Below are 55,488 nucleotides of genomic sequence, written 5' to 3'. Positions count from 1 at the left end.
GTTAATGTTGTCTTACCATGGTCAACGTGACCGATTGTTCCGATATTTACGTGTGGCTTATTTCTTTCAAACTTTTGCTTTGCCATTTTTAAATCCTCCTTGCATATTAATATTTTGAATCGTACAAAATTGTCTGCGCAACTGTGAGCGCATTACAATTTTAATTACTTGTTGATTTTTTCAATTAAGCTATCCGGTAGTTTTTCGAAGTGGTCCATCTGCATTACATATACACCACGCCCCTGAGTTCTGGAACGTAGGTCTGTTGCATAACCGAACATTTCGGACAGAGGAACCATTCCTCTTACAGCAGCCGCACCTAAGTTGATCTCAGAACCTTCGATTCTACCTCTTCTTGAACTGATATCTCCGATTACATCTCCCATGTATTCTTCTGGGACTGTAACTTCAACCTTAAAGATCGGTTCAAGCAGTACAGGTTTTGCCTTCTTTGCAGCTTCCCTGAATGCCATGGATGCAGCAATCTTAAATGCCATTTCGTTGGAGTCCACTTCATGGTAGGAACCGTCGTACAATTCAACACCAACGTCAACTACCTGATACCCTGCGAGAGGACCATTCTGCATTGCTTCTTTGATTCCTTCTTCAATCTTAGGAATGTATTCTCTCGGAATAGCACCACCCACGATTGCGTTCTTGAATTCAAAGCCAGCGCCAGGTTCTCTTGGCGTAACACGAATCTTGACATGTCCGTACTGACCGCGGCCACCGGACTGTTTTGCGTACTTGTTATCCACATCAGCAGGTGCAGTAAGCGTTTCCTTATAGGAAACCTGCGGCTTACCAACATTCGCTTCTACCTTAAATTCTCGCAGAAGTCTGTCTACGATAATTTCCAGATGAAGCTCGCCCATACCGGCGATGATAGTCTGCCCTGTTTCAATGTTTGTATAAGTCTTGAACGTAGGATCTTCTTCAGCAAGCTTTGCCAAAGCGATACCCATTTTTTCCTGACCGGCCTTTGTCTTAGGCTCAATAGCAATTTCAATTACCGGATCCGGGAACTCCATGGATTCAAGAATGATCTCATGCTTTTCATCACAGATGGTATCTCCAGTAGTAGTGTCCTTAAAGCCTACTGCCGCAGCAATATCTCCAGAGTAAACTACTTCGATATCTTCTCTCTTATTTGCATGCATCTGAAGAATTCGTCCGATTCTTTCCTTCTTGCCCTTTGTGGAGTTGTATACATAGGAACCGGATGTGATGGTTCCGGAATATACTCTGAAGAATGCAAGCTTACCTACGAATGGGTCTGCCATAATCTTAAATGCTAAAGCAGAGAATGGCGCATTATCATCTGCAGGTCTTTCATCAACTTCTTCCGTTCCAGGAATAACACCCTTAATTGCAGGGATATCAACCGGGGATGGCATATAATCAATAACAGCGTCAAGCATCATCTGAACACCCTTGTTTCTGTAGGCGGAACCACAAGTTACAGGCACCATAGCACCTCCGATTGTAGCTCTTCTTATCGCTTTCTTGATTTCATCCGTCGTTATCTCTTCTCCCTCAAGGAACTTCATTGTTAATTCTTCGTCAGTCTCAGCAACGGCTTCCACAAGCTTTTCTTTCCACTCATCAGCCAAATCCTGAAGATCTTCCGGAATATCAACAATATCATATTCCTTTCCAAGGTCATCCTTATATATCTCTGCTTTCATTTCTACTAGGTCGATAATTCCAACAAAACTATCTTCCGCACCAATTGGTAACTGAATAGGCACTGCATTGGCCTTCAGTCTATCCTTAACCATTTGAACAACTCTATAGAAGTTAGCTCCCAAAATATCCATCTTGTTGACGAAAATCATTCTAGGAACTCCATACTTATCAGCCTGTCTCCATACTGTTTCTGACTGAGGTTCTACTCCGCCCTTTGCACAAAGTACTGTTACTGCTCCGTCAAGAACTCTTAGAGATCTTTCTACTTCAACCGTAAAGTCCACGTGTCCGGGTGTGTCGATTATGTTAATTCTATGATTTTTCCATTGTGCTGTAGTAGCAGCAGAGGTAATAGTGATGCCTCTTTCCTGTTCCTGTTCCATCCAGTCCATTGTTGCTGCACCGGCATGCACTTCACCAATCTTGTGAGTTTTACCTGTGTAGAACAAAATTCTTTCTGTCGTTGTGGTCTTACCCGCATCAATATGCGCCATAATACCGATGTTTCTTGTCTTCTCTAACGAAAACGCTCTAGGCATAGTATTTTCCTCCCTTCTACCTTATTTCAAGTTCATCAATACTCATTCAGTAAACTACCATCTGTAATGTGCGAAAGCCTTGTTTGCTTCTGCCATCTTATGAGTATCTTCTTTTTTCTTAACAGCTGCTCCAGTGTTATTGGATGCGTCCATCAATTCCTTTGCAAGTCTTTCATACATTGTCTTTTCGCCTCTGGCTCTTGTGTACTTTGTAAGCCATCTTAAGCCTAAAGTCTGACGTCTGTCTGTTCTTACTTCTACTGGAACCTGGTAGTTCGCACCACCCACTCTTCTAGCTCTTACTTCTACAACAGGCATGATATTATTCATTGCCTTTTCAAATACTTCAACCGGTGTTTCGCCAGTCTGCTTTTCGATCATTTCGAAAGCATCATAAACGATGGATTGCGCTACACCCTTCTTACCATCCAGCATAATGCTGTTGATAAGCTTTGCCACGGCAACACTTCCGTAAACCGGATCTGGAAGTACTTCTCTCTTTGGTACATTACCTTTTCTTGGCACTTCTCTTCCCTCCTTGCTTGATAATTTTCCGCTCTGCGGCGTTACTTTCAGTCGCTGCGATACGCACGTACTTTTGTACGTTCCGTTTCTCGTTTCCTCAGCGCCTTGCATGACGAAAAATTTTCTGCGCAACTGATTGTCGAATTTCAAATCAGCTGCTGACTAATCTTCGCTTTTTCGCATTCTGCTTGAGATACCTCAAACAGATTCTACACAGGAATTCCAATTTACACGAATTCAGCTGTGTAAATTTCCTTGCAAAAAGTTACTCTGCCGCTATCCAAAAGCGTAGATAGGACAGTTTTGCTTTGTCGGTACTCGACATTCCTTGGAATGCCGCGGCGCACTTGATATATGTTTAAAAATAATTACATACTATTAACATCTATATCGTGGCCTTTAAACTCCGATTACTATTTCTTTCCTGCTTTAGGTCTCTTTGCACCGTACTTAGAACGGGCTTGATGTCTGTTAGCTACGCCAGCAGTATCAAGAGTTCCTCTAACGATGTGGTATCTTACACCCGGAAGGTCTTTTACTCTTCCGCCTCTGATAAGCACTACACTATGTTCCTGTAGGTTGTGTCCGATACCAGGAATATATGCAGTTACTTCGATACCGTTTGTTAGACGTACTCTGGCTACCTTTCTAAGTGCTGAGTTAGGCTTCTTAGGGGTAACTGTCTTCACGGAAGTACAAACGCCTCTCTTCTGAGGAGCTGCAACATCTGTAGGAACTCTCTTAATGGAGTTTAAACCTTTTAACAATGCTGGAGCAGTTGACTTCTTAACTGCAGACTGTCTGCCGTCACGTACTAATTGGTTAATAGTAGGCATTATTTTCTCCTTTCCTTAAACACTTTAAACTTGTGCATCCCAGTATCCTTACCAAAATGCACAAGTTTATTCGTAAGATATATATTCACAGCCTAAATTCTTACAATTTTATGTCGAAATTTAAGCTCAGAATCGTAAAATAGTTTATCATAATCACAGATTAATTGTCAAGCAAATTATTCAAGGTCCTCTAATGCAACAATATCCGCGCCTACAAAGTCTGTCTCAATGACGGAACCCATGTCAGCCAGTTCTTCAAAGTCGTCTTCTTCGTCCTCATCTACATTCACGGAGAAGGATTCCATCAATTCGGTATTTACACCATAATCCAAATCGATTTCTTTGTATCTTCTCATTCCGGTTCCGGCAGGTATCAGCTTACCGATAATAACATTTTCCTTAAGGCCAAGCAATCTGTCGTTCTTGCCCTTAATTGCTGCATCGGTAAGGACTCTTGTCGTTTCCTGGAAGGAAGCCGCCGATAAGAAGGAGTTTGTAGCAAGGGAAGCCTTGGTGATTCCCAGAAGTACTCTCTTTCCGTTAGCAACCTGCCCGCCGTTTGCAACCGCTTCCGCATTCGATTCGTCGATTTCAAAGACACTGTACAGTCCGCCCGGAAGAAGATTCGTATCGCCCGGTTCTTCAATCTTGCACTTGGACAGCATCTGACTCACGATTACTTCAACGTGCTTATCATTGATGTCTACCCCCTGCTGCTTATATACTCTCTGCACTTCTTTTAGAAGATACTGGTATACGCCTTCCACACCATTTAATCTTAATATATCATGAGGATTTAAAGGACCCTTTGTAATGGAGCCGCCTGCTAAGACGTAATCGCCTTCCTTTACGTTTAATCGAGCACCGTAAGGAATGATATAGACTCTTTCCTCTTCGCCTCTGACCTTGACCTCAGTCTTATTATCTTTTCTCATTTCAATGGAAACAACCGTACCGTCTGCTTCGCAGATTTCAGCAAGGCCCTTTGGCTTTCTTGCTTCGAACAGTTCTTCGACTCTCGGAAGACCCTGGGTGATATCGCTACCTGCTACACCGCCGGTATGGAACGTTCTCATGGTCAGCTGTGTACCCGGTTCACCGATGGACTGAGCAGCTGTAATCCCAACAGCTTCACCGATATTAACGGCTTCACCGGTTGCCAAGTTTCTTCCGTAGCACTTTGCACAGATACCGGATTTGCTGTGGCAGGTCATAACGGATCTTATTGCTACCGCTTCGATGCCGCACGCTTCAATATGCTCAGATGCTATTTCAGAAATTTCTTCATTCTGCTCCACAATCAATTCGCCAGTGTTTGGGTCATAAATATCTGTTAAGGAAGTTCTTCCTACGATACGAAGCTTCAATGCTTCGATAACTTCTTTCCCATCGGTAAATGCTCTTACTTCGATACCTTCGTCGGTTCCGCAGTCTACTTCTCTTACGATCACGTTATGAGAAACGTCAACCAATCTTCTTGTCAAGTAACCGGAGTCGGCTGTTCGAAGAGCGGTATCGGCAAGACCTTTTCTGGCTCCGTTTGTTGAAATGAAGTATTCCAATACGGATAAGCCTTCACGGAAATTCGCCTTAATCGGAATTTCGATTGTTTTACCGGATGCGTTTGCCATCAGACCACGCATACCACCAACCTGCTTAATCTGGTTTTTACTACCTCTCGCACCGGAATGCGCCATGATAAAGAGGTTGTTCAAACTTCCAAGGGAATTCATCAACGCATCTGCAATATCGTCGGTCGTCTTATTCCAAATGCTGATAACCTTTTCGTATCTTTCTTGCTCAGATACAAGGCCTGCTCTATATGCTTTTTCATACTTTTCCACTTGTTTTTCTGATTCAGCCAAGATAGCAGGCTTTTCCTTCGGTATTTCCATATCGGAAATACTGATGGTAACGGCCCCTATTGTTGAATAGTGAAAACCCATATCTTTAATGTGGTCAAGTAAAATAGCTGTTGTTGTATTGCCATGTACTCGATAGCACTTATCAATAATCTGACCTAATTTTTTCTTATCACATAAGAAGTCGACTTCTAATGAATATCTGTCAACCTTTCTATCTACGTAGCCAAGATCCTGCGGTATATTCTCGTTGAAAATAAATCGGCCGACAGTGGATTCAACAAGCTTGCCTCTCTTATCGTTTTCATCAAGATATAACCTTACCTTTACCTTTGCATGAAGACCTACGACACCATTTTGGTATGCCATCAGCATTTCATCAAAGTTGGTGAAAACTTTACCATCGCCCTTTTCCGCTACAGTATTTCTTTCCTCAAGCCCAGGATGAGTTAAATAGTAACTTCCTAAAATCATATCCTGAGTAGGCGTTGTAATTGGAGCACCATCCTTAGGGGCAAGAATGTTGTTTACAGACAACATTAGAAATCTTGCTTCGGCCTGTGCTTCCACTGAAAGCGGTACGTGAACGGCCATCTGGTCTCCGTCAAAGTCGGCATTGAACGCTGTACACACAAGCGGGTGAAGCTTGATCGCCTTCCCTTCTACAAGTACCGGCTCAAACGCCTGAATACCTAGTCTATGAAGAGTCGGGGCACGGTTCAGCATAACCGGATGTTCCTTAATAACGCTTTCTAACACATCCCACACTTCAGGCCGGATTTTTTCAACCATCCGCTTTGCGCTCTTAATGTTGTGTGCATGCCCGTTCTGCACGAGTTTCTTCATGATGAACGGTTTAAATAGTTCCAATGCCATCTTCTTTGGAAGACCGCACTGATAGAATCTCAATTCTGGTCCTACTACGATTACAGAACGTCCGGAGTAGTCTACACGCTTACCAAGAAGGTTCTGTCTGAATCGGCCCTGCTTACCCTTTAACATATCGGATAAGGATTTTAACGGTCTGGAACCAGGTCCTGTAACAGGACGGCCTCTTCTGCCGTTATCAATCAGCGCGTCTACCGCTTCCTGAAGCATTCTCTTTTCATTTCTTACAATGATATCAGGTGCTCCCAGCTCTAATAGCCGCTTTAATCGATTGTTTCTGTTGATTACTCTTCTATATAAATCATTTAAATCAGAAGTCGCGAATCTTCCGCCATCCAATTGAACCATTGGTCTTAAATCCGGCGGAATAACAGGAATTACTTCCAGAATCATCCATTCCGGTTTATTATCGGAAAGCCGTAGTGCTTCGATAACTTCCAGCCTTCGAACAATTCGGATTTTCTTCTGACCGGATGCATCTTTTAACTTCTTTCTTAAATCGTCCGATAGTGCTACAAGGTCAATGTGAGTTAACAGTTCACGAACTGCTTCTGCACCCATGCCAGCCTTAAAGTCATTGCCGTACTTATCTCTAGCTTCTCGATACTGCTGTTCTGTCAAAATCTCTTTATAACCAAAGCTTGTGTTGCCTGGATCTGTGATGATATAGGCTGCAAAGTATAAAACTTTTTCCAAATTTCTTGGAGAAATATCCAATACTAAGCCGATTCTGCTCGGTATGCCTTTAAAGTACCAGATATGGGATACCGGAGCCGCAAGCTCAATATGGCCCATTCTTTCTCTTCTCACTTTAGCCTTCGTCACCTCAACGCCGCAACGGTCGCAGACGATGCCTTTATATCGAATTCTCTTATACTTACCGCAGTGACATTCCCAGTCTTTTGTCGGTCCGAAAATCTTTTCACAGAACAGACCTTCTTTTTCAGGCTTTAACGTTCTATAGTTGATGGTCTCCGGTTTTCTAACCTCACCGTGTGACCAGCCTAAAATCTTTTCGGTAGATGCTAAGCTAATTTTTAAAGCTTCAAAATTGTTTAATTCATAGTTATTTTCGCTCAAGGAGTGCCTCCCCCTTTCTTTATAATAGCCGTCCGGCTATCTCAACATAAATTAACGAATAGGTAGAGGAAATCACAAATTCAGAAAGTTGCCTTTTTGCCCCAAGCTTGCTTGGAATGGCAAAACGGACAGCAGCGTAAGCTGGAGTTCTGAAAGAACGTTGTGATTTCTGTGCATAAGTCCGCCATCAAATCACTTGGTGATTTGGGCAGGCTAGTATGAGTACCCAAAATTTATGTTATAACTCATCATTGATATCATCAATTTTATCTAAATCAATTTCTAAATCCTCATCGTCATCAAGAGATTCTTCCATATCTTCTTCTATAAATTCTTCTTCCCCAAATACATCGTCCGTATCCTCCAACTCCGTATCTAGGTCAATAATGTTTTCAAGGCTTGCAATCCCTTCAAATTCAGTAGATTCCTTAATCTCAATCTCCCTGTCGTCTTCCGTCAGTACCTTTACATCCAATGCCAAGCTCTGCATTTCCTTGATCAGAACCTTAAAGGATTCAGGAATACCTGGTTCCGGAATATTTTCACCCTTCACAATGGCTTCATACGTTTTTACACGGCCTACCACGTCATCGGACTTCACGGTAAGAATTTCCTGTAATGTATGCGCTGCGCCATAGGCTTCCAATGCCCATACTTCCATTTCTCCGAAACGCTGTCCTCCGAATTGAGCCTTACCGCCAAGAGGCTGCTGAGTTACTAAGGAATAAGGGCCGGTACTTCTTGCATGAATCTTATCATCAACCAGATGATGGAGCTTTAGCATATACATATAGCCCACTGTAACCGGATTATCAAAAGCCATGCCCGTTCTTCCGTCACGCAATATCAGTTTACCTGTTTCCGGATACCCGCACTCACCCAGTAGCTTAATGATATCTTTTTCATTAGCCCCGTCAAATACAGGCGTTGAAATATACCAATCTTTATATTTAGCAGCCAGGCCTAAGTGGACCTCAAGCACCTGTCCAACGTTCATACGGGAAGGTACGCCCAGCGGATTCAACATGACCTGAAGCGGTTCACCGTTTTCCATAAACGGCATATCTTCTTCCGGTAATATTCTCGAAATAACACCCTTATTTCCGTGTCGTCCGGCCATCTTATCGCCGACGCTGATTTTTCTCTTGGTGATGATATAGCAACGAACCAACTTGTTTACACCCGGAGGTAACTCGTCGCCGTTCTCTCTGGAGAAAATCTTAACATCCACAACAATACCGGTTTCGCCATGTGGCACCTTAAGGGAAGTATCTCGAACTTCTCTCGCTTTTTCTCCGAAGATAGCACGAAGAAGCCGTTCCTCCGCCGTAAGCTCCGTTTCACCCTTAGGGGTCACTTTACCTACCAAGATGTCGGAAGGGTTCACCTCCGCACCGATTCGGATAATACCATTTTCATCTAAATCTTTCAGCGCTTCCTCACTTACGTTTGGAATATCTCTTGTGATTTCTTCAGGCCCTAGTTTTGTATCTCGCGCTTCTGCTTCATATTCTTCAATATGAAGAGTTGTCAAACGATCTTCCATTACTAAACGTTCGTTTAGAATGATCGCATCTTCGTAGTTGTATCCTTCCCATGTCATGAATCCGATTAGTAAGTTTTTACCTAATGCGATTTCACCCTTATCTGTAGAAGGTCCGTCAGCGATGACTTCATCCTTTTCAATGTGTTCACCATGGATTACAATTGGCCGCTGATTAATACAAGTACTCTGGTTTGCACGTTTAAACTTCAATAAGGAATATTCATCCAAGCCGTTTCCGTCGTCTCTTCTAATCTTTATCTTTGTTGCATCAACATACTCTACTGTACCTGCATTTCTCGCAAGAATAACAACGCCGGAGTCTTTTGCTGCTTTATATTCCATACCTGTACCAACGTATGGTGCATCCGGAATAAGTAGAGGTACCGCCTGACGCTGCATGTTGGATCCCATTAGCGCACGGTTCGCGTCATCGTTCTCAAGGAACGGAATCATCGCCGTTGCCACGGATACGACCTGCTTAGGAGATACGTCCATGTAATCGATTAATTCTCTTGGTACGAGGTCAATTTCACCGCCGGCACCTCTGGAAGCAACTTTGTAGTTTACAAACTTACCTTCTGTGTCAAGAGGTTCATTGGCCTGTGCGATGATCAACATTTCTTCTTCATCTGCGGTCAAATATTCCACATAATCAAGTACCCTTCCCGTTGCTTTATCAACAGGCCGGTAAGGAGCTTCGATGAAACCGTATTCATTAATTTTTCCATAAGTCGTCAACGAACCGATCAATCCGATGTTCGGACCTTCCGGTGTTTCAATCGGACACATTCTTCCATAGTGAGAATGGTGTACATCTCGAACTTCAAAGCCGGCTCTTTCTCTGGATAAACCGCCAGGTCCCAGGGCAGACAACCTTCTCTTGTGCGTCAATTCAGCAAGAGGATTGGTCTGGTCCATAAACTGGGATAGCTGAGAACTTCCGAAAAACTCCTTAATGGCTGCGGTGACAGGCCGAATGTTCATCAGGGCCTGAGGTGTCGTTACCTCGATATCCTGAATCGTCATTCTTTCCTTTACCACTCTTTCCATACGGGCAAGACCGATTCTGAACTGATTCTGCAATAATTCGCCAACCGTTCGGAGTCTTCTGTTGCCTAAATGGTCGATATCATCCACACTGCCGATGTCATGATTCAAGTTCAGAATATAACTTACGGAGGCAATAATATCGTCTATAATAATATGCTTTGGTGACAGTTCGTGTTTTCTTGCGGCCAAAGCTTCTTTAATTTCTTCTTCTGTTGTAAATTCGTCAAGAATTTCCTTAAGTACTGGATAGTAAACTTTTTCTGGAAGCTTAAGGTCTTTTACGTTAAATTCTACATAGTTGCTTAATTCAACGAAGCGATTACCGATTACCTTCGTCACATGAGAATCATCGTTTTTAGCACGAGCATAAATTTCCTTTACGCCTGCATTTTCAATTGCAAATCCTTCTTCTCTTGTGATCTTATGGCCTTTTTCCACTAAAATTTCCCCGGTATTCGGGTCAATTACATCCTCTGCCGCGACGGCACCGATGATTCGGTTGGATAAGCCTAGCTTCTTATTATATTTATATCTTCCGACCTTTGCCAGATCATATCTCTTCGGATCAAAGAACAGTGCATCTAAAAATGATTTTGCGTTCTCCACCGTAGGAGGTTCTCCCGGTCTTAGTTTCTTATAAATTTCCTTCAGACCGTCTTCATAGTTATCCGTTGGGTCCTTGTCCAAAGATTTCCTGAGTCTCGGATCTTCACCAAAAATATCAACTATCTGTTGGTCTGTTCCAAACCCTAACGCTCTCAATAAGGTTGTGACAGGCTGTTTTCTTGTTCGGTCAACTCTTACTGAAATAATTTCGTTGGAGTCTGTTTCATATTCAAGCCAGGCTCCTCTGTTCGGGATAATAGTCGTTGAGAACAGTTTGTTGTTTGACTTGTCTACGGTCACGTCATAATAAGGTCCAGGGGATCGTACCAATTGGGTTACTACGACTCTTTCTGCACCATTGTATATAAATGTTCCCTTCTCAGTCATCAGAGGGAAGTCTCCCATGAATACTTCCTGCTCCTTAACTTCTCCGGTTTCCTTATTTACTAATCTAACTTTTACTTTGAGTGGAGCTGCATATGTTACATCTCGTTCTTTGCATTCCTCTTGATCATACTTCGGAGGATCATTTAGAGAGTAATCGATAAATTCTAATACTAAATTTCCTGCATAATCCTTAATGGGTGAGATGTCTTCAAAGACTTCATAAAGACCTTCCTTGATGAACCAGTCATAAGATTCAGTCTGAATTTCGATGAGATTCGGCATTTCTGCTACTTCATTGATTTTAGAGAAGCTCATGCGCTTTTTTCTACCTACTGTAACGGGTGTTGGCATATTCATCACTCCTTATATAATAAAAAAGTCACTACAATAACGAGGATTCGTTATTGCACATAAAACTCTAAGCTAGCTTTTTTAAAACCACGTCCTAACAACGAGGCTAGAAAAAACCACTGCCATGACAGCCATCTGTCATGAAGCGCGATAAGTCTTAGACTTCTATGAGATACACGAAAGATCGCTTAATATGCTTTAGCAATATTTCCTATATTGTAAACAAATAACATTGTATGGCAGTCTATTATGATATCACAATTAGCACAACGAGTCAAGAATAATTTTCTATTTTTTTCAATAAAATTCAAACAATGTTAAATTAGAAAAAAGACGGCGAAGTTCGCCGTCTTAAATTGCATTTTTCGACACCAATTTTCGATCCATTTCTACAATTGGTGAAAAGAATATTTTCGCAACTATTTAACTTCTACAGCTGCTCCAACTTCTTCTAGCTGAGTCTTAATAGCCTCTGCTTCAGCCTTTTCGATGCCTTCCTTAACGTTTGAAGGAGCTCCATCTACTAATTCTTTAGCTTCCTTTAGACCTAGTCCAGTAAGTTCTCTTACAACCTTGATAACCTTGATCTTTTCAGCACCAGCAGCTGTAAGAACTACTGTAAATTCAGTTTGTTCTTCAACTTCTACAGCTGCCGCTGCACCTGCAACTGCCACTGGAGCTGCAGCTGATACGCCGAACTCTTCTTCACATGCTTTTACTAATTCATTTAATTCTAAAACTGTCATCGCTTTGATAGCTTCGATAATTTGATCCTTATTCATTTTCATTCTCCTTTATAATTTATACTTTCATCTAATTTAAAGTGATATAATTTTTTGCTCCATCCGGCCAAGCTTATTCAGCTTTTGCATCTGCGATAGCCTGGAATGTACGTACAGCCTTGGATACAGGGGACTGAATACTTCCCATGAACTTCGCAATAAGTTCTTCTCTTGAAGGAAGTGAAGCGACTGCCTGAATTCCATCTGCATTAAATAAAGTGCCTTCTACTACGCCAGCCTTAAACGCCATCTTCTTGTAGTCTTTGATGATTCCGTTTAAAAGTCTAGCCGGAGCTACTGCATCTTCGTAACCGAACGCTAATGCACTTGGTCCCTCCAATACTTCAGCAAGACCTTCATACTTTGTGCCTTCAATTGCTCTCTTTACAAGAGTATTCTTATAAACAGTGTAATCTACATTTGCATCACGAAGCTTTTTTCTCATCGAATCCGCTTCTGCAACGGTGATACCGATATAGTCAACGACAACTGCAGACTGCGCCTTTTCCAGCTTTCCTTTTATCTCGTCAATGATTAATTGTTTTTCTTTCTGTGCTTCTATTGACATGCTTTTCTCCTTTCCTTGCTGCCTAGTGCAGCAATTATTAGCGATGTCGGAAACATCTGTCGATGCTCCCAGCTCTTTCGAGCCATCTCGCGAAATGGTACATGGTACTCCATAAAAAAATCCTTGCCAATCATAGACCGACAAGGACAATATATTTATATTGTACCTCGGCGGGAAATTAAGCAGTGCCTGAATGTAACATTCTTGCACCTGGTGCACCCGCTGTCTACGGTGTAATTTACAATTTTATTTTCTGTTCTTCAAATTAGTTTGAAAGCTTCATTGGATTAAGCTTTATTCCAGGCCCCATTGTGGAAGTAACCGTTACACTTCTTAAATACTGGCCCTTTGCTGCTGCCGGCTTAGCCTTGATAACAGCTTCGATTAACGCATTGAAATTTTCTTCTAACTTTTGTGCTCCGAAAGAAGCCTTTCCGATTGGTGTATGGATAATATTTGTCTTGTCAAGACGGTATTCAACTTTACCAGCCTTGATATCTTCAAGAGCTCTGGCAATATCCATTGTTACTGTTCCTGACTTAGGGTTTGGCATTAAGCCCTTAGGCCCTAGCACCTTACCTAGTCTACCAACAACACCCATCATGTCCGGAGTTGCAACTACTACATCAAAGTCAAACCAGTTTTCAGTCTGAATCTTCTGCGCTAGTTCTTCCGCTCCAACATAGTCTGCTCCTGCAGCTTCAGCTTCCTGAGCTTTTGGTCCTTTAGCAAATACTAAAACTTTCTTTGTCTTACCGGTTCCGTGCGGAAGTACGATAGCACCTCTAACCTGCTGGTCAGCGTGTCTTCCGTCTACACCAAGCTTAATGTGAATTTCCACTGTTTCATCAAACTTAGCGGTAGCAGTTTTTACTGCTAAATCCATTGCTTCACCAGTTTCATATAAATTTGTTTTGTCAACAAGCTGTGCTGACTCTCTGTATTTCTTTCCTCTTTTAGGCATATTATCCTCCTTGTGGTAGTAACGACCTTACTCCGTATATTATTCTCCCCGCTGCGTTGCTTTCCTTTGCGGCACAAGGCCACCTTTACTTGTCAACATACAAGCAGAATAAATTCTGAGTCCCCAACTTTCTGTCGAGCGGCCTCCCAACTTTTAACCTTCAATTACAATTCCCATGCTTCTTGCAGTACCCTTAATCATTGATGCTGCTGTATCAAGATTTGCTGCATTTAAGTCTGGCATTTTTATTTTTGCTATTTCTCTAACCTGTTCTTCCGTTAAAGTAGCAACCTTTTTCTTATTTGGTTCTCCGGATGCTGCAGTTAAACCAGCTGCCTTTTTTAGCAGTACTGCTGCAGGAGGAGTCTTTGTAATAAATGTAAATGATCTGTCTGCATATACAGTAATCACAACTGGGATAATCATTCCAGGCTGATCCTGCGTTCTAGCATTGAACTGCTTACAGAAATCCATGATATTTACACCCTTCTGACCTAAAGCCGGACCTACTGGAGGTGCTGGAGTAGCATTACCTGCTGCGATCTGAAGTTTAATAAGTGCTTCAACTTTCTTTGCCATTTTGTCGTCTCCTTTCTTTCTTGCTCTTTAAATATTCATTTAAATTGCAAGGTTATATTTTATCTACTTGTCCGAATTCCAACTCTACCGGTGTATCTCTTCCGAACATGGAAATCTTTACCTTCAAGGTTTGTTTATCCATGTTTACTTCTTCTACGAGACCCATAAAGCTTTCAAACGGTCCATTGATAACCTTTATATTGTCGCCTACTTCCACGTCAATGTCGACGTATACCTTTTCAATTCCCATTCTTCTTACTTCTTCATTTGATAAAGGAATAGGCTCTGAGCCATGTCCAACGAAACCTGTAACACCCTGCGTATTTCTTACCAGATACCAAGACTCATTCGTTACAATCATTTTCACTAAAACGTAACCCGGGAAAATCTTTCTTGTCTTAACCTTACGCTGTCCATTTTTAATTTCAACAACATCTTCTGTAGGCACAACAATATCAAGAACGAGGTCTTGCATTCCTCTATTCTCAACTATTTTTTCAATATTTACTTTTACCTTGTTCTCATGCCCAGAATAAGTATGAACGACATACCACTTTGCAGGACTATCTGCATTCCCGGAATATCCGGTGTTTTCATCGTATGCAATCACAGAACTGGAAGAAGTTTCTATAGGAGTCTCTGTATCCTGAACTTCTGCTGCTTCTGATTTTTCAATACTTTCTAGTTCACTTTTATTTAGGTCTAAGTTATTTTCAAAATCTGACATCTTCTACCTCATCATAACATATCCGAATTCCATCGCTATAAGCATGTTGCCGGAATATGTTTCAATAAACTCTACCTTATGACATTCTACCCAGCATTTTAATGCTGCCGACAGAATTTAGGCTAGAAAATCATGAAGCTTTGATTCATAGATTTTCATCGTCCACTATACTGATTATAACCATCCGAAGAGTTTATTATAAAGAAATGCCTAAAATTGCCTTAAGCGCTGTTAACACACCCATATCAATTAACCAGAATCCTACTGCAAAGAATGCGCAAGTAATAAGCACAATAGCGGTATATGATCCAAGCTCTTTTTTTGTAGGCCATACTACCTTTTTGATTTCAAGTCTAATTCCTTTGAAATAGTCTTTAATGCTCATTCTCTCCTTTTTAGGAGCAGCTACGGGCTTTTTCTTAGCTTTTTCGTTATCCATATTACTCACTCCTTATTTTGTTTCCTTATGAAGAGTGTGCTTTTTACAGAATCTGCAATACTTATCCAATTCGATACGATCCGGATCGTTTTTCTTATTCTTCATAGTATTGTAGTTTCTCTGCTTGCACTCTGTACATGCTAATGTAACTTTCACTCTAGCTCCTGCTGCCATCGACTCCACCTCCTATATATTGTGCATTCAATGTAAATTCAGAGCACTCTTTCAGGCTCCGTATTTTTTCTTATATTTTGTAACGTAACCGAGCATATTTCCACATAATATACACGATTATAACATACTAAATATCATAAAGTCGCTTGTTAATGATATCACCCGAGTTTGTCTATGTCAAGTATTTTTAATTGAATGGCTATTTTTATGTACAACCTGTCTACAGTAAGAAAGTCTTACTTAAATTATCTCTTGATTTCCGGCAGGTCTATTTCTTTCGGATCGGCTTCTTCCTCCAGCAAATACCATTCCTTTTCCACAAAATCCCCTTCGGCGATTTTATCCACCGGCATTTTCATATATTTACCGGATGCTTCCACCGCAACACTCCCATCAGGAAGCAGCAGTTCTCCTGTTCCTTCAAATATCTTTCTGCTGTTTCGGGTCACTCTGGCCACCGCTGTCAAATTGGTTTCTGTGGGTACAGGTTTTTTATATTTAAGATTTAATTCCACCGTAACCCCCCAGCAGTCTGGTTCGTCAATGCACATGGCTCTGCCGATCAGCTCGTCTAATATAGCCGCCGCCATTCCTCCGTGGGTTCTTCCCGGATAACTTTGGTGCCAATCTTCGGTTCTGAAATTGCAAGCCAACTCACCATTTTCCAGTTCGTAAAAGCGGCTGTTTAAACTAAACTTATTATCCGTTCCGCAAACGATACATCTTGAACTGTTATTTTGTTTTCTTGTTACTTTATATCTCATTGCTCCACCTCAACTGATTTGTGAAACTTTCATTGCATTTTAAAATCTGCGGGTATATAGAGCCCGCAGATTTGATTTCATCTCTATTTTATTCTGCAAATCGCTGATAGTCAATAGATTCTTTGCAGGTCTTTGCAGATTTAAATAGAAGGTTTCGTCATTTTCCTTACATTTTTGATAAAAATACAAAATTTCTGTCATTCGTATACTGAACAATATTATATAGGATCAATAAGTCCGTTATATTTTCTTCCTTTATAAGCTTTGCCGGATTTTGTTTATAATATCTCATATCTACCGCAACAATCGTCTCAAAATCCTTCGTCAAAAAAGGAATAAAGCAATGGGCATAGGAATCTTTTATAACCAGAATTTTCTTTCCATTTTTTATGCCGGTATGAATCGTTGTTAATGCATTGTTCCCGCTTAAGAAATACGAATATTTATCTTTTTTATTCAAATACTGTTCATCGTACAATCCTTGCAAATTTCTCGTTTTTCCCTGTAGAGTAACTTGCATGGAGCAAGCATTATTTTCATCCTTATAATCAAAGCGCTCCATTGAATCCGGAATAAGGCCTGCGGACACTGCCTTTGAATAGCTTGTACCGTAAAAAGCGCCAGAAACTGTTTTAACGCGAAATTCGTTTAGCTGAGGAGGTTTTGTTCCAAGATGTTGTTGCCATGCCTTATACGCATAATACGCGCCCAACGTCGTCCAATGATGATCGGTTCGGTAGTAAACATACGTCTCTCTCTGCTCCTTTAAATCGGGCAGCACATTCACATAAGCTCTTAATTCGTTTTCTTTATCGGTGCTCAGAGGCTCATAAGAGATTCCCTGTAACCCCTTCTCCACTTGTTTCAACGCTTCTGCCTGGTCGAAAACCGGTGCATGGGCAGGCAATTTATCGTCCAGCACTGCTGTCGATGTAGGCGCAATCAAGACAGAAATTTTCAATGCAGGATTTTCGTTTCTCGCTAGTTCCAAAAAACTGTTCGTATATTGAATATTTTTAGCCAGCTGCACATCGTCTTCCGTCTCAATGGAAAAAAGATAGCCATCTTTACCGTAATATACACTTCCATTATCTTTCTTCCCGGAAGCGATATCCACATTGTTTTTAAATTCCGTCCAAGCGTCCCTTCCAACCATTTGATCGGAAACATAATTTTCGAAAGCCTTCATATAGCTGCCATCTACTATTCCGTTAATCGTCAAATGAGGCAGCGGCTGTAACGGACGATTTTCATTTTCAGAGACGCGTTTATCTGGAATCAGAATGCATAAAATCAGTATTAAAACTAAAATCAGCACAAAAACGATTGTAGTAATTCGGTTATTTATATTTTCTAGATTATATTTGTCTCCCATATTCTTGCCCTATCTCCTGATTTGAGTTTGTCTTTAAGCCTCTCTATTCTACCATAGTTGCAGGATAATGCGTCAAAAAAATATTTCCCATTTATTTGATTTTCATCCAACTCACTTCCCATGTAAAGTGATAGGGCTGTCTCGAAAGAGACAGCCCTATTGAGGAGTAGTTATTATGTTAAGTTTGGTATAAGGAGAACATTCAGAACTCAACAGATTTCTTCATGTTCTTGTAAGTAAGCAATAAGTTATTTTACGTCAGCTTTAGCTTCTTTTGAAGCAGGTAGAATGCTTTCTACTTCCGCATGTGGTCTTGGAATTACGTGTACGGAAATTAATTCTCCAACACGCTGTGCAGCAGCTGCACCAGCATCTGTAGCAGCCTTTACAGCTCCTACGTCTCCTCTTACCATTACTGTTACCAGTCCGCCGCCAACGTGTTCTTTACCAACTAGGTAAACGTTTGCAGCCTTTACCATGGCATCTGCTGCTTCGATAGATCCAACTAAACCCTTTGTTTCAATCATTCCTAATGCATCGTATTTCATTTTTAAATCCTCCTAAAATAATCTTTATTTTATAATTGTTATTTTTGACATTGAATTAATGCTCATTGCATTTCCTTCTTCGGTATCAATATGACACTCTAGGGCGGAAGCATCGTTTGCTCTTATCGCAACGTTGCTGTAAATACCTCCGCGCGAGCCTTCAAACTGTATGCAGACAATCTGTCCGTCATGTACGCCGAAGTGCTGTGCATCTTGCGGGGTCATGTGAATGTGTCTTTGTGCCACAATCAAGCCCTCTTTTGTCTGCACCGATCCTCTTGGACCGATGATCGTAATGCCAGGCGTTCCGACTAAATCGCCGGATAACTTTGCCACGGCTTTCGCTCCCATCTTGATGCAATCTCCTGTCAGCACTTCAACTTGCGTTTTGCTTCTGACAGGTCCTAAAATTCGAACCTTTTCAATCGCGCCTTTTGGTCCGCAGATCGTTACTGTTTCTTTACACGCATACTGTCCCGGCTGTGACAAATCTTTCATCTTTGTCATCTGGTAGCCTTCTCCGAACAATGTATCTAAATCAGCTTGGGAAAGATGAACGTGTCTGTTTGAGATTCCTACTTGAATTTCATTGGAATCGTCCTTCTTTTCTGCCGGTGCAGCGGACTGGACAGCTTCTAGTAAAAGCTTTAAGATCGCTTCACAATTATCCATTAGTTAGCCCCCTTCATAGCAGCTACAATATGATTTACTAGATCCATTAGATCTGCTTGATTCAGGCCTTGTTCTACAGGTGCAGTACATCCACCAGATAAGTTGTAGTTGAATGTTGGATCAGCAGAAGCTAATGTTGTGCAATCCTTTAATCCGTAGGCAACTCTCTTGATGTTGATTAGGTGCATTGGTGTTACGTTTTCGGATACTGAGCTTCCGCCCCATGTTCCGCATCCTAGTGTGAAGGAAGGCATTAAGCCAGTGCTTGCGCCTACTCCACCCATTGCGCTTCCTGTGTTTACAAGAATTCTGGATGCTGGCTTTGCTGCAAACTTCATCACCATTTCTCTGTCTTCTGTATGCAAGCTCATGGTATGTCCGATACCGTTCTGTAATAATTTAATGCTTAGATCGCATGCTTCATGCCAATCTTTTGCTGTGTAGAATGCTAATACTGTTGTTAACTTTTCGAAGGATAATGGATATCCATCACCTACTCCGCCCTGTTCTCCAACAAGTACCTTTGTTCCTTCCGGAACACTGAATCCTGCTGCTTCAGCAATTACAGTTGCAGCTCTTCCTACAAACTTTGCATTCATGTTGTGGCCATTCTTAAATAATAGCTTACAAACCTTTGCTGTTTCGTCAGCTGTCATGAAATATCCGCCTTGCTTTCTTAGCTCTGCGATTACTTCGTCTCTGTTGCATTCTTCACAGATTATGGACTGTTCGGATGCACAGATTGTACCGTTGTCAAATGTCTTACTTGCAATGATATTCTGGATAGCCTGATGAACGTTTGCAGTCTTTTCGATATATGCAGGTGAGTTTCCAGCTCCTACGCCTAGTGCCGGCTTTCCTGCACTGTACGCTGCCTTAACCATTCCTGGTCCACCTGTTGCTATAATTATAGCGACTTCTTTGCACTTCATCAACTCATTTGTTGCACCAATTGTTGGCATTGAGCTGCATCCGATAATATTTTCAGGTGCCCCTGCTGCTACTGCTGCATCAGCCATAAGTTGTGCTGCCTTCTGTGTGCATTTTGCTGCGGAAGGATGTGGTGAGAACACGATTGCATTTCTTGACTTTATTGCAATCATTGCCTTGAATATTGCTGTTGATGTTGGGTTTGTGGATGGGACAATTCCCATTACTAGTCCAACCGGTTCTGCAATTTCAATTACTCTCTGAGCTACATCTTCTTGAATCACACCAATAGTTTTCATGTTTTTAATAGCATCGTATAGAATAACGGAAGCCATATGGTTTTTGTAAATCTTATCTTCTACTTTACCAAAGCCTGTTTCCTCTACTGCCATCTGTGCCAAACAAACCGCATTTTCTTGTGCTACCTTTACCATATTGCGCAGAATTCTATCAATCTGTTCTTCTGTGTATGTTGCTATTTTTTCTGTGGCAATCTTTCCAAGGCGTGCAAGATCTCTTGCTTCTTGTACGGAACGTAAATCATAATCAAAGTTTTCCATCTTGTGATTCCTCCTTTCTCTTTTTAAAGATTATTGTCTTGCTGTCATGAATGAATCTGATAGTATTTCTTGAATTCTTCCATTAGTAAATTTCTATCTGCATTAGAAATTGCTCTACCGGTAATACCGAAGTCACCATATTCTCTTGCTAAAGCTCTTAGCTTCGTCACTTTCAAACTTTCTAATACTTTCAACACTTGGTCAAAGTCCCCATTTTTTACGAAAGCGTCCATTTCGTCTTTCAGCAACTCTTGATTGCTAAAGGCCTCACCTTCTGCCTCTTCTGTTTTTAGTTCTTCAGGCAATTCTTCCTCGTCGCTTATCGTTTCTGTTTCATCCTGAATACTTATTTCTTCGGTAACACGGTCTTCTACGTCGACTTCCATTTCTATCGTGTCTGAAGAAATTTCTGATTCCCGAACAATCATCTTACCCACATCTTCATGAGGTCTTGGAATCACATGTACAGAAATCACTTCGCCTACTCTCGCTGCTGCAGAAGATCCTGCATCGGTGGCTGCTTTTACTGCACCCACATCCCCTTCAATAATAATGGTAACCAGACCGCCTTTTACAAAAACTCGATCCACTAACCCTACGTTTGCTGCCTTGAGCATCGCATCCGCTGCTTCAATGGCTGCTATCAGTCCTTTGGTTTCAATAAATCCAAATGCCTGCATTTAAAACCACCTCCTATCGTTGAATGGTTGATTCATTGGTAGCATAAAATGCCTTCATCTGCTCTTTAGAACTTAAAGTCACCTTAGCACCCTTCGGAAAGAATACCGTATCGCCTTGCTGGGCTGTATAAGTTGTTTGATCAACCGCTACCGTTAGCGCTCCTTCAATGAGGTAAACCGTTTCTTCGCGGGGCCATTCTAAATCCAATGTGCTACCGCTTTCCATCGTTATAAAGCCGGCCATCATGGCGCTTTTATCGTTCTGGTTGATAAACTCTTGACAAAACACATTTCCAGATGTATTTCCGATTTCTAGAGGCTTATATTTTACCGTATTCCCTCTCACTATTTTTAATCCGGAAGGAGCTCGTTCTGCTTCATAGACTTCGTTGTTGAGCATTGCTTCAAATGCGCTGTTTAACAAGCCCTTGCCTACTAAACTTTTTAATAATGAATAAATCAATTCAGCTTGATCGCTATGCTCTACAGCCTTTGTTATAGCAGGTGATGTGATAACAGGACTTTCACAAACCGGTGTTGCTTGGGACCTTGAAAAGGTAATCCCATATTTTTTAGCCGAGTCCTTGGCAGCTGGAGTAATAAGAGCATTTTCTTCAACGACAATAGAGGTCTGCCCCATTTGAAACGCAACTTCTACTTCTTTTGAACAAATCAGCTGTTTCATTAAATAACTCCTTTACTTATCCCTGTTATGATTCAGTAACTATTTTTGATTTACCAATAAGGATAAACTGGTTTTAGAACAAAGATGCTACAAGCACTTCGGAAGGTGAAGGAATCACTTCGGCATTTACCAGTAATCCTTTTGCTTCTGCAATATTTGTTCCTGCTTGTACACCTGTTTCAACTGCAGCTACATCTCCTGTGAAGGTGAAGGTTGCTTTGCCGCCTAGTCCATTTCCTAATCTTAGTTCAATCGGTTGTAATTCAGCTGCCTTTAGTATGGCATCTGCTGCTATTACCATGGTGGATAATGAAAAGGATTCCATTATTCCTAACGCTTGAACTCTATCCGGCATCGTTGAGCCTGTAATTGCTGGGAATACCTGCGGGCTTACATTTGGGATGATTATAGAATCTACCCAAAACTCTCCTGCTTCTCTTTCCCCTACTCTTACTGAATCTTCTACGGATGCTACATCGCCATATACTATCGCTATGTATTTGCCAGGACATACGGAGCTTGCGGTTGCGATTTCTACTTCTGAAATCTTCACCATCTGATCTGCTGCATAAATACCACGTGCAATACTCGTAAATTCTACCATTCCTATTGCGTTCGCCATATTAAGCCCTCCTTATTGCAATATAATCATTTCCGCTTTCCACTACGGTTCCGGAAATGCTTGCATGTATCCCAGCTCCTAGGCTGTTTTCCGGAATTTTTCCTATAAGCTCTCCCTGCTGTACCTTTTGTCCTACGGTTACGATGGATTCTGCAGGTGCTCCCACATGCTGCCTTGTTGAAATAGTCACCACTTCTGGATTCATTTCCACTTCTGTCATCGGTGCTGGCTTATCAAAATCATGTAATCCTAACCTTGCGATTAATCGCTTGCTTGGTACTAAGCGGTAGCTTCGTGCCCCTCTTGCTTCAAAGGTTTCCTTCGTTCTCTGATACTTTAGTCCCTGTTCCATCATTTTTCCCTTGAAGTAAACGTTTGCTGATTTCGGATACAGATTGATCGGACATGAGAACAGTTCGCATAGGTTACACTGACAGCATAGCTGCGCTGTGGTCTGCCCTTCTGCACTTCCTGATTGATATTGCATTGCTCTCATCATCTTATGTGGCTGCATGTCATGACCTATTAGATATCTAGGACATAAGTCTGTACACATACGGCACTGTTCACAAGTTGCTCTGTTTATTCTCTTTGTTTGTTCTGGGGTTGCGGACTTCTTACGAATCAGTGGATGCTGTTTCTTTAAGATTACAAATCCCTTGTTTTTCTTCGTAATATATCCGTCTAAATTGCTCATTACAGGTCCCATCATCGGACCGCCATCGATTACGGTATAGTTTGTAAAGTTCTCAATACCGCTCAGCTTTAGCACATCCATTATTGGTGTTCCTACCGGTACCTTTAGGGTTAATCGGTTTGGTACATCTCCTGCAATGGTTAAGTACGTTTCTGTTACCGGTTTTCCTTGGGTCGCTTTGTAGATGTTTAACGCCGTTTCCGAGTTTACTACTACGCAGCCTACCTGAATTGGAATTCCTGTCTCTGGCACTACTCTGCCTGTTAGTTCATATACTAGAACTTGTTCATCTCCCGCTGGATAGATATCTGGAAGGTCTTTCACTTCTACAAAATCTCCTACGTTTAATGCTTCAATTCTTTCTCTCATAATCGCAATCACTTTTTTATGCTTTCCCTTAATTCCAATGATTGCTTTTTTAGCTTCTACAAACCTTCCGGCTAGTTCAAAGCCTTTTATGATTTCGTCCGGAACCATCTCCATCAGCTGTTGGTCCACTCGCAGAAGTGGTTCACATTCAGCTCCGTTCATGAGGATGTATTCTGCTTTTGACGCAAGTTTTGCGTGGGTGGGAAAGCCAGCACCTCCTGCGCCTATTATTCCGGCATCTTTTACCTGTTCAAGAAGACTCATCATTCCACCTCTCATTCTATTCAAAATCGCAGTCGTCGTCGATGATCCCTATTACTACTGCATCTACCGGTATGGAATCGTCGCCTAACATTTTTCGAGCGGATGAGCCCTGGGTGATAATTACTCTGTCTCCGATTCCCGCACTGATTGTATCTACAACGATGATTCTTTGTCCATCGCTGCTTCCGCCACCGATTAGCTCAGCCTGCATAAACTTCAATCCGTTTAGTGAATCAGCTTTCCTTGTTGCCCAAATATTATCAATCAGTCTTGCTGTTAACATAACTTTTTTCCTTCTTCCAGTTTGCGTTTGATTTCCTGAATAGCTGATTCGACAGAAGATGTGTCTCCAAAGATGGCAATCATAATCATATTCTGCGGACAGCTCCCTCGAACGTCTTCTACTGTGACGCCCACTGCTTTCTCAGCAATATCAGCAGCACATATCATTTCAATCATTCTCCCTTGTACAAGGCCTACGGCATCTGCGCCATCCATAGCTGATACAGCACTTGCTTTCATCCGTTGCTTCAGAATATCTAGCGTCCCTGCAGAAGGTGATTTTATAATTCTAAATTCCATCTTTGCACCTTTCTTTTACCTCAACCGTTCCTGCGTACAATTAAGCGCGATACCCAGTGGCGTAACAAACATCGGATTCCTCGGTTTATAGGTGGTGATGCCAGTCTGTTTTTCTACAATTTCTTCAATACCTGTTAAGCAGCAGGTTCCTCCTACTAATGCGATTTCCTGCACATCATATCCTTTGATATGCTGATTAACGATAGAAGCTACCTTTTCAACCACTGGTTTGAGAATTGGCAGAAGCTCTTTATGATTTTGTTCATTCCGTTTATATTCATCTGCTTCTTTGAAGTTCATGCCATACGCCCCGGAAATGACTAGCGAAAAATGAGTACCGCCTGTTGGCTCGTCTGCCACATAAATCACTTTACCATCCTTAAAAATGGAGATTCCGGTTGTTCCTCCGCCAACGTCTACTACCGCACCGTTTTGCATCTTAAGCACAGCATTTGCAGCTGTAGACTCATCTAGCAAATTGGTCATTTCGAACCCTGCTGCCTGTACGACATTTTTAACAGCTCCGCCATCCACACTTTCGGTTCCCGGTGGAATTGCTGCAGCGGCATAAATCAATTCTGTATTCAGTTTTTCTTCAAGATCTTGTTTCATTTTCCTAACAATATTAATTGCCCCGATATAGTCCACAACCATTCCGTCACGCACTACATCTGCATATTGATAGGCTCCTGCCACAGGTTTGAAGTTTTCATCTAATACCGCCACAACCACACATGCTGTTCCAAGGTCAACTCCTGTATAATATACAGAAGATTTACTTCTAATGGGGTTTTCCACAACGTGCTCAAACTGGCTGACAAAGTTATCACAATCTTCTAAGGTTATCGGTTTCTCTGACATTCTTTTCCTCCAACAATGCTGCAAATCATCTGGGATAGGCAGTTGATCACTTGATTTACTTGGCAAATGATTTCCTCGCATCTCAGATGCTCCTTATCATTTCCTTCGTAAACTTCTCTCACAATGGGTTCCACTTCCCGGATCGCACATCGGAGGTGATGTAATTTCAAAATTTCTCTGCCTTTTTCAAGTCTCATGTGAAGTTCCGTGATATCAAAGCAATCCTCTATATCGTTGTTACAGTTATCAAAGCAAATACCGCTGCATTCCTTGTGGAAAATTTGTTCAGCTTTGCCTTTTGATTGAATCTCCTGCCCGATGGTTGAAAATTGTTTGCCTAGCTTTAAGATATCCTGTGCTAAAAATACATCCCTTTCAATGGTTTCCTCACTGATTAATAGGAATAAACTGTCGATGGATTTCAACCTATTGATTAATTTCTTCATTTTCCAGCGGTTTCTGTCCGTTGACTTTGGGACCTCTTTTATCTGTCTAGAAGCCTCTTGGTCTCTAGCAACCACTGTTTTATCCGTTGAAATCCCTACCCCATATAAGTCTATTCCTCGATCGGTTAGAAATTGTCTTGCACCAGGGGTCAGCCTTGTTTCCGGTATTAATTCATAGTTGGTAAAAGGTTCTTTTTTGTAAATGTCCCGTAATTCTTCTTCGGTAATAAACTTCATTTGTGCCCCCTTACTCATAATGGTTTTTAAATAGAACTTTCTGCAAAGGCTCAAGACCAATTCCATTTGGAATACTTATTTTAAAATAAGGTTCCGGCACGCCCATCCGATTTAGCTGTTTGATACATACCTCTTCATTTTCCGGTTTCAAATCACATTTACTGATAATCCCCACCACAGGGCAATGAAAGATTTTAGCTAAACCCGGAGAGTATACTTCAATTGGTCTTGATTGATCCACTAGAATCAAAACATGGGATGCATCTTGTGCTGCAGCAATAACATGTTTGTACATCCACGCGTTTTCAATATAGGATGCAGGTACATCTATCGTTTTCGGACCATATATCATATCCGGTGTTTTCCGAAGGGGTCCTTTAAAGTTATTTAATGCATTCACCAAGGTCGTCTTTCCACAATTGGTGGGACCCATCACCATTACACGTTTTCGTCTCATGTTCGCGTAATCGGTGCTGTCATAAAGGCCAGCATATTTTTCAATGTATCTACTACAGCCTCTAGTGCTGTTTCAACACTTTGAACGTCGCCGACAATGACGACAGATCCGGTAAACCGATCTAAAAATCCGATTTCAACCTGAGCAGTTTTTGTTGCAATATCTGCGGCTATGATGGCCGTCTCATATGGGGATAGGGTTAATATACCAATCGCACCTTTATCGTCAATTCCCAAACGTTCATAAATATCGGGCGTAGGAGAGGCAATCACATGGGCAATAGTAACCTGTTTGCCAGGCACCGACTCTTCGATCACACGTTGTATTCCGTTTGTAGCAATTTCTCCCATATAGATGTCCCTTTCTTTTCATTCATCATCCACCGATTTGACAAGGCAAGCCGGTTCGCTTGGTGATTTCCAGCAGCTTATTCATGTCTTCCTGCGACATCGGCTCGATGGAATGGAATTCATAATTTCGTTCCAGTCCCTGATATTTGCTCTCTCCAAGTCTATGATAAGGCAATAAATGAATTTCCTTTACACCTTTCACACTGGCAACATAACGGGTAATGGACTCTATTTCCTCTGCCGTATGATTAAACGTAGGAATCACCGGGATTCGAACAATAAGAGGAACATTTCGTTCACTTAATTTCATTAAGTTGGATAGAATCAAGCTATTGGATTGTCCTGTAAAGATGCGGTGTTTCTCATCAGAAACATGCTTCACATCATATAGGAACAGGTTGACAAAAGGAATAAGTGGTTCGATTACTTCAAAGCTTGCAAATCCGCTTGTCTCTATTGCGGTATTTATGCCAGCAGTATTGCAAGCTTCCAGAATGGCCTTAGCAAAGCTTGGCTGTGCCAGAACCTCTCCTCCGGATAAGGTAATCCCTCCTCCAGATCGTCTGTAATAAATGCTGTCCTTTTTCACCTCGTCCATGACTTCCGCTACGGAAACAACCTTGCCTACCATTTTAGGCTGGCCTGCTTCTAAGATGGGCTGACTATCCATAACCTGTGTTTCCGGATTGCAGCACCACTTACATCTCAGCGGACACCCTTTCAAAAATACAATGGTTCGAATTCCAGGTCCGTCATGTACGGAGAATCGTTGTATTTCTGTGATGATTCCTTTTGTATTGTAAACCGCTTGGTTCATTAAAACACCTGCTCCGTTCTCGCAATAATATCATCCTGTAACGTTTTATCTAATGCTACGAAGTGAGCACTATATCCAGCAACTCGTACAACCAAGTTCTTATAAGCCTCTGGATTTTTCTGTGCTTCCAGTAACGTTTCTCTACCAACTACATTGTACTGAACATGCATACCCTTCTGGTCAAAGAATCCTCTTACCAATGCGGAAAGTTTTTCTAGACCAGACTGTCCACTTAATGCAGATGGATGGAATTTCTGGTTAAATAGCGTACCATTTGAAGCGATGGAATGGTCTAACATGGCTACAGAGTTTGCAGCAGCAGTCGGTCCGTTTACATCTCTTCCTGAAATAGGGGATACACCATCAGCCAATGGTTCACCAGCTTTTCTACCATCCGGTGTGGCACCAGTTTGGGAACCCATTGGAACATTTGCAGATACCGGATATAATCCTGGCTGGAAGGAACCGTTTCTTGGATTCTTATGCTTTTCAACTTCTTTGCAGTACGTTAAAGCAACTTCCTTTGCCATTAAGTCTACAGAAGTAATGTCATTACCAAACTTCGGTACAGCGTTAATATCGTTGATCAATCTTGCGCATTCTACACTTTCTCCTGTAGCACTTCCTACTTTTGATAGACCTTCCACTAAAGCAGTTAGCATGTTCGCCTGTTCAAGGGTAATCTTCTTGCCACCGTCAGTTAACTTACTTACGATATTTTCAACATCTGTTCTTGTAATACCACCCATTGGGCTTGCAGTTACAGTGCCTACACCTTCAAAGTTGCTGGACATAGCCGCCTTAATCTGTTGAATGGTATAAAGTTTCTTGTCGTATACTAATTCCTTTAATACTTCCATGGAATCGGCAACATTGGCAACACCAACGCCCTGAGGTCCTGTAAAGTTATAAATTGCGCCGCCTTCTTGTACAGACTTGCCTCTTCCGATGCAATCTTCTACCATGGAGGATAAGAAAGGTAACGGTGCTCTTTCACTGTGTGCTAAATCTACTGCATTATCTGCATTTGCTAATAGGGAAACGAAATATTCCATTTGTTCTTTATAAGCATTTAATAGTTGATCAAATGAGTTGAAGCTTGTTACATCTCCTGACTTAGGTCCAAGCTGTAATCCATTATCGCTTCCGTCGTTCAGCATGATTTCCATAACTCTAGCCAAATTGAAGAATGCTGCATCATGCCATCCTTCTGTTTTGCCGCCCTTTTGAGGTTCAACACAACCGATGATACCATAATCTCTTGCATCTTCAAGGGTTAAGCCTCTGCTAACAAGAGCCGGGATGATTACTTCATCGTTGTAGTATGCTGGCATACCTAGTCCAACTCTACTTACTTCTGCCGCTTTCATTAGGAATTCATCCGGTGACTTATTCCAAACACGGATCGAAATAGATGGCTGAGGTAGTTTTGTGTGTTCTGTAGCTTCTAAACAAGCAATGGATAATTCATTAGTTGCATCTAAACCAGTCTTGTCCTGACCACCAACGATTAGGTTCTGGAACATTGGATATCCACCAAATCCCTTTGTGGAGCCTTCGTCTCTTACTTTGTTAATATCGTTAAACTTGATCCATAGACAATCAAGCAATTCTTGTGCACTTTCTTTGGTCAATTTGTTACTCTTGATGTCTTCCATATAGTATGGGTACATGTATTGGTCAAATCGAAGTGGTGAAATGGAGTGACCATTGGATTCAATTTGAATAATAGCTTGTACAAACCAGAAGGACTGAATCGCTTCATAAAAATCCTTTGCAGGCTCTGCCGGTACGTTCTTACAATTCTGTGCGATTCTAAAAAGTTCCTGACTTCTAGCGCCTGTTGTCTGAGCTGCTAATATTTCCGCTAGTTCTGCAAAACGTTGTGCAAAACGAATGGCTGCTTTTGCAGTAATGATAACAGCTTCTAAGAAGTTTCTTTTCTTGATGAAATCAGGACAGTTCTTGTCTGACTTTTCCATCTCTTCTGTTGCTTCCTTGATAATGCCATTGAAACCTACCTTCAGCACTTTCGCATAATCTACACCGATATGACCTACGCCGTTAAAGTAGTAATTTCCTACTGTAAACACATTGTGTTCAATAGCAGTTCTGGTTTCCGGATACATGTATTGAGTCGCTAACTCATTAACGGTTTTACCATCCCAATAAGCAAATGCTTCTCTTAACTTACTCTTTGACTCTTCACTGATTTCAAAAACATCACCTTTTCTAAGCCCCAATGTTCCAAATTCATCTAAAAGCCACTTATAGGAGTATTCTGGGAAAGCTTGTGTTGAGAAAGGAGCTTTTGTCAAGTTTCCTACAACCAGTTCATTGTCTCTGATCACGATAGGAAGATTATGCAATACGTGCTCCAATGCCTTTGCTTTTCTCAAAACAGTCGGGAAATTTTCTGTAGCCTTATAGGACTCTGTCACTAAAGCTGCTCTTTCCCACTCAACCTGTGGTTTCCCTTTAAATAGTTCATCTATTAATCCCTGAATTCTTGGGCTTACACTTACATTTGATATATCTAAAGTTTTCATAATTTACCTCCAAATTAGATAAAACGTTTTCCGATAACGTTCTTATATAGAGCACCTGCTATTAGACCGCCAGCTATAGTGGCGAAGATCGGTACAATTAACCCATAATAATCTGTGCCTAAAGCCTGATCTCCCCATCCGCTCATTAAAAGGAATAATCTTGGACCAAAATCTCTTGCAGGGTTCATAGCAAAACCTGTTAGAGGGCCTAATGCGATACCGCCGAAAGTAACACTTGCACCGATCATAATAGCCGGAATGCCACCCGTAGGAGCTGCACTGTTATTGGAATCCGTAGTCGCAAATATTACTAATACTAATACAAAGGTTAAAAACATTTCGTTAATAAACGCTGTAAGCATACTTACCGATGGGCCTGCCTGAGTAACAAATATGCCCCCGCCGCCCAATCCTTCCGTTGTGCCTCTAATGATTCCATTCGCACTTTCGAACGATACTATGTTTGCTCTAAATAAGAAATATACCAATGCCGCTGCCGTTATGCCGCCAATAATCTGTGCTGCAACATACGGCAGAACTTTTTTCTTATCAAATCCACCAAATACTGCCAATGCTATCGTAACAGCCGGATTCAAATGTGCTCCGCTTATGCCGGCTACTATGTAAATTGCTAACGTAATGGCTACGCCCCAACAGGCAGCCATCCATGGATAATTGATATCACTTAATCCAAGAACTAAAACTGCTACAGAGCCAATCCCTATCGCCAAAAAGAAAAAGGTACCAAACCATTCCGCTAAACACTGAGCCCCTAAGGAATCTTTTTTCATCTCGAAGTCCCTCCCTTACCACGCAGGAGAAGTAACAGATACCGGATTTTGTCCCATACCTCTTAACACGCTTAAACCGACTTCTCTCGCTTCTAAGACCGCTTGTCTTACGGCGCCGGCATCACCAGTGAACGTGATGATAATTTCGCTAGAGAAGCACGTGCCTTGAGAAGGACTTGCATACGTTACGATATCAACATTTGCAGTCTTAAGTGCTATATCGGCCATCAGCATCCCTACTGCCGGAGGTGCTCCTACAGTGATGCCAAAGGCTTTTCCAACTGGCGCCGAAAAAGCTTTTTCCAATGCAAAGCTTGCTCTCGCCGTATAGTGCAACTCAATATGTCCAGCATCACAGCCATATACATTTCCAAAATTTTCATCCAACTCCCCAAGCATGATTTCAACTGCTCTCCTTGAGTCCGAAACGTCTTCCGAAGCAAAGATGATCGTACTGCCATGTCCGGCTCCGCCTTTTGTATCTCTTGCAAATTCTACTGAAGCGATAATGGAATTCGTAGCTTTTACAGCAGTATCCGCAGACATAACATGGGGAGCACCGCCGGTTCTTGAACTTACAATCCCAATGGATCGATACTTCGGGTCTAACTTAATCTTGTCGCGCAAGGTTGCATCTAGATTTGCAATAACCAGTCCAACTGTGTCACCAATGGCTGCCCCTACAAACTCGGTTAGCCCACACCCTTTCGAAGCCGCAGTCCCACTACTGCTAGCGGTCCTATTCGTACCGCTGTCATTTGCTTCAACAGCTTCCATAATCTTTTTTAAAAGATCTCCTTCCATACTTTTACCTCCACTTAAATTTCTAATTTTAGATTATCTAAAGTTTAGGCTTAGTTTACTCTTATATAAAAAAAGATTATTTCATATAATCCACCAAAAATAGAAATAATACCACTCAGGAAATAGTACTTTTTCCACCTCAAATTTTTCCAAAAGTCTGACTATTCCTTATTTTCAAGGTATTTCAAAGGGTTGCAAATAGAAAATTTACAATTGTAAATGCCTGTTCACTTGTTATATGATAGCAATATAGCAATATTTAATCGTTATGTAACTATACACGATCGGTATAGGAGGTATTCGTATGCAAGATTTCATCGGTAAATCTTTGGAAGATATTCTTGACAAAGATGAATTTATGGCTGTCCAAGACGAATTGTCTAATTTACTGCAATTTTCAGTAATTACAGTAAATACAGAAGGCGTTCCTATTGGACATTGGAATAATTTTACAGATTTTTGTCATCTGGTCCGCAGTTCGGAAAAGGGGTATGAAAACTGTATAGAGTGTGACCGAGTGGCCAGCCTTCGTGCTATTAAACTAGGGGTCCCTCAAAGTTATATATGTCACTGCGGCCTTCGAGACTGTGCTGCTCCCATCATTGTTGAAGGGCAATATCTGGGAAGTGTACTAGGAGGGCAAGTCCTCACGTCAGAAGAAGAAAGAAGCAAAATTGATGTGGACAAGCTGTCGGAGCAGTTTAATATTTCCAAGGAAGAATTGAATGCAACGATTGCTAAGTTGGAAGTAGTTTCCGAAGAATATTTGCAAAGATGTATGAAGTTTTACAGCTTTATGGCATCCTACCTGGCAGAAATAAGTATTAAAAAACTAACGCAAGAATCGTTAGCACAGGAAACCAATGAAAACTTTAAATTGCTTCAGTTAATTAAAGAGCAGGAACTCAAGCGCATGAAAGCTCAAATGAACCCACACTTTTTATTTAATGCTCTTAATTCGATTGCCAGAATGGCCTTGTTGGAAGAGGCTCCGAAAGCAGAACAATTAATATATGAATTATCCGATTATCTGAAATATACCATTAAAAATGTGGAGGAAATGCCATCTGTCAATTTTGAGCTCGATAATCTGCTGCATTATATCGCCATTCAGAAAACCCGATTTGGTGATCGTATTTCTTTCTCTATTGATATTGATCCTCACATTCTCGAATATAAGATCCCATCTATGATCCTTCAACCAATTGTGGAAAACGCTATTGTCCACGGAGTGGAGTTATTAAAAGAAGGTGGGGAAATTACCATTAAAGGCAAGAAAAAATCAAAAGACGCCAATATTTATTTTTCCATAATAGATAATGGTATTGGATTTCCAAGCCATATACTAAAACTATTTAATAGCAATGGCGATAAAAATGATAATACATTAGGTCTAGGCCTATTAAATACACACGCGAGAATTCAACATAAATTTGGGTCCGAATATGGGATCACCATTGAAAGTGAACCTTTGGTATCCAATTGTGTTACGATTAAGCTCCCCTGTATAAAGTAAATTGAATAAAAAGGATGGTATTCATGATGTATAAACTTTTAATTGCTGAAGATGAGGAATTAGAAAGAATAGCTCTAAAAAAAATCATTGAGTGTAATTTCTCCAATATTAACATCATTAATTCTGCTAAAAATGGTGAGGAGGCAGTTAGCCTTGCCCGCACCTACATGCCGGATATTCTTCTCATTGATATTCGTATGCCTGTAAAAAATGGGATTGAAGCACATAAGCAAATTATTAAATTTCATCCAACCATAAAAACCATTATTATTACTGCGCATAGCGAGTTTGTCTATGCCCAAGAAGCCATTAAATATAACGTTTATGATTTTTTATTAAAGCCTGTTTCTCCAACTGTAATATGTAGCTGTATTCAGTCTATTATTTCTTCTGCTGAAAAGATTCCCTCTACCAACTCCATTGAAACTCCTTTCAGTCAGGAAGTCATTAATCAATGTCTCAATATTATTGAATTAAATTATCTAAATGATTTAACGTTGTCTGATATAGCGAAACAAGTCCATTTAAGTGAAAAATATTTTAGCCGATATTTCAAAAGTAAAACAGGTCATACTTTTACTCAGTATATTCAGACGCTAAAAATTAATCGTGCTAAGAATCTGCTTTTGGATACTAATATACCGATATTTCGTATAGCTATGGACTTGAAGTTCTCTGATTCTGCCTATTTTACTAAAGTTTTTTTCAAACATGAAGGACTCACCCCGAGTCAATATCGCCAACAATATCAATCTAATAAGTTATAAGGTAGCTTATGGCCCTTAAAAGCTCAGATTTTTCAATTTCCATGCTTTCTTTATCTTCCAAAAATTAAATTTATAATCACATTTTATATCAAATTTTCGAGTCAATATATTGATTTATAACATAAAGTAATAGGGCTGTCTCTTTCGAGACAGCCCTATTGAGGAGTAGTTATTATGTTAAAGTTTGGTATAAGGAGAACATTCAGAACTCAACAGATTTCTTCATGTTCTTGTAAGTGAGCAGTAAGTTATTTTACGTCAGCCTTTGCTTCCTTTGAAGCAGGTAGAATGGCTTCTACTTCAGCATGTGGTCTTGGAATTACGTGTACGGAAATTAATTCTCCAACACGCTGTGCAGCAGCAGCACCAGCATCTGTAGCAGCCTTTACAGCTCCTACGTCTCCTCTTACCATTACTGTTACCAGTCCGCCACCAACGTGTTCTTTACCGATTAGGTATACGTTTGCAGCCTTTACCATAGCATCTGCTGCTTCGATAGATCCAACTAAACCCTTTGTTTCAATCATTCCTAATGCATCGTATTTCATTTTTAAATCCTCCTAAATATTTTTTATTTTATAATTGTTATTTTTGACGTGGAATTAATGCTCATTGCATTTCCTTCTTCGGTGTCGATATGACACTCTAGGGCGGAAGCATCGTTTGCTCTTATCGCAACGTTGCTGTAAACACCTCCGCGCGGGCCTTCAAACTGTATGCAGACAATCTGTCCGTCATGTACGCCGAAGTGCTGTGCATCTTGCGGTGTCATGTGAATGTGTCTTTGTGCTACAATCAAACCCTCTTTTGTTTGTACGGATCCTCTTGGACCGATGATCGTAATGCCAGGCGTTCCGACTAAATCGCCGGATAACTTTGCCACGGCTTTCGTTCCCATCTTGATGCAATCTCCTGTCAGCACTTCAACTTGCGTTTTGCTTCTGACAGGTCCTAAAATTCGAACCTTTTCAATCGCGCCTTTTGGTCCGCAGATCGTTACTGTTTCTTTACACGCATACTGTCCCGGCTGTGACAAATCTTTAATCTTTGTCATCTGATAGCCTTCTCCAAATAATGTATCTAAATCAGCCTGAGAAAGATGTACATGCCGGTTTGAAATTCCTACCGGTATTTCATTGGACTCATGTTTCTCTGCTGGTGCAGCGGACTGGACAGCTTCTAGTAAAAGCTTTAAGAGCGCCTCACAATTGTCCATTAGTTAGCCCCCTTCATAGCAGCTACAATCTGGTTCACTAGATCCATTAGATCCGCCTGATTGATTCCTTCTTCCTTTTCTGGGGTTGTGCAGCATCCACCGCTGTTCAATACCGCACCCATTGCAGCATATTGAGCCGGGCTGAATGCGCCAGGTCCTGTGCAGCATCCGCCGCCTGTCTGGGGTGCTGCCGTATATGCAGCTGCTGGCTGGGCACTGCAGCCACCGGAAAGATTGTAGTTGAATGTTGGATCAGCAGATGCTAATGTACTGCAGTCCTTTAATCCATAAGCAACTCTCTTGATATTTACAAGGTGCATTGGTGTCACATTTTCGGATACAGAGCTTCCGCCCCATGTTCCGCAGCCTAATGTGAAGGAAGGCATCAAGCCTGTACTTGCTCCTACACCACCTTGAGCACTGCCTGTGTTTACAAGGATACGGGATGCCGGCTTTGCCGCAAACTTCATCACCATATCTCGGTCTTCTGTATGCAAGCTCATCGTGTGTCCAATACCGTTCTGTAATAATTTAATGCTTAGATCGCATGCTTCATGCCAATCTTTTGCGGTATAGAAGGCTAGTACTGTGGTTAACTTTTCGAAGGATAACGGATATCCGTCACCTACTCCGCCCTGTTCACCTACTAGTACTTTTGTTCCTTCCGGAACACAGAAGCCTGCTGCTTGAGCAATTACTGTTGCTGCTCTTCCGACAAACTTGGCATTCATGTTGTGACCATTTTTAAATAATAGGTTGCAAACCTTTGCTGTTTCGTCAGCTGTCATAAAGTAGCCGCCCTGCTTCTTCAGCTCTGCAATTACTTCATCTCTGTTGCATTCTTCACAGATTATGGACTGTTCGGATGCACAGATTGTACCGTTGTCAAAAGTCTTACTAGCTAAGATATTCTTAATAGCCTGGGGTACATTGGCAGTCTTTTCGATATAAGCCGGAGAGTTTCCTGCTCCTACGCCTAGTGCCGGCTTTCCTGCACTGTACGCTGCCTTTACCATTCCCGGGCCGCCTGTAGCTATAATTATAGCTACTTCTTTGCTCTTCATCAACTCATTTGTTGCTCCAACTGTAGGCATGGTGATGCATCCGATGATATTTTCCGGTGCACCTGCCGCTACTGCTGCTTCATACATAAGCTGTGTTGCCTTCTGTGTGCATTTTGCTGCGGAAGGATGTGGGGAGAATACGATTGCATTTCTTGATTTTATTGCAATCATTGCCTTGAATATCGCAGTTGATGTTGGATTGGTGGAAGGGACAATTCCCATCACTAGTCCAACCGGTTCTGCAATTTCAATCACTCTCTGAGCTACATCTTCTCGAATCACACCGATCGTTTTCATGTCTTTGATGGCATCGTATAAGATAACGGAAGCCATATGGTTTTTGTAGGTCTTATCTTCCACCTTACCAAAGCCTGTTTCTTCTACAGCCATCTGTGCCAAACAAACCGCATTTTCTTGTGCGACTCTTACCATATTGCGCAGAATTTTATCGATTTGCTCTTCTGTGTACGTAGCAATTTTATCTGTCGCAATCTTTCCAAGTCGTGCAAGATCTCTTACTTCTTGTATGGAACGTAAATCATAATCAAAATTTTCCATCTTGTGATTCCTCCTTTCTCTTTCTCCTGAATCCTTTTTCTATCTAATTAGTTCGTCATTTTTCATTAGTGATGCTCATAATACGCTTTGAATTCCATCAACAATAAACTCTTATCTGCCTTAGAAATTAATCTTCCAGCAATGCCAAAGTCTTTATATTCACGAGCGAGATTTCTAAGCTTGGTTACTTTCAGCTTGCCCAAAGCTGCCAGAAGTTCTTCCATGCTGGATTGGGAAGCTAACTGATCAATAACATCTTTGTGTATGTCACTTAAGTCCGTTTCCAACGGAAACGTTGCTTCTTGCTCCTCTTCTTTCTCTTCCTCTGAAGTTTCTGTTTCTGAAATCATCCCTTCCTTTACTTCCTCTTGTTCAGATTCTGTCGCAGATTCTTCTATTTCAGATAGGGTAACTTCTTCAGATAGGGCAATTTCTTCTGACTGGGTTTCTTCTTCCACTTCAGTCTCAATCTCTATTGAAGACTTTTTATTTTCAGGCGGCGTTGAGGATACGATTGTACCGCTTAACTCCTCATGTGGACGTGGGATTACATGCTCTGAAACCAGAGAACCGCCATTCAAATGTCGTACAGCCGCAGAACCGGCATCCACAGCAGCTTTTACTGCTCCTACATCTCCGGTTACCACAACGGTCACCAATCCACCACCCGTATATGTTTTTTCCAAAAGGGTTACATCTGCTGCCTTGAGCATGGCATCTGCACTCTCAATAGCTGCAACGAGTCCTCTCGTTTCAATTAACCCAAGTGCCTGCATCTACATTCCTCCTCCACCTTGGTTAAACATTCTAATAAGTAGCATAGAATGCTTTCATCTTATTAGGTGAGCCAAAGGCTACTTTAGCTCCCTTAGGGAAGAATACGGAATCGCCAGGATTTGCTGTATATACTTTTCCATCTACAGTTACCGTTAATGTGCCTTCTACTACATGATAAAGTTCTTCACAAGCGCATTCCCATTCAAAGTTACAAGTCTCAATGGTAATAAATCCGGCATTCATGGAGCAACCATCTTCCGCATTGATAATCTCCTGATAAAATACCTTATCCGAAGGATTTCCTGTATCAAGTGCTTCATAACTTACTGAATTTCCGCGAACAATTTTTAATCCACACTTATCGCGTTCAGCAAAATATGGTTTGTCTGTCTGGTTGGAAAAACCATCTAGGATGCCTTTCAGCAATCCTTTATCTGCCATAGCTTTGAGTACTGAATAAATCATATCACTGTCAAGGCTAGTAGCTTCACAAGACTTTGCAGCCTCACAAGCAGCTGCAGGCTCACAAGCTTTCGTTTCACAAACTGCCGGTTCTTTACAAACAGGCGGCTCTGTTGAAAACTCGATACCATTCGCTTTTGCTGCATCTTTGGCTGATGGAGTTAAGATTGTATCTTCATCGATATAGAAGATCTTCTCTCCTTGCTTCATTAAGGCCTCAACCTCTTTTGCACAAATTAATTTTTTCATGGCTTCACACCCTTTCATTTAATAATAAAAAAATCGTCTTTGGCAACTTTTAGCTCCCATTCGGTCGCCTTTCAGTTGTAGATTTTTTTGATATTCCGTAAATATCGCAAGCGATATTTCCTTCATATTAAATTTACAAATCATCGATTTGAAAATCTCTTAAATAAGTTCGCCATCCATTTGCTTTACAAATGGGGTGATCCAGTGCTAGAACAAAGATGCCACCAGTAAGTCAGATGGGGAAGGTATGACTTCCGCATTAACCAACAAGCCTTTTTCCTCTGCAATAGCTTTTCCTGCTTCTACACCGGTTTCAACGGCAGCTACATCTCCTGTAAAGGTGAAGTACGCTTTGCCGCCTAATCCGTTTCCTAGCCTTAGTTCAAGCGGCTGTAATTCTGCAGCCTTTAAGATGGCATCCGCGGCAATAACCATTGTTGACAACGAGAAAGATTCCATTATTCCTAACGCTTGCACTTCATCCGGCATCGTTGCTCCTGTAATGGCCGGGAACACAAGCGGACTGACATTTGGGATCACTATAGAGTCTACCCAAAACTCTCCGGCTTCTCTTTCTCCGACACGTACTGAATCCTCTACCGATGCAACATCTCCATGCACAATCGCTATGTATTTACCTGGACATACGGAGCTGGCTGTCACAATTTCTACTTCCGAAATCTTTACCATCTGGTCTGCTGCATAAATACCACGTGCAATACTTGTAAATTCAACCATTCCTATTGCGTTCGCCATATTAAGCCCTCCTTATTGCAATATAATCATTTCCGCTTTCCACAACGGTTCCGGAAATGCTTGCATGAATTGCAGCTCCTAAACTGTCTTCCGGAATTTTACCTATTAGCTGTCCCTGCTGTACGGTCTGGCCTACAGTAACCACCGATGCTGCAGGTGCTCCCACATGCTGCCGGGTTGCGATATATACCACTTCCGGATTCATTTCCATATCTGTCATCGGAGCCGGCTTATCAAAATCGTGTAATCCCAATCTTGCGATCAAACGTTTGCTTGGCACTAAGCGGTGGCTTCGTACCGGTCTGGCTTCAAACTCATCCTTCGTCCGTTGATACCTTAGGTTTTGTTCTGCCATTTTACCTTTAAAGTACACGTTTGCCGATTTCGGATACAGATTCACAGGACATGAGAACAATTCGCATAAGTTGCACTGACAGCAAAGCTGTGCAGTCTGCTGTCCTTCTGCATCCTGTGGCTTATATTGCATAGCCCGCATCATTTTATGCGGCTGCATATCATGACCCAGAAGGTAACGAGGACATAGATCCGTACACATACGGCACTGTTCACACGTTGCTCTGTTTATTCTTTTTGCCTGATCTGCTGTGATGGATTTCTTACGAATCAGCGGATGCTGTTTCTTTAAGATAACAAATCCCTTGTTTTTCTTCGTAATATATCCGTCTAAGCTCGTCATGACTGGTCCCATCATCGGGCCACCGTCTATCACCGTATAATTAGCAAAGTTCTCTATACCGCTTAGTTTTAATACATCCATGATCGGCGTTCCTACCGGTACTTTGAGCGTAAGACGATTCGGTACATCCCCGGCAATGGTTAAGTAGGTTTCCGTAACCGATTTCCCTAGAGAGGCGTTGTAAATATTTAACGCCGTTTCGGAGTTTATTACTACGCAGCCTACTTGAATCGGAATTCCTGTTTCCGGAACTACTCTTCCGGTTAATTCATATACAAGAACCTGTTCGTCTCCTGCAGGATAGATATCCGGAAGTGCTTTCACTTCTACGAAATCTCCCACCTGGAGTGCTTCGATTCTTTCTCTCATAATCGCAATCACTTTTTTATGCTTTCCCTTGATTCCAATGATTGCTTTCTTTGCTTCAACAAACCTTCCGGCTTGTTCAAAGCCTTTTATTATTTCATCCGGATACAACTCCATGAGCTGCTGATCCACTCGCAGAAGCGGCTCGCATTCCGCTCCATTCATGAGTATGTATTCTGCTTTCGATGCCAGTTTTGCGTGGGTGGGAAAGCCAGCCCCTCCTGCGCCTATAATTCCGGCATCTTTTACCATATCAAGAAGACTCATCATTCACACCTCTAATCTATCCAAAATTGCAATCTTCATCAATGATTCCTATCACAACGGCATCAACTGGAACATTATCATCGCCCAGCATTCTACGAGCCGATGAACCCGTGCAAACGATTACTCTATCGCCGATACCTGCACTGATAATATCCACTACGATTAATCTCTCACCTTCACGGTTACCGCCGATTACTTCAGCGAGCATAAACTTGAAACCATTGAGTGATTCTGCTTTTCTAGTAGCCCATACATTATCAATCAGTTTTGCTGTTAACATCACTAATTCCCTTCTTCCATCTTGAATTTTATCTCTTGAATGGCTGATTCAACAGAGGATGTGTCTCCAAAGATGGCAATCATGATCATGTTCTGCGGACAGCTTCCTCGGACATCTTCGACTGTAACGCCAACTGCTTTTTCGGCAATATCAGCAGCACAAATCATCTCAATCATTCTCCCCTGTACAAGACCCACTGCCGGCACATTTTCAAAATCTGTGCTGCAGTTTGGTCCGACACGACGTTTAATAATATCTATCGTTCCCGACGAAGGGGTTTTAATTATTCGAAATTCCATTTAACCACCTTCCTTTTAATCCAAGCTCTCCTGTTTACAGCTAAGAGCTATACCCAGAGGAGTTACAAACATTGGATTCTGTGGTTTATGAGTAGGAACGCCTGTCTGTTTTTGAATAATACCTTCAATCCCAGTTAAGCAACACGTTCCTCCTACTAAAGCGATTTCTTGTACATCATACCCTTTGATATGCTGAGTAATAATAGAAGCAACTTTTTCAACAACTGGTTTTAATATCGGTAAAAGTTCTTTATGATTTTTATCGACACGCTTGTATTGATCTGCTTCCTGAAACTCCATGCCATATGCTCCCGAAATGACTAAAGAAAAATGGGTACCGCCCGTTGGTTCATCCGCTACATAAATAACTTTTCCGTCTTTCAGAATAGAGATACCTGTTGTACCTCCACCGATATCCACTACTGCACCATTTTGCATCTGAAGCACAGCATTTGCTGCTGTCGATTCATCCAGCAGGTTCGTCATTTCAAACCCTGCGGCTTGAACAACATTCTTGACGGCACCGCCATCTACACTTTCGGTTCCCGGCGGAATCGCGGCAGCGGCATAAATCAACTCTGTATCCAGTTTTTCTTCCAAATCCTGTTTCATCTTCCTAACAATATTAATTGCACCAATGTAGTCCACAACCATTCCGTCACGAACCACATCTGCATATTGATAGGCTCCTGCCACAGGCTTGAAGTTTTCATCTAAAACCGCAACAACAACACATGCTGTTCCAAGGTCGACCCCGGTATAATATACCGAAGATTTACTCTTAATCGGGTTTTCTATCACTTCTTCAAAATCCCTGACAAGTTGATCACAGTATTCAAAAGTCAATTTGTTCTCTGACATTCTTTTCCTCCAATAGCTGCGCAAATCATTTGCGATAGGCAATTAATAATTTGATTCACTTGGCCTATTATTTCTTCACACAGCACATTTTCACTTTCACTGCCTTCATATACTTCCATTACAACAGGTTCCACTTCGCGAAGCGCACAACGCAATTGATGCAATCTCAAAATTTCTTTGCTCTTTTCTAAGTGCAGGTGAAATTCGGTAATATCAAAGCAGTCATCAATATCTTTGCAAAAGTTCTCTGCATTCATTCCAGTACATTGTTTGCAGCAACCGTACTCAGCTAAAGCTTTCCCTTCTGCCGTATGTTTGATACTAGAAAATTGCTTTCCTAATTGAATCACATTCTGTGCTAACAAAACATCTCTGCTGATTAGGTCTTCTCCTGTTAGAAGGAATAGGGCTTCCATGGACTTCAGTTTGCAATGAAGTTTTTTCTTTCTCCAATCGCTCTTCTTTTCAACAGGTGCAGCCGTCGGTTTTGCAGTTATCGCAGTTGCAACGGGTTTCTTTACAACACAGGGATCGTCATCAAACATATGAATCCCTCTGTCTGCCAGAAACTGGCGTGCTCCAGGAGTCAATCTTGCTCCCGGTTCTATTTCATAGGTAGTAAAAGGCTCTTTTTTATACAAGTCTCGCAAATCTTCTTCAGTTATAAACTTCATATTTGCCCTCCTACTTCTCACTTTTTTGAAATAAATATTCTTTTAAAGCCTCTATACCAATCCCATTCGGAACACTAATTCTAAAGTAAGGCTCTGAAACTCCTATCTTTTTTAGCTGCCGCAAACAGTTTTCTTCATTTTCCGGCATTAAATCACATTTAGATATCACCCCTATGACAGGACATCTAAACGACTTTGCAAAACCAGGAGAATATACTTCAGTACGTTTGGATTGATCTACCAAAATCAAAACATGGGATGCATCCTGCGCTGCTGTAATAATGTGTTTATACATCCATGTGTTTTCGATATAAGAGCCCGGAACGTCTATGGTCTTTTCACCATAAATCATATCTTGTGTTTTCCGTAGTGGACCGTCATAATCATTTAATGCATTGACCAAGGTTGTCTTGCCGCAATAGGTGGGTCCGATTACCATTATCCGTTTTTTTCTCATGTTTTCGTAACAGGGACTGTTGTAAAGCCAAGCAAATTGCACAAGGTGTCGGTTACAGCATCCAAAGCGGTAGCTACACTTTGCACATCACCACTGATAACAACGGAGCCGGTAAAACGATCCAAGAATCCAATTTCCACATCCGCTGCCTTCGTCGCAATGTCCGCAGCTATGATAGCAGTCTCGTATGGAGACAAGGTAAGGATACCAATGGCACCTCGATCATCTATTCCTAATCGCTCATAGATATCCGATGTAGGTGAGGCAATCACGTGAGCAATAGTGACCTGTTTGCCAGGTACCGATTCCTGTATGATACGCTCTGTAGCTTGATTAATAACTGTTCCCATAAAACTCACCTTTCTATAATATTCGGATCATCCTTCACCATTAGTGACGTATAACGGATACAGGAAAATCAACTTTCTTAATCCAGCCTTCAATTCGGTCTAGATCTTCATTACTTAAACTAGGATCTCCCTGAAGTGGATATTCCATTCCAAGCTGTTTATATTTATTGACTCCCATCTTATGATAAGGAAGTAAATCAATGCCTTTAAAATTTTTATAATCACGGAAGGGTGTTAAAAATTCAATCACTTTTGCGATCTCGTCTTCGCAGTCATTGATGCACTTCAGCAAAGGCATTCGAATCTTCACATTATATCGCCTGTGCAGAAGTTCCTTTAGATTGCTTAGAATCAACTCATTTCGAACGCCTGTCAGCTCAAAGTGACGATCCGAATTGATATGTTTGATATCGAAAAGGAACAAATCGACAAACTCAGCAACCTTTAGGATCGCTTCTTGTTTGGCATAACCGCTGGTTTCAATGGCTGTATTAATACCCTCCTGCTTACAGGCCTGCAGCAGGCTGGCCGCCGCTTCAGGCTGCATCAATACCTCGCCGCCGCCCAACGTAACGCCGCCGCCGGAAATCTCATAAAAGGTTCTATCCTCTTCGATAATTTTCAAAAGTTCAGAAATCGTTTTGACTTCTCCCATGATGTTGAGTGCAGAGGCCGGGCAAGCCTCTACACATTTATTACAGCCAATACAATCAATGTCTCGTAATACCTCATGTTTTAGGCTCTCTTTTGAAATAGTATGGATCCCAACCGGGCAAACAGAAACACAGGCACCACAATCAATACAGGAGTTTTCTTTATACATCACTCTATATTTTCGTTCCAGTCCTTCGGGGTTTGAACACCACTTGCAACGAAGCGGACAGCCTTGAAAAAAGACAAGGGTTCTTACTCCCGGGCCATCATACATATTGTATTTTTGTACATTAAAGATGGTCGCTTTTCTTTCAATTACACCTACATTCGTATTGCTCATACTATTTAATCTCCTGTTTTGACTTATCTTGGATTTCAAGATTTCATCATTTATTAAAAATGTGTCAGCATTGTTCTGCTTATAATTTCATCTTGAACATCCTTGCATAATTCAACGAAGAATGCACTATAACCAGCTACACGAACGACTAGGTCACGATACTGTTCAGGGTGCTTCTGAGCTTCAACCAGCGTCTTGTTATCCAGGTAGTTGAACTGCATTTCTCCATTACCCATAGCGCATGATGCACGAAGTAATGCGATAATGCCAGCTTCACCTTCCGGTGTGTCAAGCAATCCGGACATTAACTTAAAGTTATGTACCATACCGATGTTCATGTTATCGCAAGATAATTTTGAAACGGATTTAATAATTGCAGTAGGCCCCTTGTAGTCAGCACCTTGGGTAGGGCTGATACCATCTGATAATGGAGACCAAGCTGCACGGCCGTTTGCAGATGCACCTAATAACTGTCCAAATGGTGTGTTGTTTGAAATGGATAATGTACCGTGGCTTAATACGGAGTACAATGTCTTGTATTTTCTGTGATCCATTTCAGTAAAGTTGATAAGGTCTGCTGCAATTAAGTCTGCGTAGTCATCGTCATTACCGTATTTTGGAGCAGCAAGGCAGTCTGCCTTCATCTTTTCATATCCAACGAAATCTACCTTTAAGCCTTCGTTTAGCTCTGCAAGCGTATATTTCTTATCATCAAAGACCACTTTCTTGATCGCTGCCATGGAGTCTGTGTAAGTAGCAAGGCCGGACCATACTACACCAGGTCCAAAGTTGTACATTGCTCCGCCAGCAGAAACATCCTTCGCCTTCTCCATACAGCCTTCAAACATGATTGACATTAGTGGCTTTGGCGCTAAGTCTTTGTGCACACGCTGTGAAATAACAGTTGCAACGCTAGTCCACTTTGTAACATACTGAATCATCTTCTTTACAGCTGCATCAAACTCTTCATACGTCTTGTACTGGCTGATGTCACCAAAATCCGGGCAAACCTGCTTGCCATACCAAAGCGGAACACCATGGTTTAAAACAAGTTCAATACAGATCGGCCACTGGGTATATGCTGTGGAAGTCCACTGATATAGACGACCGGATTTCTGCGGTTCAACACAACCCATTAGACAGTAGTCTCTTGCATCCTCAATAGAAACGCCCTTAGCAAGCATCATCTTGATGTGTGTATCATCAAAGTGGCAAGCCGGGAATCCCATACCGGAACGGATTACATCAACAATTTTCTTCATATACTTCTGTGGAGAAGATTTGTGAATACGGCAAGCTAACGATGGCTGATAAATTCTTACGTGTCTAACAGCATCCATTAATAAGTAAGTTAAATCATTTGTTGCATCCTGTCCGGCACGGTCAACACCGCCAACACACATGTTTACGAATGGCTGATATCCCGCGAAGAATTTGGAAGCGCCTTCACTTGTAACCCACATCATTTCGGATAACTTGATCAGCATACAACCGGCTAATTCAAATGCTTCGAAATCATTGATACGGCCGGATTCAACATCCGCCTTGTAGAATGGGTACATATACTGGTCCGCACGACCGATGGACATGCCTGTTTGATTTTCTTCTACTACTAGTAAAGATTCAATGGTAAACATGGACTGAATCGCTTCCCAGAATGTTTCTGGCTTGTGAGCCGGTACCTTTGCGTTTACTTCGGAAATCTTTAATAATTCAGCCTTACGCTTAGGATTTATTTCCTTTGTAGCCAGTTCAGCAGCATATGCGGACATACGCTTTGCATAAATCATGATACCTTCTGTTGTATCGATGATGGATTTATAGAAATAAATCTTTTCAATATCTTCAGGGTTTTCGTAATCTAATTTGGCTAAATTTTCCTGAGCTTCCTTTTGAATATCAAGCATCCCCTTCTTCATAAGGATTACATCATATCCAGGGTTGGAGTCTCCACCACCGTTTGTTGCGTGGTAGGAACAGTCAGAAACATAGGATTCAGCCGAAAGTTCCCATACTCCAGCTTCTCTGTATTGGTCTTCACAGTATTCGTCAACAGACTTTCCTGCCCAGAATGGGAATAATTCTTCACGCATGATCTTTTTATCTTCTTCTGATATGTAGAACGGATCCTGCGGACGAGTTCCGATTGTATCGATTTCATCTTGCATCCATCTCCATGCAATATCAGGAGAAAAAGCACCGGCACGAGGAGCGCCGCAAGGTGCACCAACGATTAATTCATTGTCCTGTATTACTAACGGTGCTGTTTCACAGCAGTATCTAAAGCACTTTGCACGAAGCATAATCTTCGGCATACCAGGATTTTCTTTGGCAATCTTGGTAACCGCTCTGGCACGATGTGTTGTGATAGTCGGTACCTGTGTTAAATAGTTTTCCTTTAGTTTCTTTAAACGTTCTGTAATTCCATTTGGAACCTCACCATCTGTGTTTGTATGAACTACGCCGCTATCAGCAGGTTCTACTTTAGTAATTTCATGTGAAACGCTTTCAAACATCTTCATTAAAGATGCGCGTTCTTCTGCAGACATATTCTTTGTTGCTTCCACAAATTTGTCTGAAAATTCACGAATATCCAACGTTCTTACCTCTCATTCCTATAAATTTTTGTATAATCAATTAGCCGATTTTCATAAACTGTAATTCTTTAACCTGTAAGGTATTCTTTTTGCCTCAACGCACAATTATTACTGTCGAAGCCCTTCAAGAGCTTTTTGTAAAATACGATGAAGCATTTGTATGTCTTCTGGATTATATGCTTCTTGCTGAGATACTCTATCCATTGTTGATGCTTTTTCTGCAATCGCGCCATTAACAATCTCTTCCGTCTTACGTACACCATATCCAACTTTACGAATATAAATTAAGTTCATTGGTGAAACATTGTCAGAAGTCATACCATCTCCGGCTGATCCGCTTCCTAAAGTCATTGCAGGAAATAAATTCGTTGTAGCACCCATGCTGCCAAATACGGCAGGGGTATTTACCAACATTCTTCCCACCGGCTTTTTCAAAGCAAACTGCCTGATTACTTCCTCATCTCTTGAATGAATTACAAGAGTATGTCCATGTCTTTCACTCAGCAAAAGCTCAATACACTTTTCACAAGCATGCATCCAGTCATCTTCAATATAATAAGCTAAGACCGGGCAAAGCTTCTCCTTAGAATAAGGATTGGTGTCGGAAACATATTTTTGTTCTGAAATTAATACAGTTGTACCATTCGGCACAATAATTCCAGCCTTCTTTGCTAACTGCTGTGCTGTTTTACCAACTATTTCCGGATCAGCACTTCCATCGGACAGATAGAATAGGGACCCCAGTTTATCCGCTTCCGCTTGCGTCATAAAATAAGCACCATTATGCTCCAGTTCCCGTTTTACTTCTGATGCAATGCAGCTGTCGACAACAATCGACTGTTCTGCTGCGGATACGATCCCATTGTCAAAGGTCTTACTGGCAATAATGTCTTGAACTGCTTGCTTTATGTCCGCCGTGCGTTCAATAAATGCAGGCCCGTTTCCGGTTCCTCCGTAAATAACAGGTTTGCCGGATTGATAGGCTGCTTTCAGCATTCCCGGAACGCCCGTATTCATAATTAAGGAAGTGGCTTTATGATTCATTAATTCAATTGTTCCGCTCGGGGTTACCGTATGTAAGTAGGCCATAGCGCCTTCCGGTAGGCCATACCCTTCCGCTGCTCGAATCAAGATGTCCAACGTTCTGCAAATGGTATTCTTTGCTCTCGGATGAGGAGAGAAAATAACAGCATTGCCAGACTTTATTGCAATTAAAGCCTTGTAAATAGTGGTGGAAACAGGGCTGGTTGCAGGACAGAGTGCAATAATCACACCCATCGGTACACCTACATCCATGGTCTTGTTCTGCTTGTCCTCATGAATGATTCCTACACAGCGCATTCCTCTAAGTCTAGTGCGCAAATATTTGCATGCAAAGCGGTTCTTAATCACTTTATCCTGCGCATTGCCATAGTCCGTTTCTTCACTGGACATCATGGCAAGTTCGCTGGCATGTTTTTCGATTTCTTCCGCCATGCGTTCAACAATCTCATCCAGTTTTTCCTGTGGAAAAGTTGCTAATGCCTTTTGAGCCTCACGTGCATTTTCCACAAGAATTCGAGATTCTTGGATGGAGAGCAAATCATTATCTATAATATTCATTTCTGACTCTCCCTTTCATTCGTTAAAATTTGAATTCCTATTAATACCTTTCACAGGTACGAGGAACTTGCTACACAGTTTAAGGAAGTAGCTTGTCCAGTGAATAACGAGAAATAATTTTTTCAAGATCTTGGTGAGGTCTTGCAATAACAACGTGACTGTAAAGGTTTCCGCCTTCCATCTCTTCCACTGCTTTTACACCCGCAGCAACTGCTGTTTTACATGCTCCTACATCGCCTCGAACTAAAACGGAAATATATCCTGATGCTACGTTTTCATATCCGATTAATTCAACATCTGCAGCCTTTACCATAGCATCTGCAGCTTCTAAAACGAAAACCAAGCCAAATGTTTCTATTAAGCCTATCGCTTCATAATTTGCCATCTGTACAGTTCCTTTCTTCATTAATTAATAATTTTTTACTAAGCATCAATGTCATGTACTGAAACAATGTCCCCAACAGCTTTAATCGGACGCGGCATAACATTTTGTGCGGTTAGCTTTCCGATTGCTGCTGCCGCTGCTGCTCCTGCTTCTACAGATGCTCTCACTGCAGCTACATCACCTTTAACCATAACGGTTACAAGCGTGGATCCTACGTTTTCATAAGAAATCAGTTCAACATCCGCTGCTTTCAACATTTTATCCGCAGCTTCAATCGCAGGAACCATTCCTAGTGTTTCAATAAGGCCTAACGCTTCTTCTCCATGATACCTCATTTGAGTTCCTCCTCTCCTGTTCTGGCAGAGTTGGTTCATTGCAACCAACTCTACAGAACCTCTAAACATTTTTGTTTTTTTCTTCTTTCAAATTGTTGATTTTATCTGATGTAGTTATTTATAGTATCAGCACCCTCTTTGTGTGCGTGATAATAAACTCTTAGTTCCCCTTGCGGGTCAAGATCGAATCTTGTTTCTTCCAGAAGTCCATTTGCTTCACCTGTCATAATTGCTTCAATTACAGCAGGCTTTCTTAAGGATTTGAAGTTGCCATACTCTCCCTTTAAAGCCTCAATCACATCATCAGCACAAGCCTCTTCAACCGTCGTAAAATACTTTAATATTGCATAATTAAGTGGTCTCATCGTCCTACGCCTCCTTCTTTTTGAATAAATCTAATGGGTTCATAGCAATTACTAAGATACCGATAATCATAACAATGGCAGCAACCCACGCAATTGGAGGTAACCCCCATCCTTCCTGCTTATCGAATAGTCCAAGAACGATCCAGCAGAAGAACGGACCCCAGAAAGAATACGCTCCGTTACAAGCCATACCAAGCGCTGCACCGCACATACTGTTTCCCTTATACCACAGGCTGTATGCATATACTGATGCAAATCCGCTGATGATAAAGAAAATCATGGACGGCATATCCGTTACTACATTCCCAATCAATTCTCCGGCAAGACCGATTCCTCCGCCGGCAAGAATGCCCCAAAGCGGTACTAAGATGATTAAGTTTGTAAGACCAGATGTGCATTGACGAATGGTAATACCGATTTCATAGTCAATCATGGAAGTACCATAACCAGCCACACAACCTTCAATACCCCAACCAAGAGCTGCAATAAAAGCAATAATAATACCTAACAATCTGCCCTCTGGAGCATCTCCGCCCATACTGGTTGAAGCAATCATCATACTAGCTGCAAAGCAGATCACGATACCGCCCATCATACGAGCATTTAGTTCCTGCTTAAATAATATTCGTCCTAAAATCGCACCGATTGCAGGGCAAAGAGCAGTAATCGGAATAATGATTGATCCGGCCATCTGTAAAGATACCACATAAGCGGTACTTGCAATCGGTCCGCCGATAAGTGCGGCAACAATCATAACTGCACCAGGCTTCGTCTTGAGAGTTCTAAAGAAGTCTCCTAACTTTCCTTTCGCAGCAGCAATAAGAACACACCAAACACCACTGATGGTATCATTTAGCGCGCTTCCTAAAGCACCCAGCATGTAGATCATAACAAACGCGGATAATACAGTTCCTCCTGCTGTAACACCTGCATATAAGTTATTGGCCCATACACCTCTTGACATCCCTAGCGTCATAAATGCAGAGTACATTCCGTAGCACATACCTGACAGGATTGCAACGGTAATACCTTTTTTAAAAAAACTAGAAGATAACTTTTTCTTCGCAGCCAATGCTTGCACACTTGCTGCTCCTGAAACTTCGTTCATAAAATAAACTCCTTTCAATTCAAACGATAATTCGTTCTTTTTAATGTATTATCATTAAATATAAATTTATAATGACCACAATTAAATTCGGAGAAATACCAGATATCTACCGAAGTCTAATAAAGGAACTACGTTCTCGGTTTATTTCTTATTATAATATTTTTTTCTCTATGAACGATGTAAATCCCATCGACTATCCTTTGCAAGATTCGTCATGGTTCTACACGTAGCAGTATCATTCGCCTATGTTAGGACTACGTTAAAATTATAACCCTTTCCCTAAGGGGGAATGTCAACAGATATTTTGATGGTATTTTTTTGTTGTCAAAACCCTTTGGTAACATACAAATGCGCCTAACCGTTGTTCATAATCTAATTTTGAAAGCTTTTTTTTAATAAAAAAATACGTAAACATTACCCTAAGAGGAACGTTTGCATATTACAAGATTTGTCAATTTCATTGCAGTTTCAATTATTCCCCGTTACTCTGATAAATATGAGATTTCAAGAAAAAAGTATTTTTTGTTTCTCAAAAAATAAAACATTCCCTTAAAGGGAATGTTTTGCTATATTTAAAATATTATTATTATATTTTACTCTCTGGTCACTTTAATCATGATTTCAGTAACAAACTGCCCACTGTTTCTGGTCGTCCAATAATCTGTTACGTACCGTTCATATGATTCTTCCGCACATTTATAACCATGCGCAGCTGCCCAATCACAGATCTTTTGATAGGTATCATTAATTGTCTCATGGGCTCCTATATGATAACAAGAAGCAACCATATAGCCTCCGAATTTCACGACTTCGTCCTCTTGACATGGCAAAATTGTTTTCTGCAGTAAGAGAATCCTCGTGCTTTTACCCTCCATTCTCTCTTTAAAAGAAGGGAAACTAATCATAACCGGACCAGTTATCTCATTATGAATACTTTCAATATAATTTGTAAAGTCAATATTCACTATGGATTCCATGTAATTATAATTAAAATCTTGCTCCATAAAACATAAATTCGAAGCATCAATATACTTAACCGCTACCTCTCGAACATTATTCTCGATAACCATTTCTGCTTCTAAAATAAGATCATACCAATCTTTTACAGAGGTATACATTTTAAAGATTTCACTTTCCATTTCTTTCAGATTATCTATCTTTTGCCGAAATGCCTTTTCTAACATCGAATAAGTTCCGCCTTCTAGGAAAGAGCGCATTTCTTCCAGCTTAAAGCCCATCTGTTTATAGTACTTTATGATGGGAACAGATAATAAAGTTTTTCTGTTATAGAAACGATAATTATTGTCATCACAAACTTTATCGGGAGATATGAGCCCAATCTTATCGTAAAATCTTACTGCTTTTTTTGATATGTTGCAAATCTTGCTTACTTCACCTACAGAGTAATATTCCTTATCTTCCATAAAAATCGCCTCCCTTGTTTTTTATTTCAAGTATTGGCGCATTATAAGTATCTATTTTTGGCAACGCCAAAGCCAAAATTGATAATAGCGTTCTTATTATAGCTTGACAATATTATAAGTGTCAACTGTCTATAATAAACAAGGAAAAAATTGAAAAGTCCCGCTTTAAAACCTAAAATACAAGAATGGATTATAGGTAGAAGATACAATATAAGCAATACTTGCCAAAAATAAAAGCAGGCCTGCCAGATCTTCAATCAATAAAACAGCTCCTGCATTTGGGCCGCATTTATTTTTAATTTTTAAAAACACCATTTTGGGTACAGGCGTCGCACAAACGGCCAGTAGAACGATAAGCGGAAAGTAATTTGCTAATAAATATAAACTCCTTCCATCAAAAGCAACGGCTGAGTTTAAACCGAACATACTTTGTATATAGTGCAGACCTTTTGACAAATCATCATTTGAAAAGATAACCCAACTGATGATAACGAAAAACATCGTATAAAAATGGCCTACTATCCCTGGGAACCGGTTCAAAAACTTTAGCAAAAAAGTTTTCTCCAGAATTAATAAAACAGCGAAGTAAACACCCCAAGCCACAAAATTCCAACTTGCTCCATGCCATAGTCCGGTAAGCATCCAAACAAGAAATATATTGATGAGCTGCCGCAGCAAACCTTTTCGATTTCCTCCTAAAGGGATATAGACATATTCCTTAAACCAAGTGCTTAATGAGATATGCCATCTGCTCCAAAATTCGGTTATAGATTTTGAGCGATACGGGTAATTGAAATTCATCCTGAATTCAAACCCGAACATTCTCCCCAGTCCGATGGCCATATCGGAATAACCGGAAAAATCATAGTAAATTTGCATTGTGAAAGCAATAGCCCCTAACCACGCGGTCAGCACGGAAACTTCGCCAGCATTTAAATTAGAAACAGAAGTCCAAAGAATTCCGATATTGTTAGCCAAAAGTACTTTCTTAGACAGTCCGATTATAAAACATCTTACACCGGAAGCAAATTTCTCCATCGTGACTTCTCGGTGTCTAAGCTGTTGTTCAATGGATTCAAACCGAACAATAGGTCCTGCGATCAACTGCGGGAACAGCGCTACATACGTGCCAAATGCAATGACATTTTTCTGAACCTGAACCTTTCCCCTATACAGATCTATAATATAAGACATCGCTTGAAACGTATAAAAAGAAATCCCGACGGGCAACGGAAGATTTAATAAAGGTAAATTTAAGTGAGCCAATGCATTGATATTATGAACCACGAAATCAGCGTACTTAAAGAACCCTAGAAGTGCAAGATTTCCAATTATATTAACCACCAGGATCAGCTTCTTGTTTTCCACAACAGCCAGTGTTCCTTTTGATATACTTGAATCATCGTTCGTCTTTGCCAATAATACACCGAAAGCATAATTAAAAAGAATCGAAAAAATCATAAGTAAAACATAAATCGGCTCGCCCCAGGCATAAAAGAACAGGCTCTCAACAAGTAAGACAAAATTCTTCATCCTCGTTGGAGCCATGTAATACAAACCCAATGAGATAGGTAAAAAATAAATCAAGAACGAGATGCTGCTAAATACCATTTACTCTGCACCCCTATACTTCTGTATTTGTATAATTATCGATTAACTCTTCCGCCTTATCACTGTCGTTGCAAACGACCAGCACAAAAGCATCTCCTACCTGTTTCATTACTGGAGTTTCCAGTTTAGTCAATTCCTCGGGTACATAGTTTTCAAAAGCTTGTTTTTGAGCTTCAACCCGCTGTTGACAGGATTTTCGAATGAGTTCCATACCTGTCTTGTCTGTTGCCGTAATCACCGCCACCTCTTCCGCTGTAGCACCTGTGCTTGCATACAGACTAGCATCTTTTACAACAGACTCATCTAAATTATATAAACTTAGAAAAATCTCCATATCAACCGGACTCATATCATCTGTAAACGTTGTATTTTCCACAAGATAGTCTGCCATCTTTTTCGCATCAATCTTACTATTTACATTACCGGATACAGAGGGTTCTGCTTTCTCACCGCATCCTGTAAATAGTGCGCCAGTCATCATAATAATCATTAAAATTACGCCTATCTTTTTCATTTCTCTGCCACCTTATCTATATCATATCCGCCATATAGGCTGCTAGTTTTTTACAATACTCTGAGTTTAAATGGATACCGTCCGTTGTTGCCTCGTCCAGTAAGAAGCCGTCTGCATCCACTACCGCCGGAGCCGGATTAAAATAAATGGCTCCTTTCGATTCAGCTAATTGGACAATGTTTGTATCATACCAATAAATCTGTGCATTATTATGGACCTTATCCGATGCATCCTTTCCCCTTGAAACAGGAAGCACCGCCTGCACATAAACCGTTGCATTGGGTTGTCTTTGTTTTATATTATCAATCAATTGCCCATATTCCTGTAAAAATGTTTCAATATGGTTCCATCCCAATTCGTTTAATCCCACCGAAATAATAACCTTATCATAGGCTCCATTTTCAAGTAAATCATATACGGATACATCCTGACCGCTCATTCGGATGGTTTTTCCATCTACAATGTCATCAACCGTCATTGCCTTTAAACAAAAATAGGATGCGTTATTTACACCGGAATAGAGACGAAAGCCTTCCGTTCTCGAATCTCCGATAAACAACGTGTTGTTGAATACAGCGAAAGGATTATCAGCATCTGTAGGGGCTGGTTTTTCTATAGGGACACCTCCCTTTTCTTCGCCCGAATCGGCCGGGTTATCGTCTACCGGTTTAGGTTTTGAAGGCTCCGTTGCTATGACTTCGGAGGAAGAATTTTGATTTTCCTCTCCGCCTCCTTGTTGATTTGCTTGGTTCTTATCCTCAGAATCCACTTCGTTGGATTGCCCGCTCTTAGGAGGTATAGCTTCCGAACTGGGGTTTTTGCCCATATGTAATAAAAAAAGCATCCCTGTCACTACTAGGATAGCTCCTGCGATTATGGCTAATTGAAAGCTTCTACGGTTTTTTATCTTGTCCAATCTTATCGTCCACCTATTCAAATCTATGTCAATTTTGATTGCTCTATCATCATTTTGAGAGGTACAGAAGTAGCTACCGACACCTCTCTATACATTCTAAATCCTACACAAAAAAAAGGCAACGGTCTTTTTACATTTGTAAAAATTACCTGATTTTTATTTTTTTCACTGCGGCTGAAGCCGCGAAAAAAAGGCAATGAACTTTCGCTCACTGCCTTTTTAGGTTTATATCATTTTTTTAATTATTCGATTACGGATGCTACTACTCCAGAACCTACTGTTCTTCCACCTTCTCTGATCGCGAATCGTAATCCTTCTTCGATTGCGATTGGATTGATTAGTGTAATTGTCATCTGGATGTTATCTCCA

59 protein-coding genes and 1 other annotated feature are annotated in these 55,488 nt (G+C 41.1%); of the genes, 2 read left to right on the top strand and 57 right to left on the bottom strand.

Features of this window, described 5'->3' with window-relative positions:
* From JYB65_RS15020 to pduB, 32 genes are all read right to left on the bottom strand, one after another.
* Window positions 1-86, bottom strand: an 86-nt coding sequence (locus JYB65_RS15020; protein ID WP_206583309.1) for a GTP-binding protein, incomplete at its 3' end; no start/stop codon positions are given.
* Between the two features lie 78 nt (window positions 87-164).
* Window positions 165-2,228 carry an elongation factor G gene (gene fusA, locus JYB65_RS14600; protein WP_206583435.1) on the bottom strand — a complete coding sequence of 688 codons (2,064 nt, stop codon included), beginning with the start codon at window positions 2,226-2,228 and terminating at the stop codon, window positions 165-167.
* 54 nt (window positions 2,229-2,282) lie between these two features.
* Complete coding sequence (gene rpsG / locus JYB65_RS14595) at window positions 2,283-2,753, bottom strand: 30S ribosomal protein S7 (RefSeq protein WP_206583434.1); 471 nt, start codon at window positions 2,751-2,753, stop codon at window positions 2,283-2,285.
* A 413-nt stretch (window positions 2,754-3,166) separates the two neighbouring features.
* Window positions 3,167-3,589, bottom strand: coding sequence for a 30S ribosomal protein S12 (rpsL, locus tag JYB65_RS14590; protein ID WP_206583433.1), 423 nt, complete (start codon window positions 3,587-3,589; stop codon window positions 3,167-3,169).
* A gap of 176 nt (window positions 3,590-3,765) precedes the next feature.
* Entirely contained in the window at window positions 3,766-7,419 is a 3,654-nt protein-coding gene (rpoC, locus tag JYB65_RS14585) for a DNA-directed RNA polymerase subunit beta' (protein WP_206583432.1), read from the bottom strand.
* Between the two features lie 238 nt (window positions 7,420-7,657).
* Window positions 7,658-11,359 (bottom strand): DNA-directed RNA polymerase subunit beta, encoded by a 3,702-nt coding sequence (gene rpoB, locus JYB65_RS14580; RefSeq protein WP_206583431.1) that lies wholly within the window; start codon window positions 11,357-11,359, stop codon window positions 7,658-7,660.
* Between the two features lie 419 nt (window positions 11,360-11,778).
* Complete coding sequence (rplL, locus tag JYB65_RS14575) at window positions 11,779-12,141, bottom strand: 50S ribosomal protein L7/L12 (RefSeq protein ID WP_206583430.1); 363 nt, start codon at window positions 12,139-12,141, stop codon at window positions 11,779-11,781.
* A gap of 73 nt (window positions 12,142-12,214) precedes the next feature.
* Window positions 12,215-12,709 (bottom strand): 50S ribosomal protein L10, encoded by a 495-nt coding sequence (gene rplJ / locus JYB65_RS14570; protein WP_206583429.1) that lies wholly within the window; start codon window positions 12,707-12,709, stop codon window positions 12,215-12,217.
* Window positions 12,710-12,814: 105 nt separating this feature from the next.
* Window positions 12,815-12,959, bottom strand: a sequence feature (ribosomal protein L10 leader region).
* Window positions 12,960-12,974: 15 nt separating this feature from the next.
* Window positions 12,975-13,673: a 50S ribosomal protein L1 gene (gene rplA, locus JYB65_RS14565; protein ID WP_206583428.1), complete on the bottom strand. Its 699-nt coding sequence runs from the start codon at window positions 13,671-13,673 to the stop codon at window positions 12,975-12,977.
* A gap of 153 nt (window positions 13,674-13,826) precedes the next feature.
* Entirely contained in the window at window positions 13,827-14,252 is a 426-nt protein-coding gene (rplK, locus tag JYB65_RS14560; protein ID WP_206583427.1) for a 50S ribosomal protein L11, read from the bottom strand.
* Window positions 14,253-14,304: 52 nt separating this feature from the next.
* Window positions 14,305-14,859, bottom strand: coding sequence for a transcription termination/antitermination protein NusG (gene nusG, locus JYB65_RS14555; protein WP_342366675.1), 555 nt, complete (start codon window positions 14,857-14,859; stop codon window positions 14,305-14,307).
* Window positions 14,860-15,175: 316 nt separating this feature from the next.
* Entirely contained in the window at window positions 15,176-15,418 is a 243-nt protein-coding gene (gene secE / locus JYB65_RS14550) for a preprotein translocase subunit SecE (RefSeq protein WP_206583425.1), read from the bottom strand.
* Between the two features lie 12 nt (window positions 15,419-15,430).
* The gene (gene rpmG, locus JYB65_RS14545) at window positions 15,431-15,592 is read right to left on the bottom strand and encodes a 50S ribosomal protein L33 (protein WP_206583424.1); all 162 of its coding nucleotides are present in this window, start codon (window positions 15,590-15,592) and stop codon (window positions 15,431-15,433) included.
* 245 nt (window positions 15,593-15,837) lie between these two features.
* Window positions 15,838-16,356 carry a PaaI family thioesterase gene (locus tag JYB65_RS14540; RefSeq protein WP_206583423.1) on the bottom strand — a complete coding sequence of 173 codons (519 nt, stop codon included), beginning with the start codon at window positions 16,354-16,356 and terminating at the stop codon, window positions 15,838-15,840.
* A gap of 166 nt (window positions 16,357-16,522) precedes the next feature.
* Window positions 16,523-17,731 (bottom strand): DHHW family protein, encoded by a 1,209-nt coding sequence (locus tag JYB65_RS14535; RefSeq protein WP_206583422.1) that lies wholly within the window; start codon window positions 17,729-17,731, stop codon window positions 16,523-16,525.
* Window positions 17,732-17,979: 248 nt separating this feature from the next.
* A complete protein-coding gene (eutM, locus tag JYB65_RS14530) occupies window positions 17,980-18,279 on the bottom strand; it encodes an ethanolamine utilization microcompartment protein EutM (RefSeq protein ID WP_206583421.1) in 300 nt (99 codons plus the stop codon).
* A 24-nt stretch (window positions 18,280-18,303) separates the two neighbouring features.
* The gene (locus JYB65_RS14525) at window positions 18,304-18,951 is read right to left on the bottom strand and encodes a phosphate propanoyltransferase (RefSeq protein ID WP_206583420.1); all 648 of its coding nucleotides are present in this window, start codon (window positions 18,949-18,951) and stop codon (window positions 18,304-18,306) included.
* Window positions 18,951-20,441, bottom strand: a complete 1,491-nt coding sequence (locus JYB65_RS14520; RefSeq protein ID WP_206583419.1) for an acetaldehyde dehydrogenase (acetylating) — start codon at window positions 20,439-20,441, stop codon at window positions 18,951-18,953. The genes JYB65_RS14525 and JYB65_RS14520 overlap by 1 nt, the downstream gene beginning before the upstream one ends.
* Window positions 20,442-20,485: 44 nt before the next feature.
* Window positions 20,486-21,121: a BMC domain-containing protein gene (locus JYB65_RS15170; RefSeq protein WP_206583418.1), complete on the bottom strand. Its 636-nt coding sequence runs from the start codon at window positions 21,119-21,121 to the stop codon at window positions 20,486-20,488.
* A 13-nt stretch (window positions 21,122-21,134) separates the two neighbouring features.
* The gene (locus tag JYB65_RS14510) at window positions 21,135-21,806 is read right to left on the bottom strand and encodes a cupin domain-containing protein (RefSeq protein ID WP_206583417.1); all 672 of its coding nucleotides are present in this window, start codon (window positions 21,804-21,806) and stop codon (window positions 21,135-21,137) included.
* A gap of 73 nt (window positions 21,807-21,879) precedes the next feature.
* A complete protein-coding gene (locus JYB65_RS14505) occupies window positions 21,880-22,428 on the bottom strand; it encodes a BMC domain-containing protein (RefSeq protein WP_206583416.1) in 549 nt (182 codons plus the stop codon).
* A gap of 1 nt (window position 22,429) precedes the next feature.
* Complete coding sequence (locus JYB65_RS14500) at window positions 22,430-23,758, bottom strand: 4Fe-4S dicluster domain-containing protein (RefSeq protein WP_206583415.1); 1,329 nt, start codon at window positions 23,756-23,758, stop codon at window positions 22,430-22,432.
* A gap of 16 nt (window positions 23,759-23,774) precedes the next feature.
* Window positions 23,775-24,041 carry a EutN/CcmL family microcompartment protein gene (locus JYB65_RS14495; RefSeq protein ID WP_206583414.1) on the bottom strand — a complete coding sequence of 89 codons (267 nt, stop codon included), beginning with the start codon at window positions 24,039-24,041 and terminating at the stop codon, window positions 23,775-23,777.
* Window positions 24,035-24,340, bottom strand: coding sequence for a BMC domain-containing protein (locus tag JYB65_RS14490; RefSeq protein ID WP_206583413.1), 306 nt, complete (start codon window positions 24,338-24,340; stop codon window positions 24,035-24,037). The genes JYB65_RS14495 and JYB65_RS14490 overlap by 7 nt, the downstream gene beginning before the upstream one ends.
* A gap of 15 nt (window positions 24,341-24,355) precedes the next feature.
* Window positions 24,356-25,201: an ethanolamine utilization protein EutJ gene (gene eutJ, locus JYB65_RS14485; protein ID WP_206583412.1), complete on the bottom strand. Its 846-nt coding sequence runs from the start codon at window positions 25,199-25,201 to the stop codon at window positions 24,356-24,358.
* Window positions 25,183-25,884, bottom strand: coding sequence for an ethanolamine utilization protein (locus tag JYB65_RS14480; RefSeq protein WP_206583411.1), 702 nt, complete (start codon window positions 25,882-25,884; stop codon window positions 25,183-25,185). The genes eutJ (JYB65_RS14485) and JYB65_RS14480 overlap by 19 nt, the downstream gene beginning before the upstream one ends.
* A 10-nt stretch (window positions 25,885-25,894) precedes the next feature.
* Complete coding sequence (locus JYB65_RS14475) at window positions 25,895-26,341, bottom strand: EutP/PduV family microcompartment system protein (RefSeq protein WP_206583410.1); 447 nt, start codon at window positions 26,339-26,341, stop codon at window positions 25,895-25,897.
* Window positions 26,338-26,691, bottom strand: coding sequence for a BMC domain-containing protein (locus JYB65_RS14470; protein ID WP_206583409.1), 354 nt, complete (start codon window positions 26,689-26,691; stop codon window positions 26,338-26,340). Before JYB65_RS14470 ends, JYB65_RS14475 begins: the two co-directional genes overlap by 4 nt.
* A gap of 25 nt (window positions 26,692-26,716) precedes the next feature.
* Window positions 26,717-27,508 carry a glycyl-radical enzyme activating protein gene (locus JYB65_RS14465; RefSeq protein ID WP_206583408.1) on the bottom strand — a complete coding sequence of 264 codons (792 nt, stop codon included), beginning with the start codon at window positions 27,506-27,508 and terminating at the stop codon, window positions 26,717-26,719.
* Window positions 27,508-30,057 (bottom strand): glycyl radical protein, encoded by a 2,550-nt coding sequence (locus tag JYB65_RS14460; protein ID WP_206583407.1) that lies wholly within the window; start codon window positions 30,055-30,057, stop codon window positions 27,508-27,510. Before JYB65_RS14460 ends, JYB65_RS14465 begins: the two co-directional genes overlap by 1 nt.
* Before the next feature lie 14 nt (window positions 30,058-30,071).
* A complete protein-coding gene (locus tag JYB65_RS14455; RefSeq protein WP_206583406.1) occupies window positions 30,072-30,848 on the bottom strand; it encodes an MIP/aquaporin family protein in 777 nt (258 codons plus the stop codon).
* A 15-nt stretch (window positions 30,849-30,863) separates the two neighbouring features.
* Window positions 30,864-31,652, bottom strand: coding sequence for a propanediol utilization microcompartment protein PduB (gene pduB, locus JYB65_RS14450; protein ID WP_206583405.1), 789 nt, complete (start codon window positions 31,650-31,652; stop codon window positions 30,864-30,866).
* A 304-nt stretch (window positions 31,653-31,956) separates the two neighbouring features.
* Between pduB and JYB65_RS14445 the strand changes: the two genes are divergently transcribed.
* Together JYB65_RS14445 and JYB65_RS14440 are read left to right on the top strand one after the other, a co-directional pair.
* Window positions 31,957-33,168, top strand: a complete 1,212-nt coding sequence (locus tag JYB65_RS14445) for a sensor histidine kinase (RefSeq protein ID WP_206583404.1) — start codon at window positions 31,957-31,959, stop codon at window positions 33,166-33,168.
* 23 nt (window positions 33,169-33,191) lie between these two features.
* Window positions 33,192-33,935 (top strand): response regulator transcription factor, encoded by a 744-nt coding sequence (locus JYB65_RS14440; RefSeq protein WP_245156701.1) that lies wholly within the window; start codon window positions 33,192-33,194, stop codon window positions 33,933-33,935.
* 248 nt (window positions 33,936-34,183) lie between these two features.
* On the opposite strand, the gene eutM (JYB65_RS14435) is transcribed toward JYB65_RS14440, so the two are convergent.
* The 25 genes from eutM (JYB65_RS14435) to JYB65_RS14315 all read right to left on the bottom strand — a co-directional run.
* The gene (gene eutM / locus JYB65_RS14435) at window positions 34,184-34,483 is read right to left on the bottom strand and encodes an ethanolamine utilization microcompartment protein EutM (RefSeq protein WP_206583403.1); all 300 of its coding nucleotides are present in this window, start codon (window positions 34,481-34,483) and stop codon (window positions 34,184-34,186) included.
* Window positions 34,484-34,506: 23 nt separating this feature from the next.
* Window positions 34,507-35,151 carry a phosphate propanoyltransferase gene (locus JYB65_RS14430; RefSeq protein ID WP_206583402.1) on the bottom strand — a complete coding sequence of 215 codons (645 nt, stop codon included), beginning with the start codon at window positions 35,149-35,151 and terminating at the stop codon, window positions 34,507-34,509.
* Complete coding sequence (locus JYB65_RS14425; protein ID WP_206583401.1) at window positions 35,151-36,773, bottom strand: acetaldehyde dehydrogenase (acetylating); 1,623 nt, start codon at window positions 36,771-36,773, stop codon at window positions 35,151-35,153. The genes JYB65_RS14430 and JYB65_RS14425 overlap by 1 nt, the downstream gene beginning before the upstream one ends.
* Before the next feature lie 65 nt (window positions 36,774-36,838).
* Window positions 36,839-37,549 (bottom strand): BMC domain-containing protein, encoded by a 711-nt coding sequence (locus JYB65_RS14420; RefSeq protein ID WP_206583400.1) that lies wholly within the window; start codon window positions 37,547-37,549, stop codon window positions 36,839-36,841.
* Window positions 37,550-37,580: 31 nt separating this feature from the next.
* The gene (locus tag JYB65_RS14415) at window positions 37,581-38,261 is read right to left on the bottom strand and encodes a cupin domain-containing protein (protein ID WP_206583399.1); all 681 of its coding nucleotides are present in this window, start codon (window positions 38,259-38,261) and stop codon (window positions 37,581-37,583) included.
* A gap of 207 nt (window positions 38,262-38,468) precedes the next feature.
* Complete coding sequence (locus JYB65_RS14410) at window positions 38,469-39,017, bottom strand: BMC domain-containing protein (protein WP_206583398.1); 549 nt, start codon at window positions 39,015-39,017, stop codon at window positions 38,469-38,471.
* A 1-nt stretch (window position 39,018) separates the two neighbouring features.
* A complete protein-coding gene (locus tag JYB65_RS14405) occupies window positions 39,019-40,347 on the bottom strand; it encodes a 4Fe-4S dicluster domain-containing protein (protein ID WP_206583436.1) in 1,329 nt (442 codons plus the stop codon).
* Between the two features lie 16 nt (window positions 40,348-40,363).
* Complete coding sequence (locus tag JYB65_RS14400) at window positions 40,364-40,627, bottom strand: EutN/CcmL family microcompartment protein (protein WP_206583397.1); 264 nt, start codon at window positions 40,625-40,627, stop codon at window positions 40,364-40,366.
* Between the two features lie 2 nt (window positions 40,628-40,629).
* Entirely contained in the window at window positions 40,630-40,926 is a 297-nt protein-coding gene (locus JYB65_RS14395; protein WP_206583396.1) for a BMC domain-containing protein, read from the bottom strand.
* A gap of 15 nt (window positions 40,927-40,941) precedes the next feature.
* Window positions 40,942-41,787 (bottom strand): ethanolamine utilization protein EutJ, encoded by an 846-nt coding sequence (gene eutJ / locus JYB65_RS14390; protein ID WP_206583395.1) that lies wholly within the window; start codon window positions 41,785-41,787, stop codon window positions 40,942-40,944.
* Window positions 41,769-42,461, bottom strand: a complete 693-nt coding sequence (locus JYB65_RS14385) for an ethanolamine utilization protein (protein WP_206583394.1) — start codon at window positions 42,459-42,461, stop codon at window positions 41,769-41,771. Before JYB65_RS14385 ends, eutJ (JYB65_RS14390) begins: the two co-directional genes overlap by 19 nt.
* Before the next feature lie 10 nt (window positions 42,462-42,471).
* On the bottom strand, window positions 42,472-42,918 hold the full coding sequence (locus tag JYB65_RS14380) for a EutP/PduV family microcompartment system protein (RefSeq protein ID WP_206583393.1): 447 nt from the start codon (window positions 42,916-42,918) through the stop codon (window positions 42,472-42,474).
* A complete protein-coding gene (gene eutS / locus JYB65_RS14375; protein WP_206583392.1) occupies window positions 42,915-43,268 on the bottom strand; it encodes an ethanolamine utilization microcompartment protein EutS in 354 nt (117 codons plus the stop codon). Before eutS ends, JYB65_RS14380 begins: the two co-directional genes overlap by 4 nt.
* A gap of 40 nt (window positions 43,269-43,308) precedes the next feature.
* Window positions 43,309-44,262, bottom strand: coding sequence for a choline TMA-lyase-activating enzyme (cutD, locus tag JYB65_RS14370; protein WP_206583391.1), 954 nt, complete (start codon window positions 44,260-44,262; stop codon window positions 43,309-43,311).
* 53 nt (window positions 44,263-44,315) lie between these two features.
* Window positions 44,316-46,859 (bottom strand): choline trimethylamine-lyase, encoded by a 2,544-nt coding sequence (cutC, locus tag JYB65_RS14365; protein WP_206583390.1) that lies wholly within the window; start codon window positions 46,857-46,859, stop codon window positions 44,316-44,318.
* A gap of 108 nt (window positions 46,860-46,967) precedes the next feature.
* Entirely contained in the window at window positions 46,968-48,461 is a 1,494-nt protein-coding gene (locus tag JYB65_RS14360; protein WP_206583389.1) for an aldehyde dehydrogenase family protein, read from the bottom strand.
* Window positions 48,462-48,540: 79 nt separating this feature from the next.
* Window positions 48,541-48,846, bottom strand: coding sequence for a BMC domain-containing protein (locus tag JYB65_RS14355; protein ID WP_206583388.1), 306 nt, complete (start codon window positions 48,844-48,846; stop codon window positions 48,541-48,543).
* Window positions 48,847-48,884: 38 nt separating this feature from the next.
* Window positions 48,885-49,181, bottom strand: coding sequence for a BMC domain-containing protein (locus JYB65_RS14350; protein ID WP_206583387.1), 297 nt, complete (start codon window positions 49,179-49,181; stop codon window positions 48,885-48,887).
* Window positions 49,182-49,282: 101 nt separating this feature from the next.
* Window positions 49,283-49,546, bottom strand: a complete 264-nt coding sequence (locus tag JYB65_RS14345) for a hypothetical protein (protein ID WP_206583386.1) — start codon at window positions 49,544-49,546, stop codon at window positions 49,283-49,285.
* A gap of 4 nt (window positions 49,547-49,550) precedes the next feature.
* Window positions 49,551-50,654 (bottom strand): hypothetical protein, encoded by a 1,104-nt coding sequence (locus tag JYB65_RS14340; protein ID WP_206583385.1) that lies wholly within the window; start codon window positions 50,652-50,654, stop codon window positions 49,551-49,553.
* A gap of 593 nt (window positions 50,655-51,247) precedes the next feature.
* Window positions 51,248-52,078: a MerR family transcriptional regulator gene (locus JYB65_RS14335; protein WP_206583384.1), complete on the bottom strand. Its 831-nt coding sequence runs from the start codon at window positions 52,076-52,078 to the stop codon at window positions 51,248-51,250.
* Between the two features lie 165 nt (window positions 52,079-52,243).
* Entirely contained in the window at window positions 52,244-53,689 is a 1,446-nt protein-coding gene (locus JYB65_RS14330) for an MBOAT family O-acyltransferase (RefSeq protein WP_206583383.1), read from the bottom strand.
* Between the two features lie 13 nt (window positions 53,690-53,702).
* Complete coding sequence (locus JYB65_RS14325; RefSeq protein ID WP_206583382.1) at window positions 53,703-54,203, bottom strand: DUF4358 domain-containing protein; 501 nt, start codon at window positions 54,201-54,203, stop codon at window positions 53,703-53,705.
* 16 nt (window positions 54,204-54,219) lie between these two features.
* Window positions 54,220-55,119, bottom strand: coding sequence for a GDSL-type esterase/lipase family protein (locus tag JYB65_RS14320; protein WP_206583381.1), 900 nt, complete (start codon window positions 55,117-55,119; stop codon window positions 54,220-54,222).
* Between the two features lie 242 nt (window positions 55,120-55,361).
* On the bottom strand, window positions 55,362-55,488 hold a 127-nt coding region (locus JYB65_RS14315; protein ID WP_483413779.1), incomplete at its 5' end, for an EF-Tu C-terminal domain-related protein.

The organism is Clostridium aminobutyricum, assembly GCF_017255415.1.
GTDB lineage: Bacteria > Bacillota > Clostridia > Peptostreptococcales > Anaerovoracaceae > Aminipila > Aminipila aminobutyrica.
Note: the sequence above shows the minus strand (reverse complement) of the source record. Positions and strands in the feature narration are given on the sequence as shown.

What these genes read in the sequence shown, in the direction of transcription:
- cutD (WP_206583391.1), bottom strand. Translation starts at nt 44,262, where the DNA reads ATGAGCAATACGAATGTAGGTGTAATTGAAAGAAAAGCGACCATCTTT.
- JYB65_RS14520 (WP_206583419.1), bottom strand. Translation starts at nt 20,441, where the DNA reads ATGGAAAACTTTGATTATGATTTACGTTCCGTACAAGAAGCAAGAGAT.
- JYB65_RS14440 (WP_245156701.1), top strand. Translation starts at nt 33,192, where the DNA reads ATGATGTATAAACTTTTAATTGCTGAAGATGAGGAATTAGAAAGAATA.
- JYB65_RS14350 (WP_206583387.1), bottom strand. Translation starts at nt 49,181, where the DNA reads ATGAGGTATCATGGAGAAGAAGCGTTAGGCCTTATTGAAACACTAGGA.
- JYB65_RS14465 (WP_206583408.1), bottom strand. Translation starts at nt 27,508, where the DNA reads ATGAACCAAGCGGTTTACAATACAAAAGGAATCATCACAGAAATACAA.
- JYB65_RS14425 (WP_206583401.1), bottom strand. Translation starts at nt 36,773, where the DNA reads ATGGAAAATTTTGATTATGATTTACGTTCCATACAAGAAGTAAGAGAT.
- rpmG (WP_206583424.1), bottom strand. Translation starts at nt 15,592, where the DNA reads ATGGCAGCAGGAGCTAGAGTGAAAGTTACATTAGCATGTACAGAGTGC.
- JYB65_RS14475 (WP_206583410.1), bottom strand. Translation starts at nt 26,341, where the DNA reads ATGAGACGAAAACGTGTAATGGTGATGGGTCCCACCAATTGTGGAAAG.
- eutJ (WP_206583412.1), bottom strand. Translation starts at nt 25,201, where the DNA reads ATGTCAGAGAAACCGATAACCTTAGAAGATTGTGATAACTTTGTCAGC.
- JYB65_RS14470 (WP_206583409.1), bottom strand. Translation starts at nt 26,691, where the DNA reads ATGGGAGAAATTGCTACAAACGGAATACAACGTGTGATCGAAGAGTCG.
- JYB65_RS14525 (WP_206583420.1), bottom strand. Translation starts at nt 18,951, where the DNA reads ATGGATAATTGTGAAGCGATCTTAAAGCTTTTACTAGAAGCTGTCCAG.
- JYB65_RS14510 (WP_206583417.1), bottom strand. Translation starts at nt 21,806, where the DNA reads ATGAAACAGCTGATTTGTTCAAAAGAAGTAGAAGTTGCGTTTCAAATG.
- rpoB (WP_206583431.1), bottom strand. Translation starts at nt 11,359, where the DNA reads ATGCCAACACCCGTTACAGTAGGTAGAAAAAAGCGCATGAGCTTCTCT.
- JYB65_RS14410 (WP_206583398.1), bottom strand. Translation starts at nt 39,017, where the DNA reads ATGGCGAACGCAATAGGAATGGTTGAATTTACAAGTATTGCACGTGGT.
- fusA (WP_206583435.1), bottom strand. Translation starts at nt 2,228, where the DNA reads ATGCCTAGAGCGTTTTCGTTAGAGAAGACAAGAAACATCGGTATTATG.
- eutS (WP_206583392.1), bottom strand. Translation starts at nt 43,268, where the DNA reads ATGGGAACAGTTATTAATCAAGCTACAGAGCGTATCATACAGGAATCG.
- rplJ (WP_206583429.1), bottom strand. Translation starts at nt 12,709, where the DNA reads ATGTCAATAGAAGCACAGAAAGAAAAACAATTAATCATTGACGAGATA.
- JYB65_RS14340 (WP_206583385.1), bottom strand. Translation starts at nt 50,654, where the DNA reads ATGAACGAAGTTTCAGGAGCAGCAAGTGTGCAAGCATTGGCTGCGAAG.
- JYB65_RS14430 (WP_206583402.1), bottom strand. Translation starts at nt 35,151, where the DNA reads ATGGACAATTGTGAGGCGCTCTTAAAGCTTTTACTAGAAGCTGTCCAG.
- secE (WP_206583425.1), bottom strand. Translation starts at nt 15,418, where the DNA reads ATGGATAACGAAAAAGCTAAGAAAAAGCCCGTAGCTGCTCCTAAAAAG.
- rpsL (WP_206583433.1), bottom strand. Translation starts at nt 3,589, where the DNA reads ATGCCTACTATTAACCAATTAGTACGTGACGGCAGACAGTCTGCAGTT.
- rplK (WP_206583427.1), bottom strand. Translation starts at nt 14,252, where the DNA reads ATGGCAAAGAAAGTTGAAGCACTTATTAAACTTCAGATCGCAGCAGGT.
- JYB65_RS14480 (WP_206583411.1), bottom strand. Translation starts at nt 25,884, where the DNA reads ATGAAGTTTATTACCGAAGAAGAATTACGGGACATTTACAAAAAAGAA.
- JYB65_RS15170 (WP_206583418.1), bottom strand. Translation starts at nt 21,121, where the DNA reads ATGCAGGCATTTGGATTTATTGAAACCAAAGGACTGATAGCAGCCATT.
- JYB65_RS14395 (WP_206583396.1), bottom strand. Translation starts at nt 40,926, where the DNA reads ATGGAATTTCGAATAATTAAAACCCCTTCGTCGGGAACGATAGATATT.
- rplL (WP_206583430.1), bottom strand. Translation starts at nt 12,141, where the DNA reads ATGAATAAGGATCAAATTATCGAAGCTATCAAAGCGATGACAGTTTTA.
- pduB (WP_206583405.1), bottom strand. Translation starts at nt 31,652, where the DNA reads ATGGAAGGAGATCTTTTAAAAAAGATTATGGAAGCTGTTGAAGCAAAT.
- rplA (WP_206583428.1), bottom strand. Translation starts at nt 13,673, where the DNA reads ATGCCTAAAAGAGGAAAGAAATACAGAGAGTCAGCACAGCTTGTTGAC.
- JYB65_RS14400 (WP_206583397.1), bottom strand. Translation starts at nt 40,627, where the DNA reads ATGTTAACAGCAAAACTGATTGATAATGTATGGGCTACTAGAAAAGCA.
- JYB65_RS14500 (WP_206583415.1), bottom strand. Translation starts at nt 23,758, where the DNA reads ATGAGTCTTCTTGAACAGGTAAAAGATGCCGGAATAATAGGCGCAGGA.
- JYB65_RS14505 (WP_206583416.1), bottom strand. Translation starts at nt 22,428, where the DNA reads ATGGCGAACGCAATAGGAATGGTAGAATTTACGAGTATTGCACGTGGT.
- JYB65_RS14540 (WP_206583423.1), bottom strand. Translation starts at nt 16,356, where the DNA reads ATGAGATATAAAGTAACAAGAAAACAAAATAACAGTTCAAGATGTATC.
- JYB65_RS14355 (WP_206583388.1), bottom strand. Translation starts at nt 48,846, where the DNA reads ATGGCAAATTATGAAGCGATAGGCTTAATAGAAACATTTGGCTTGGTT.
- JYB65_RS14405 (WP_206583436.1), bottom strand. Translation starts at nt 40,347, where the DNA reads ATGAGTCTTCTTGATATGGTAAAAGATGCCGGAATTATAGGCGCAGGA.
- JYB65_RS14415 (WP_206583399.1), bottom strand. Translation starts at nt 38,261, where the DNA reads ATGAAAAAATTAATTTGTGCAAAAGAGGTTGAGGCCTTAATGAAGCAA.
- eutM (WP_206583403.1), bottom strand. Translation starts at nt 34,483, where the DNA reads ATGAAATACGATGCATTAGGAATGATTGAAACAAAGGGTTTAGTTGGA.
- JYB65_RS14495 (WP_206583414.1), bottom strand. Translation starts at nt 24,041, where the DNA reads ATGTTAACAGCAAGACTGATTGATAATATTTGGGCAACAAGGAAAGCT.
- JYB65_RS14385 (WP_206583394.1), bottom strand. Translation starts at nt 42,461, where the DNA reads ATGAAGTTTATAACTGAAGAAGATTTGCGAGACTTGTATAAAAAAGAG.
- JYB65_RS14360 (WP_206583389.1), bottom strand. Translation starts at nt 48,461, where the DNA reads ATGAATATTATAGATAATGATTTGCTCTCCATCCAAGAATCTCGAATT.
- JYB65_RS14345 (WP_206583386.1), bottom strand. Translation starts at nt 49,546, where the DNA reads ATGAGACCACTTAATTATGCAATATTAAAGTATTTTACGACGGTTGAA.
- JYB65_RS14325 (WP_206583382.1), bottom strand. Translation starts at nt 54,203, where the DNA reads ATGAAAAAGATAGGCGTAATTTTAATGATTATTATGATGACTGGCGCA.
- JYB65_RS14445 (WP_206583404.1), top strand. Translation starts at nt 31,957, where the DNA reads ATGCAAGATTTCATCGGTAAATCTTTGGAAGATATTCTTGACAAAGAT.
- JYB65_RS14535 (WP_206583422.1), bottom strand. Translation starts at nt 17,731, where the DNA reads ATGGGAGACAAATATAATCTAGAAAATATAAATAACCGAATTACTACA.
- JYB65_RS14460 (WP_206583407.1), bottom strand. Translation starts at nt 30,057, where the DNA reads ATGAAAACTTTAGATATATCAAATGTAAGTGTAAGCCCAAGAATTCAG.
- eutJ (WP_206583395.1), bottom strand. Translation starts at nt 41,787, where the DNA reads ATGTCAGAGAACAAATTGACTTTTGAATACTGTGATCAACTTGTCAGG.
- JYB65_RS14335 (WP_206583384.1), bottom strand. Translation starts at nt 52,078, where the DNA reads ATGGAAGATAAGGAATATTACTCTGTAGGTGAAGTAAGCAAGATTTGC.
- JYB65_RS14490 (WP_206583413.1), bottom strand. Translation starts at nt 24,340, where the DNA reads ATGGAATTTAGAATTATAAAATCACCTTCTGCAGGGACGCTAGATATT.
- JYB65_RS14380 (WP_206583393.1), bottom strand. Translation starts at nt 42,918, where the DNA reads ATGAGAAAAAAACGGATAATGGTAATCGGACCCACCTATTGCGGCAAG.
- eutM (WP_206583421.1), bottom strand. Translation starts at nt 18,279, where the DNA reads ATGAAATACGATGCATTAGGAATGATTGAAACAAAGGGTTTAGTTGGA.
- JYB65_RS14420 (WP_206583400.1), bottom strand. Translation starts at nt 37,549, where the DNA reads ATGCAGGCACTTGGGTTAATTGAAACGAGAGGACTCGTTGCAGCTATT.
- JYB65_RS14455 (WP_206583406.1), bottom strand. Translation starts at nt 30,848, where the DNA reads ATGAAAAAAGATTCCTTAGGGGCTCAGTGTTTAGCGGAATGGTTTGGT.
- JYB65_RS14330 (WP_206583383.1), bottom strand. Translation starts at nt 53,689, where the DNA reads ATGGTATTTAGCAGCATCTCGTTCTTGATTTATTTTTTACCTATCTCA.